Source organism: Streptomyces marianii, assembly GCF_005795905.1.
Classification (GTDB): Bacteria; Actinomycetota; Actinomycetes; order Streptomycetales; family Streptomycetaceae; genus Streptomyces; species Streptomyces marianii.
In genome coordinates, this window is record NZ_VAWE01000001.1 from 7,086,026 (window position 1) to 7,143,696 (window position 57,671).

Annotated in this window: 53 protein-coding genes and 1 tRNA gene (2 of these 54 running past the window's edge); 45 read left to right on the forward strand and 9 right to left on the reverse strand. The window is 71.3% G+C overall.

Annotation, left to right across the window (positions count from 1 at the left end; translation table 11 throughout):
- Positions 1-342 carry the beginning of an SCO7613 C-terminal domain-containing membrane protein gene (locus tag FEF34_RS32145; RefSeq protein WP_171053174.1) on the reverse strand. 2,229 nt of this gene lie to the left of the window's left edge, so 342 of the gene's 2,571 nt are visible here — the first part of the coding sequence; it begins with the start codon at positions 340-342; its stop codon lies beyond the left edge, outside the window.
- A 164-nt stretch (positions 343-506) separates the two neighbouring features.
- Between FEF34_RS32145 and FEF34_RS32150 the strand changes: the two genes are divergently transcribed.
- A tRNA-Val gene (locus FEF34_RS32150) sits at positions 507-578 on the forward strand.
- Between the two features lie 439 nt (positions 579-1,017).
- Here FEF34_RS32150 and FEF34_RS32155 read toward each other — a convergent pair.
- On the reverse strand, positions 1,018-1,746 hold the full coding sequence (locus FEF34_RS32155) for a 3'-5' exonuclease (protein WP_138056292.1): 729 nt from the start codon (positions 1,744-1,746) through the stop codon (positions 1,018-1,020).
- A 172-nt stretch (positions 1,747-1,918) separates the two neighbouring features.
- On the opposite strand from FEF34_RS32155, the gene FEF34_RS32160 reads away from it, so the two are divergent.
- The 3 genes from FEF34_RS32160 to thrS all read left to right on the forward strand — a co-directional run bounded on the left by FEF34_RS32160 (position 1,919) and on the right by thrS (position 6,374).
- Entirely contained in the window at positions 1,919-2,482 is a 564-nt protein-coding gene (locus tag FEF34_RS32160) for a DUF4365 domain-containing protein (RefSeq protein WP_138056293.1), read from the forward strand.
- Positions 2,482-3,750 (forward strand): hypothetical protein, encoded by a 1,269-nt coding sequence (locus FEF34_RS32165; protein ID WP_138056294.1) that lies wholly within the window; start codon positions 2,482-2,484, stop codon positions 3,748-3,750. The genes FEF34_RS32160 and FEF34_RS32165 overlap by 1 nt, the downstream gene beginning before the upstream one ends.
- Before the next feature lie 647 nt (positions 3,751-4,397).
- Entirely contained in the window at positions 4,398-6,374 is a 1,977-nt protein-coding gene (gene thrS, locus FEF34_RS32170) for a threonine--tRNA ligase (protein WP_138056295.1), read from the forward strand.
- 64 nt (positions 6,375-6,438) lie between these two features.
- Here thrS and FEF34_RS32175 read toward each other — a convergent pair whose 3' ends face one another.
- Entirely contained in the window at positions 6,439-7,131 is a 693-nt protein-coding gene (locus FEF34_RS32175; RefSeq protein ID WP_138056296.1) for a potassium channel family protein, read from the reverse strand.
- A gap of 67 nt (positions 7,132-7,198) precedes the next feature.
- Between FEF34_RS32175 and FEF34_RS32180 the strand changes: the two genes are divergently transcribed.
- On the forward strand, positions 7,199-7,759 hold the full coding sequence (locus FEF34_RS32180; protein WP_138056297.1) for an HIT family protein: 561 nt from the start codon (positions 7,199-7,201) through the stop codon (positions 7,757-7,759).
- 71 nt (positions 7,760-7,830) lie between these two features.
- Here the strand turns inward: FEF34_RS32180 and FEF34_RS32185 are convergent, their stop codons facing one another.
- Positions 7,831-9,486, reverse strand: a complete 1,656-nt coding sequence (locus FEF34_RS32185) for a hypothetical protein (protein WP_138056298.1) — start codon at positions 9,484-9,486, stop codon at positions 7,831-7,833.
- A 273-nt stretch (positions 9,487-9,759) separates the two neighbouring features.
- Positions 9,760-11,967 (reverse strand): elongation factor G-like protein EF-G2, encoded by a 2,208-nt coding sequence (locus FEF34_RS32190; RefSeq protein WP_138056299.1) that lies wholly within the window; start codon positions 11,965-11,967, stop codon positions 9,760-9,762.
- A 256-nt stretch (positions 11,968-12,223) separates the two neighbouring features.
- On the opposite strand from FEF34_RS32190, the gene pgsA reads away from it, so the two are divergent.
- The 15 genes from pgsA to FEF34_RS32265 all read left to right on the forward strand — a co-directional run bounded on the left by pgsA (position 12,224) and on the right by FEF34_RS32265 (position 27,929).
- Positions 12,224-12,931, forward strand: a complete 708-nt coding sequence (pgsA, locus tag FEF34_RS32195; RefSeq protein WP_138056300.1) for a phosphatidylinositol phosphate synthase — start codon at positions 12,224-12,226, stop codon at positions 12,929-12,931.
- Complete coding sequence (locus FEF34_RS32200) at positions 12,928-13,851, forward strand: phosphatidylinositol mannoside acyltransferase (RefSeq protein WP_138056301.1); 924 nt, start codon at positions 12,928-12,930, stop codon at positions 13,849-13,851. Before pgsA ends, FEF34_RS32200 begins: the two co-directional genes overlap by 4 nt.
- Positions 13,848-15,038: a glycosyltransferase family 4 protein gene (locus tag FEF34_RS32205; RefSeq protein WP_138056302.1), complete on the forward strand. Its 1,191-nt coding sequence runs from the start codon at positions 13,848-13,850 to the stop codon at positions 15,036-15,038. Before FEF34_RS32200 ends, FEF34_RS32205 begins: the two co-directional genes overlap by 4 nt.
- Positions 15,039-15,128: 90 nt before the next feature.
- Positions 15,129-15,668 carry a hypothetical protein gene (locus tag FEF34_RS32210; protein WP_138056303.1) on the forward strand — a complete coding sequence of 180 codons (540 nt, stop codon included), beginning with the start codon at positions 15,129-15,131 and terminating at the stop codon, positions 15,666-15,668.
- A gap of 590 nt (positions 15,669-16,258) precedes the next feature.
- Positions 16,259-17,185 carry a pyridoxal 5'-phosphate synthase lyase subunit PdxS gene (pdxS, locus tag FEF34_RS32215; protein ID WP_171053175.1) on the forward strand — a complete coding sequence of 309 codons (927 nt, stop codon included), beginning with the start codon at positions 16,259-16,261 and terminating at the stop codon, positions 17,183-17,185.
- A 6-nt stretch (positions 17,186-17,191) separates the two neighbouring features.
- Positions 17,192-17,818, forward strand: coding sequence for a pyridoxal 5'-phosphate synthase glutaminase subunit PdxT (gene pdxT / locus FEF34_RS32220; protein ID WP_138056305.1), 627 nt, complete (start codon positions 17,192-17,194; stop codon positions 17,816-17,818).
- A gap of 76 nt (positions 17,819-17,894) precedes the next feature.
- Positions 17,895-18,647, forward strand: a complete 753-nt coding sequence (locus FEF34_RS32225; protein WP_138056306.1) for a YebC/PmpR family DNA-binding transcriptional regulator — start codon at positions 17,895-17,897, stop codon at positions 18,645-18,647.
- A 159-nt stretch (positions 18,648-18,806) separates the two neighbouring features.
- Positions 18,807-19,340 (forward strand): crossover junction endodeoxyribonuclease RuvC, encoded by a 534-nt coding sequence (ruvC, locus tag FEF34_RS32230; RefSeq protein WP_138056307.1) that lies wholly within the window; start codon positions 18,807-18,809, stop codon positions 19,338-19,340.
- On the forward strand, positions 19,337-19,948 hold the full coding sequence (ruvA, locus tag FEF34_RS32235; protein WP_138056308.1) for a Holliday junction branch migration protein RuvA: 612 nt from the start codon (positions 19,337-19,339) through the stop codon (positions 19,946-19,948). The genes ruvC and ruvA overlap by 4 nt, the downstream gene beginning before the upstream one ends.
- A 40-nt stretch (positions 19,949-19,988) precedes the next feature.
- Positions 19,989-21,068 carry a Holliday junction branch migration DNA helicase RuvB gene (gene ruvB, locus FEF34_RS32240; RefSeq protein WP_138056309.1) on the forward strand — a complete coding sequence of 360 codons (1,080 nt, stop codon included), beginning with the start codon at positions 19,989-19,991 and terminating at the stop codon, positions 21,066-21,068.
- Between the two features lie 164 nt (positions 21,069-21,232).
- Positions 21,233-21,715, forward strand: a complete 483-nt coding sequence (yajC, locus tag FEF34_RS32245; protein WP_138056310.1) for a preprotein translocase subunit YajC — start codon at positions 21,233-21,235, stop codon at positions 21,713-21,715.
- Between the two features lie 147 nt (positions 21,716-21,862).
- Positions 21,863-23,617 carry a protein translocase subunit SecD gene (secD, locus tag FEF34_RS32250; RefSeq protein WP_171053176.1) on the forward strand — a complete coding sequence of 585 codons (1,755 nt, stop codon included), beginning with the start codon at positions 21,863-21,865 and terminating at the stop codon, positions 23,615-23,617.
- A gap of 1 nt (position 23,618) precedes the next feature.
- On the forward strand, positions 23,619-24,731 hold the full coding sequence (gene secF, locus FEF34_RS32255; RefSeq protein WP_138056312.1) for a protein translocase subunit SecF: 1,113 nt from the start codon (positions 23,619-23,621) through the stop codon (positions 24,729-24,731).
- Positions 24,728-25,270 (forward strand): adenine phosphoribosyltransferase, encoded by a 543-nt coding sequence (locus tag FEF34_RS32260; protein ID WP_138056313.1) that lies wholly within the window; start codon positions 24,728-24,730, stop codon positions 25,268-25,270. The genes secF and FEF34_RS32260 overlap by 4 nt, the downstream gene beginning before the upstream one ends.
- Positions 25,271-25,436: 166 nt before the next feature.
- Positions 25,437-27,929, forward strand: a complete 2,493-nt coding sequence (locus FEF34_RS32265; protein WP_138056314.1) for a RelA/SpoT family protein — start codon at positions 25,437-25,439, stop codon at positions 27,927-27,929.
- Between the two features lie 172 nt (positions 27,930-28,101).
- Here the strand turns inward: FEF34_RS32265 and FEF34_RS32270 are convergent, their stop codons facing one another.
- Together FEF34_RS32270 and FEF34_RS32275 are read right to left on the reverse strand one after the other, a co-directional pair.
- Complete coding sequence (locus tag FEF34_RS32270) at positions 28,102-29,331, reverse strand: DUF349 domain-containing protein (protein WP_138056315.1); 1,230 nt, start codon at positions 29,329-29,331, stop codon at positions 28,102-28,104.
- A 174-nt stretch (positions 29,332-29,505) separates the two neighbouring features.
- A complete protein-coding gene (locus FEF34_RS32275; RefSeq protein WP_138056316.1) occupies positions 29,506-30,294 on the reverse strand; it encodes a peptidylprolyl isomerase in 789 nt (262 codons plus the stop codon).
- A 153-nt stretch (positions 30,295-30,447) separates the two neighbouring features.
- Between FEF34_RS32275 and FEF34_RS32280 the strand changes: the two genes are divergently transcribed.
- The 4 genes from FEF34_RS32280 (at position 30,448) to FEF34_RS32295 (ending at position 34,703) form a co-directional block, all read left to right on the forward strand.
- Positions 30,448-31,161, forward strand: coding sequence for an MBL fold metallo-hydrolase (locus FEF34_RS32280; protein WP_138056317.1), 714 nt, complete (start codon positions 30,448-30,450; stop codon positions 31,159-31,161).
- An 11-nt stretch (positions 31,162-31,172) separates the two neighbouring features.
- The gene (gene hisS, locus FEF34_RS32285) at positions 31,173-32,435 is read left to right on the forward strand and encodes a histidine--tRNA ligase (RefSeq protein ID WP_138056318.1); all 1,263 of its coding nucleotides are present in this window, start codon (positions 31,173-31,175) and stop codon (positions 32,433-32,435) included.
- 159 nt (positions 32,436-32,594) lie between these two features.
- A complete protein-coding gene (locus tag FEF34_RS32290) occupies positions 32,595-33,242 on the forward strand; it encodes a vitamin K epoxide reductase family protein (RefSeq protein WP_138056319.1) in 648 nt (215 codons plus the stop codon).
- A 96-nt stretch (positions 33,243-33,338) separates the two neighbouring features.
- Positions 33,339-34,703, forward strand: a complete 1,365-nt coding sequence (locus FEF34_RS32295) for a replication-associated recombination protein A (protein WP_138056320.1) — start codon at positions 33,339-33,341, stop codon at positions 34,701-34,703.
- A 28-nt stretch (positions 34,704-34,731) separates the two neighbouring features.
- On the opposite strand, the gene FEF34_RS43355 is transcribed toward FEF34_RS32295, so the two are convergent.
- Positions 34,732-35,352, reverse strand: a complete 621-nt coding sequence (locus FEF34_RS43355) for a DUF2470 domain-containing protein (RefSeq protein ID WP_325063655.1) — start codon at positions 35,350-35,352, stop codon at positions 34,732-34,734.
- 326 nt (positions 35,353-35,678) lie between these two features.
- Between FEF34_RS43355 and rpsD the strand changes: the two genes are divergently transcribed.
- The 15 genes from rpsD to nusB all read left to right on the forward strand — a co-directional run bounded on the left by rpsD (position 35,679) and on the right by nusB (position 50,531).
- Entirely contained in the window at positions 35,679-36,290 is a 612-nt protein-coding gene (rpsD, locus tag FEF34_RS32305) for a 30S ribosomal protein S4 (RefSeq protein WP_138056321.1), read from the forward strand.
- A gap of 257 nt (positions 36,291-36,547) precedes the next feature.
- Positions 36,548-36,979, forward strand: coding sequence for a DUF948 domain-containing protein (locus tag FEF34_RS32310; protein ID WP_138056322.1), 432 nt, complete (start codon positions 36,548-36,550; stop codon positions 36,977-36,979).
- A 6-nt stretch (positions 36,980-36,985) separates the two neighbouring features.
- Entirely contained in the window at positions 36,986-37,333 is a 348-nt protein-coding gene (locus tag FEF34_RS32315; protein WP_138056323.1) for a DUF6167 family protein, read from the forward strand.
- Positions 37,333-40,017, forward strand: a complete 2,685-nt coding sequence (gene alaS, locus FEF34_RS32320; RefSeq protein WP_138056324.1) for an alanine--tRNA ligase — start codon at positions 37,333-37,335, stop codon at positions 40,015-40,017. Before FEF34_RS32315 ends, alaS begins: the two co-directional genes overlap by 1 nt.
- Positions 40,017-40,481 (forward strand): Holliday junction resolvase RuvX, encoded by a 465-nt coding sequence (ruvX, locus tag FEF34_RS32325; RefSeq protein ID WP_138056325.1) that lies wholly within the window; start codon positions 40,017-40,019, stop codon positions 40,479-40,481. Before alaS ends, ruvX begins: the two co-directional genes overlap by 1 nt.
- Positions 40,482-40,584: 103 nt before the next feature.
- Positions 40,585-42,336, forward strand: a complete 1,752-nt coding sequence (gene mltG / locus FEF34_RS32330) for an endolytic transglycosylase MltG (protein WP_171053177.1) — start codon at positions 40,585-40,587, stop codon at positions 42,334-42,336.
- Entirely contained in the window at positions 42,314-43,156 is an 843-nt protein-coding gene (locus tag FEF34_RS32335) for a shikimate dehydrogenase (RefSeq protein WP_138056326.1), read from the forward strand. The genes mltG and FEF34_RS32335 overlap by 23 nt, the downstream gene beginning before the upstream one ends.
- A 227-nt stretch (positions 43,157-43,383) precedes the next feature.
- Positions 43,384-44,568, forward strand: a complete 1,185-nt coding sequence (aroC, locus tag FEF34_RS32340) for a chorismate synthase (protein ID WP_138056327.1) — start codon at positions 43,384-43,386, stop codon at positions 44,566-44,568.
- 77 nt (positions 44,569-44,645) lie between these two features.
- On the forward strand, positions 44,646-45,128 hold the full coding sequence (locus FEF34_RS32345; RefSeq protein ID WP_138057861.1) for a shikimate kinase: 483 nt from the start codon (positions 44,646-44,648) through the stop codon (positions 45,126-45,128).
- Positions 45,125-46,219 (forward strand): 3-dehydroquinate synthase, encoded by a 1,095-nt coding sequence (gene aroB / locus FEF34_RS32350; RefSeq protein WP_138056328.1) that lies wholly within the window; start codon positions 45,125-45,127, stop codon positions 46,217-46,219. Before FEF34_RS32345 ends, aroB begins: the two co-directional genes overlap by 4 nt.
- Positions 46,216-46,656 carry a type II 3-dehydroquinate dehydratase gene (gene aroQ / locus FEF34_RS32355; RefSeq protein WP_138056329.1) on the forward strand — a complete coding sequence of 147 codons (441 nt, stop codon included), beginning with the start codon at positions 46,216-46,218 and terminating at the stop codon, positions 46,654-46,656. Before aroB ends, aroQ begins: the two co-directional genes overlap by 4 nt.
- A gap of 133 nt (positions 46,657-46,789) precedes the next feature.
- Positions 46,790-47,617 carry a Pro-rich N-terminal domain-containing protein gene (locus FEF34_RS32360; RefSeq protein ID WP_138056330.1) on the forward strand — a complete coding sequence of 276 codons (828 nt, stop codon included), beginning with the start codon at positions 46,790-46,792 and terminating at the stop codon, positions 47,615-47,617.
- A gap of 729 nt (positions 47,618-48,346) precedes the next feature.
- Positions 48,347-49,462, forward strand: a complete 1,116-nt coding sequence (locus tag FEF34_RS32370; protein ID WP_138056332.1) for an aminopeptidase P family protein — start codon at positions 48,347-48,349, stop codon at positions 49,460-49,462.
- 71 nt (positions 49,463-49,533) lie between these two features.
- The gene (efp, locus tag FEF34_RS32375; RefSeq protein ID WP_018892597.1) at positions 49,534-50,100 is read left to right on the forward strand and encodes an elongation factor P; all 567 of its coding nucleotides are present in this window, start codon (positions 49,534-49,536) and stop codon (positions 50,098-50,100) included.
- 2 nt (positions 50,101-50,102) lie between these two features.
- Positions 50,103-50,531 carry a transcription antitermination factor NusB gene (gene nusB / locus FEF34_RS32380; RefSeq protein ID WP_138056333.1) on the forward strand — a complete coding sequence of 143 codons (429 nt, stop codon included), beginning with the start codon at positions 50,103-50,105 and terminating at the stop codon, positions 50,529-50,531.
- A 270-nt stretch (positions 50,532-50,801) separates the two neighbouring features.
- On the opposite strand, the gene bldD is transcribed toward nusB, so the two are convergent.
- Positions 50,802-51,302 (reverse strand): transcriptional regulator BldD, encoded by a 501-nt coding sequence (gene bldD, locus FEF34_RS32385; protein WP_017945577.1) that lies wholly within the window; start codon positions 51,300-51,302, stop codon positions 50,802-50,804.
- 220 nt (positions 51,303-51,522) lie between these two features.
- Here bldD and pyrR point away from each other — a divergent pair, with 220 nt between their 5' ends.
- The 6 genes from pyrR to carB form a co-directional block, all read left to right on the forward strand.
- On the forward strand, positions 51,523-52,098 hold the full coding sequence (gene pyrR, locus FEF34_RS32390) for a bifunctional pyr operon transcriptional regulator/uracil phosphoribosyltransferase PyrR (protein WP_138056334.1): 576 nt from the start codon (positions 51,523-51,525) through the stop codon (positions 52,096-52,098).
- An 87-nt stretch (positions 52,099-52,185) separates the two neighbouring features.
- The gene (locus FEF34_RS32395; RefSeq protein ID WP_138057862.1) at positions 52,186-53,166 is read left to right on the forward strand and encodes an aspartate carbamoyltransferase catalytic subunit; all 981 of its coding nucleotides are present in this window, start codon (positions 52,186-52,188) and stop codon (positions 53,164-53,166) included.
- Between the two features lie 2 nt (positions 53,167-53,168).
- Positions 53,169-54,455: a dihydroorotase gene (locus FEF34_RS32400; RefSeq protein WP_138056335.1), complete on the forward strand. Its 1,287-nt coding sequence runs from the start codon at positions 53,169-53,171 to the stop codon at positions 54,453-54,455.
- Positions 54,452-55,084 carry a PH-like domain-containing protein gene (locus tag FEF34_RS32405; RefSeq protein WP_138056336.1) on the forward strand — a complete coding sequence of 211 codons (633 nt, stop codon included), beginning with the start codon at positions 54,452-54,454 and terminating at the stop codon, positions 55,082-55,084. Before FEF34_RS32400 ends, FEF34_RS32405 begins: the two co-directional genes overlap by 4 nt.
- Positions 55,081-56,247, forward strand: a complete 1,167-nt coding sequence (gene carA / locus FEF34_RS32410) for a glutamine-hydrolyzing carbamoyl-phosphate synthase small subunit (protein WP_138056337.1) — start codon at positions 55,081-55,083, stop codon at positions 56,245-56,247. Before FEF34_RS32405 ends, carA begins: the two co-directional genes overlap by 4 nt.
- Positions 56,240-57,671: the start of a carbamoyl-phosphate synthase large subunit gene (gene carB / locus FEF34_RS32415; RefSeq protein WP_138056338.1), read on the forward strand. 1,877 nt of this gene lie beyond the right edge of the window; only the first 1,432 of its 3,309 coding nucleotides appear in the window; it begins with the start codon at positions 56,240-56,242; its stop codon lies off the right edge, out of view. The genes carA and carB overlap by 8 nt, the downstream gene beginning before the upstream one ends.

Consider the following 57,671-nt stretch of genomic DNA (forward strand, 5'->3'; position numbering starts at 1 on the left):
CAAGAGCGGTGTCCCGAGGGCCGTGGCGGTCACGGCGCCCAGCACGAGCGCGCGGCCACCGATCCCCATCTGCCCCCAGCTGACCAGGGTGAAGGCGACGGCGGCGATCGTCAGCAGCACCCCGCCCAGGGTGAGCAGGACGTTCTGTGCGCTGGGCGGCGACGTCTCGGCCGCCGCCCCCGGGGAACGGGCGGGGACCGGTGCCGGCGCGGTGCCGGCGGTCCGGAGGGCCGTCAGAAGCCAGGCCCTGCGGGCCAGCAACTGGGACCTGCGGAAGTCGAGTTGGACCAGCTCACGGTCGATGAGCCGGAGCTCCTCGGCGGGCGGCGGTGCGTTCTCCATGGCGGCGAGTGTGGCGCGGGACACAGGGTGCCGGAATGGGCGTGGATACTCAGATCGCCGGTGAGTACGTACGCACCCGGTGGGTGCCCCGCCCGGGGTGGTGGAGGGCCGGAAAGGGGGTTTGAAGGAAACCGGCCGGTACCTGTATGGTTCAGTGCGTTCCCGGGCGATTAGCTCAGCGGGAGAGCGCTTCGTTCACACCGAAGAGGTCACTGGTTCGAACCCAGTATCGCCCACAGGCAGAGGCCGGTCCGTCATCAGACGGGCCGGCCTTGCGCGTTCCCGCCCACTCCGTCTGATGAGCCGTCATCGAAGCCATGGGAAGAGGGAGTTGGAACCGCCTCTGACTTGCCCCTTGACGCCTTCCCGGGCCGTTGGCTTGAATGATGTGGAGAGGTCCAGACCAATCGGCCCCGTGTCGGCGTCCGGTCTCCGGTCCTTCCCGTCCTGCGGTGCCGACGGACCGGCGCCGGAGCGGGGAGAGCGGCCAGGGTCCGGCCGGGCGGCCGGTAGCCGGCCCACGGAACGTACGGGTGTCCCGAAGCGGCGGGGCGCCCGTACCCGTGTCCGGCCCTCAGCAGCCGGAACGCCGGTCGTGCCGTCCGGGCGCCAACCCCGGTCGTGCGGCACTGGCGCCGTGACCCCGGTCGTGCGGCACTCGCGCCGTAACCCCGGTCATGCCGCCCGGGCCGGGACCTCGGGCCGCAGTGGCCACGCCGGATCCACCGACTCCTCCGAGCCGTTCCGGGCGAACCACGCCTGCAGTCCGCGCGCCTGCGCCGCGTGCCACACCGCCTGCAGCGTGTGCAGCTCCGCCGCCGACAGCCGCTCCAGACGTGCGGCGAAACGGCGCCCGACCGCCCTGACGACGTCCAGCGCCGCGGTCGCGTCCGCCGCCGCGTCATGGGCCCCGGCCAACTCGACGCCGTACTGCTCACACAGATCGGTGAGCGTGCGGCGGCCCTTGCGGTAGCGGTCCAGATGCTTGTCCAGCACCCGGGGGTCCAGCACGCACATCGGGACGCTCTCGAGGTAGCGCGCCAGCGACGAGGCGCGGTGGCGACGCAGTTCACGGTCCAGCAGGGTCAGATCGAACGGCGCGTTCATCACCACGAGAGGGCGGCCCGCCGCGCACTGCTCGGCCAGCGACCTGCCTATCTCCTCCATCACCGGCGCCGGCCAGCGCCCGTTGTGCTGCAGATGCTCCTCGGTGAGGCCGTGCACCGCGGTCGCCTCGGCCGGTACCGGCACGCCCGGGTTGACCAGCCAGCCGGTGACGCGCGTGCGTCCTCCCGGCGAATCCTGGACCACGAGTGCGGCCGACACGATGCGGTCGTGCTCGACGTCCACTCCGGTTGTCTCGGTGTCGAATGCGGCCAGGGGCCCTTCGTACCAGCGCGTCATCCCCGAACTCCTCGCCCATGCCTGGCAGATGGTGATATCCCCTGCCCGAAACGGTGATACCCGGACCGTTTGCGCACTACGCAGACGGGCGACAACACAGATGACGGGCCGTGCTGCTGACGGTCCGTCGTGAGGACGAACCATCGGCACAGCCGGGAAGGCAGACGGAGCCATGGCGCTCGCGCAGCCCGAACCGGGTGCGCTGCCCGAGCGGACCGCACCGCTGCGCGGAGCACTCGCCACCACCGCCTGCATGGAGACCCTCCAGGTGGGGTACCTCCACGCGGTCGCGGCCGCCGCCGGCTGCTCGCTGTCCCAGCCGTTCCCCGACAACGGGATCGACTGGCACGTCAGCCACAGCGCTCCCGGCCACACCGTCGACGACGAGGTCACCATCAAGGTGCAGTTGAAGGCCACCTACCAGCTCGCACCCCACCCGCCCGGACCCGCCTTCTCCTTCACGCTCGACAACGAGCACCTGGTGAAGCTGGCCCGTACGCCCGTGTCGGTGCACAAGATCCTCGTCGTCATGATCGTGCCGCGGACCCGGGACGAGTGGCTGCGGGCCGGTCACGACCGGCTGGATCTCCGGCACTGCTGCTACTGGACCAATCTGGCCGGCCACCCCGTGACGGGCCGGCGGCGGACCACCGTGCGGATCCCGACCTCGCGCATCTTCGACGACCGGGCGCTCTGCGAGATCATGACGCGGGTCGGGACGGGAGGGAGACCCTGATGCACCGCCCGATCGACGAATCCGCACCGCGGCCGGGCCGCTCCCCCGCGGTGCCGCACGCCCGTCCCGTGCCCCTGCCGTTCCCCGACGGTGTGCCCGCTCCCTGGTACGGCAGCGGAACCCCCGACCCCGCCCTGGTCGACCCCCTGGTGCTCGGCGCGCTGCTGCACCGGCACGGATGGCGCAGACGCGGCGGGGCGGCCGGTCGGTACGCCCGCTGGACACCGCCGGGGCCCGACGTCGGGGGCACGAGCCTGCTCGTGCCCGAAAGCCGGGAGTTCCCCGACTGCGAGGACCTGCTGGGCGAGGCGCTCACCGCGCTCGCGCGGTCCGCCGCGCCCTCGGCCCGCGAGGTGCTGGTCGGGCTCGCCGTGCCGAGCGACGAGATCCGCTGGTGGCGCGACGTACCCCGGGGCCCGTCCGGCGCGGCGTCCTGGACCGTGCAGGAACAGCTGAGGTCCGCCGCGCGGCAACTGCTGCTCGCGGGGGCGCTCGCCGTGCGCGGCCGCGCCGGCTATTACGGAGCGCGCCACCGGCGGCAGGCGCAGGCGGTGCTGGAGGGCGTCCTGGTGGGGCCGGCGCCGGGCGGGCGCGGACTGACCGCGTTCGTGCCCGTGGACACCGGCCGGTCCGTCGCCGTCCGGCTGCACCACGCTCTGTACGCGGCGCGCGAGGCGATCGACTACCAGCGCGCCACCGGCGGGATGGACGCCTTCGACGCGGCGGTCGCGGCGGGGGTCAGCCGCGAGCTGACCGAGGCGCTGGTGGCGCTGGTGCGGGGGGCCGAGGGTGCCCGGATCGCGGTGGCGTGGTCCCCCTCGGCCGGAGTGCCCGAGGGCTGCGCGGCCCGGCCCGAACCGGTGGAGTTCTCGCCCGGCGACCTGCCCGCCCTGCGCGCGGCCGGCGCCCGCTACCTGCGGGACGAGCCGTCCGTCCCCGTCCGCGTCACCGGCACGGTGGTCCGGATGCGGCGCTCGGGCACCCGCGGCGAGGGGACGGTGCGGCTGCGCGTCCTCGCCGGAGCGGAGGTCCCGCACGTGCGCGCGGTCCTGGACGAGGAGTCCTACCGGACAGCGGGGCACGCCCATCTCGTGGGGCTCCCGATCCGCGTCGTCGGCCGCCTCGAGAGCCGCGGCGGCTTCCGGCGCCTCAGCGACGCGACCGACGTCGTGCCGGTGCAGGTGGACGAGGCGGAGCGGGACAGACTGATGAAGGCGCTGCACGAGAACCTTGACTTCTTCGAGGAGGCGTGCGGAGCGGACGACTGAGGGGCCCGCCGGGGGTGCGCCCGCGGGACGGTGCCGTGCCGGCCCGGGGCGGCGAGGCAGGGACCACCGGCGGACCGGCGGGTCCCGGTTCGTTCGGATGCACCCGCGGGACGACCCTCGCTCCCGGACCCGGAGGAGTCCCCCGGTGAAGCCGGGCGGCGCCTGTGGACGGTGTCGGCGGGCGGCGCCACGGCCGGGAGACGCCGTACACGGCGGCGCGACGCCGGCAGGTCCAACGGCCTGCACGTCGAGAGGGCGCCGCACGTCGCGGGGTGGCGCACGTTGGAGCCACAGGTCAAAGCGTCAGCACACCGCGACGGCCCGTTCGTGAGCCGGCACAGCACTGCGTCGGTACCGCACTGCGTCGGTACCGTGCACCGCGATGGAAGCGCACCGGAACGTCCCGCACGGGCGGGGTGCGACGGAGCCGGGACGTCTCGCACGGGCGGCGCGAGGCATTGCGACGGTCCGCACGGGCGGGGTGCGACGGAGCCGGGACGTCTCGCACGGGCGGCGCGAGGCACCGGAACGTCCCGCCCACCGCACGCGCGCAGCGCGCTTCGCGGGGCCGATCCGACGCTCGGTAGCATGACGTAGTGCACGCGCGATGCCTCGTCGCGTGCTCCCCCTTCAGACAGGAGAGACCGGTGTCAGACGTCCGTGTGATCATCCAACGCGATTCCGAGCGGGAAGAGCGCGTGGTGACCACGGGCACCACGGCGGCCGATCTCTTCGGCGGCGAGCGCACCGTGATCGCCGCGCGCGTCGGCGGAGAGCTGAAGGACCTGGCGTACGAGGTCAAGGACGGCGAGACCGTCGAGCCCGTCGCGATCTCGTCCGAGGACGGGCTGAACATCCTGCGCCACTCCACCGCGCACGTCATGGCGCAGGCCGTGCAGGAGCTGTTCCCCGAGGCCAAGCTCGGCATCGGCCCGCCGGTCCGGGACGGCTTCTACTACGACTTCGACGTGGAGAAGCCATTCACCCCCGAGGATCTCAAGGCCGTCGAGAAGAAGATGCAGGAGATCCAGAAGCGCGGACAGCGCTTCTCGCGCCGCGTCGTCACCGACGAGGCCGCGCGTGAGGAGCTCGCGGACGAGCCGTACAAGCTGGAGCTCATCGGGATCAAGGGTTCCGCCTCGCACGACGACGGCGCCGACGTCGAGGTGGGCGGCGGCGAGCTGACCATCTACGACAACCTGGACGCCAAGACCGGCGAGCTGTGCTGGAAGGACCTCTGCCGGGGCCCCCACCTGCCCACCACCCGCAACATCCCGGCGTTCAAGCTGATGCGCAACGCTGCCGCGTACTGGCGCGGCAGCGAGAAGAACCCGATGCTGCAGCGCATCTACGGCACCGCCTGGCCGTCCAAGGAAGAGCTGAAGGCCCATCTGGACTTCCTCGCCGAGGCCGAGAAGCGGGACCACCGCAAGCTCGGCAACGAGCTGGACCTCTTCTCGTTCCCGGACGAGGTCGGCTCCGGGCTCGCGGTCTTCCACCCCAGGGGCGGCGTGATCCGCCGGGTCATGGAGGACTACTCGCGCAAACGCCACGAGGAGCACGGCTACGAGTTCGTGTACTCGCCGCACGCGACCAAGGGCAAGCTGTTCGAGAAGTCGGGCCACCTGGACTGGTACGCCGAGGGCATGTACCCGCCCATGCAGCTCGACGAGGGCGTGGACTACTACCTCAAGCCCATGAACTGCCCGATGCACAACCTGATCTTCGATGCGCGCGGCCGCTCGTACCGTGAACTGCCGCTGCGCCTCTTCGAGTTCGGCACCGTGTACCGGTACGAGAAGTCGGGCGTCGTGCACGGCCTGACCCGTGCCCGCGGTTTCACCCAGGACGACGCGCACATCTACTGCACCCGCGAGCAGATGGCGGAGGAGCTGGACAAGACCCTCACCTTCGTCCTGGACCTGCTGCGCGACTACGGTCTGACCGACTTCTACCTGGAGCTGTCCACCAAGGATCCGAACAAGTTCGTGGGCTCCGACGAGGCCTGGGACGAGGCCACCGAGGTCCTGCGGCAGGTGGCCGAGAAGCAGGGCCTTCCGCTCACCCCCGACCCGGGCGGCGCGGCCTTCTACGGCCCGAAGATCTCCGTCCAGGCGAAGGACGCGATCGGCCGCACCTGGCAGATGTCGACGGTCCAGCTTGACTTCAACCTGCCGGAGCGCTTCAACCTGGAGTACACCGGCCCGGACGGCGCCAAGCAGCGTCCCGTCATGATCCACCGGGCGCTGTTCGGTTCCATCGAGCGCTTCTTCGCGGTGCTGCTGGAGCACTACGCCGGTGCCTTCCCGGCCTGGCTGGCGCCCGTCCAGGCGCTGGGCATCCCGATCGGCGACGCCCACGTCCCGTACCTGCGGGAGTTCGCCGCGAAGGCGAGGAAGCAGGGGCTGCGCGTGGAGGTGGACGCCTCCTCGGACCGGATGCAGAAGAAGATCCGCAACGCCCAGAAGCAGAAGGTGCCCTTCATGGTCATCGCGGGCGATGAGGACATGGAGCACGGCGCGGTGTCCTTCCGCTACCGCGACGGCTCCCAGGAGAACGGCATCCCCGTCGACGAGGCCATCGCCAAGATCGCCAAGGTGGTCGAGGAGCGCGCCCAGGTCTGATCAGCCCGGGACTCCCGGGTCCGGGCCGGCCGGGCGAGGCCGTGCCCGCGGCCGTCCCGCTCCGTCAGGAGGAGGCCCCCGGAGGACGTCGGTCCTCCGGGGGCCTCCTCTCGTCCTCGCGGGTGAAGACCTGGATCAGCCAGGACGAGAACGAGCCGGTCACCGCGCCCAGCAGCGCCAGCCCGCAGATCATCAGCCCGACCGCGATGATCCTGCCCCACGCGGTCACGGGCGTGACGTCCCCGTATCCGACGGTGGTCAGCGTCTCGCACACCCACCACACCGCGTCGCCGAAGGTGAGGATCGTCGCCCCGGGAGCGGTCCGCTCCGTGTGGTAGACGGCGAGCGCCCCGGCCCAGCCCAGCAGTACCGCACCCAGGCCGGCGTAGACGATCACCCGTGCGTAGAGGCTGAGGACCGGCTGGTCGCGCCGCCGCTGGAGCGTCGTGTACAGCTTCACCAGCCGCAGCGGGCGCAGCAGCGGCAGCAGGAGCACCAGGGCGTCCAGCCAGTGCGTCCGCAGGAAGCGGTGGAGCCTCCGGCCGCTGAGCCGCAGGCGGACCACGAAGTCGGTCAGGAAGACCAGCCACATCAGCAGCATCATGGCGAGGGCGATCTCCCTCCACACCCGGTCCACGCCGTGGGCCAGGATGCGCACCGAGTACGCGGCCAGGAAGACCAGCGAGGCGTAGAACAGCGGGAGCTCGGCCCGCTGCTCCCAGCGGTCCAGTGCGGTGTCTGCCCGTTCGGCGTCCATCCGGCCAGCATCGCCGGGAGCTGCCCGGGTCCGCCCCCGGCGACACGGTCCGTACGGGCGAAGTCATATGCTGCACCACATGACGAGTGAGCCGGAGCAGCAGATCGGGGTCGGCATCCAGGACGCCTTCCAGCGGCTGTGGACGCCGCACCGGATGGCCTACATCCAGGGCGAGAACAAGCCGACCGGTCCCGGGGCCGCCGACGGCTGCCCCTTCTGCTCCATCCCCGCCAAGTCCGACGAGGACGGACTCGTCATCGCGCGCGGCGAGAGCGTGTACGCCGTGCTCAATCTGTATCCGTACAACGGCGGCCACCTGATGGTGGTGCCGTACCGGCACGTCGCCGACTACACGGACCTCGACAGGGCCGAGACCACCGAACTCGCCGAGTTCACCAAGCGGGCGATGACGGCGCTGCGGACGGCCTCCGGGGCGCACGGCTTCAACATCGGCATGAACCAGGGCACGGTGGCCGGCGCCGGCATCGCCGCGCATCTGCATCAGCACGTGGTGCCGCGCTGGGGCGGTGACACCAACTTCATGCCGGTCATCGGCCACACGAAGGTGCTCCCCCAACTCCTCGCCGACACCCGGAAGATGCTCGCGGACACCTGGCCCGCCGCGTAGGACCGGCGGTCCTCCCGTCCCCGGGCGTCCCGGGGACGCTCCGGGGCCGCCCCGTCACGTTTCGTACGCCGTCACGCGTCGTACGCGTCCGCCTTGCGCGGCATCGGGTCCTGCACGCCCGTGCTCAGGAACGAAGAGCGGGTGCTGAAACGCTCCGTGTCCACGCCGTGCTCCTCGAGCACCCGCATCGCGGCGGAGTGGGCGACCCGCAGCACCGGCGTCGCCGCCCGCATGGCGTCGTCGGCCATGAAGCGGTGCCGCCAGGGCTGCTCGGCCCACGCGTGCCGCAGCCCGAACGGCTCGGGAAGGATCAGCTTCCCTCCGAGGAAGTCCAGAATCGGTGGATACCACGTGAACGGTGCCCGGACCATCTGCCGCACCACCTCCGGGGTTTCCACCAGCGGCAGCTGGCGCTCGACGGTCTCCCAGAACCGGACGGTCTTGGCGACCTCCACGGTCTTGGGCGCGGGCTTGCTGGTGAACAGGGAGTGCACCGGGCCGAGCGCGTGCCCGGTCACCTCGATGCGCAGCGTTTCGAACAGCACCGTCACCGTGATCATCATGGTGATGACCAGTTGGCCGTCCCACAGGGTGAACTGGACGCCCAGATAGTGCCGGTTGCCGCTGCCGAACTGCTGGTGGTCGCAGATCCGCTGTATCTCGTGGCGCTTCACCTGGAAGGTGTCCACGTCCTGGCCGTCCGGCCGCGCCACCTCGGCCGCGCCCTCCCCGACCGGCACCACGATCCAGTGCTTCACCGACGGCTTGGGGAAGCCGCCCGTGTTCAGCGGGCCGCGCTGGAGCAGGGTCAGCTGGTCGTGGATGACCTTGACGACGTCCCAGCTGCGGAACTGGTGGAACTCCTGGCCCGGTTCCCTGGCCACCAGCTCCTCGGCGAGCTGCCAGCTGCCCCAGCGGGTGCCCATGCCGAGTATCCCCTTGGGGCCGGCGTAGAAGACGGAGTTGGACTGCTGCTCGGCGGTGAGCTTCTCCAGGCCCTGGCGCAGCTGCTCGGCAGCGGTCTCGTTCGGGTTCCCCGGCACGGCCTCCGGGACCTTCGCCCCGATGCCGCCGCCGGAGAGGAGACCGTCCCAGCGGGCCCTCAGGTCCTTCGCCGTGGACTCGCAGATGCGCTTGGCGAACAGCCAGCCGATCACGGGCGCGACCACCATGGCCCTCAGGTAGTACCCCCAGAAGCCGCTGAACGGCAGCGCGACCAGGAAGATCACCGCGAGCAGCCCCACCGCCATCAGCAGCGCCGATCCGATGGCGCCGGCCTTCCTGTCCTTCGAGCCCGCCAGCGTACGGCGCAGCTGGAACACGCCGATCCACAGCAGCGCGCCGGGCAGGAACAGCAGTCCGAACACCGCCATGACCGCGGTGAGCCGGGCGTCCCGCTGCTTGCGGATCCGGCTCGCCGCAAGCGCGTGCTCCACCACGGCCTGCGGCTCGGCTCCGAACGACTGGATCAGCGGTTTGCGGGCCCCGCCGAGCATCCGCACCTGGACCGCCCGCGAGAAGGCCTCGCCCAGATTCGGCTCGAAGAGCGAGAACTTGCCCTTCTTCACCTTGGACTGGTGCCACTCGTTGTTGGCCTTGAGTATCTCCTCGAGCGGGCTGTCGCGATAGGCGGCCGAGGCGAGGGCATGTGTCGCCGCCGTCTGGCCGGCCGCCCCCTGCACCGGGATCTGGGCCCCGGGAGAGAAATCGAATGCCTGGTCCGCCACTACCGCCCCCATCGCCGCCTCGTCCGCACTGCGGCCTTCCCGACTACCGCGCCCCGCGCACCTTCCGAGCTGCGCGACACAGCGTATCGGTGTGGTGGCCCATGCGTCAGCAGCGCCTTTCGGTTCGCCGGGGCGACGGACCCGGGCGCGCGAGTGCCGCCCGCCGAAGGGGACTTCGGCGGGCGGCACTCCCCACCGGGGCCGCTTTCCGCGTGCTGCCGCGCCAGGACGGACGGGCCCGGCCACGGGAGGCCGGCATCCGGGCGGGGTCTTCTACGCGGCGGCCGTGCTCTCCTCCCGGATCTTGGCCGCCATCTGCGGCGGCATCGCCTCGTGCCGGGCGTACGTCCGGTCGAAGCGGCCCGTACCGTGCGAGACGGACCGCAGGTCCACCGCGTAGCGGCCGATCTCGATCTCCGGCACTTCGGCCCGCACGACCGTCCTGCCCGTGCCCGCCTGCTCGGTGCCGACCACCCGGCCGCGCCGGCCCGACAGATCGCTCATGACCGCCCCGACGTACTCGTCCGGCACCATCACCTGCACCTCGGCGACCGGCTCCAGCAGGTCGATCCGGGCCTGCGCCGCGGCCTCGCGGAGCGCCAGCGCGCCCGCGGTCTGGAACGCGGCGTCGGAGGAGTCCACCGAGTGGGCCTTGCCGTCCAGCAGCGTCACACGCACGTCGACCAGCGGGTGACCGGCCGAGAGGCCCTTCGCCGCTTGTGCCCGGATGCCCTTCTCCACGGAGGGGATGAACTGGCGGGGGACGGCGCCGCCCACCACCTTGTCGACGAACTCGATGCCCGAGCCGGGAGGCAGCGGTTCGACCTCGATCTCGCAGATCGCGTACTGGCCGTGCCCTCCGGACTGCTTCACATGGCGGCCCCGCCCCGCCGACGGCCCGCCGAACGTCTCCCGCAGCGACACCCTGTGCGGCACCACGTCGACCTGGACCCCGTACCTGCTTCGCAGCCGTTCCAGCGCCACGTCCATATGGGCCTCGCCCAGACACCACAGCACCACCTGGTGGGTGTCCTGGTTCTGCTCCAGGCGCATCGTGGGGTCCTCCGCGACCAGCCGGGACAGCCCCTGGGAGAGCCGGTCCTCGTCCGCCTTGCTGTGCGCCTGGATGGCCAGGGGGAGCAGCGGGTCGGGCATGGCCCACGGCTCCACCAGCAGCGGATCCGCCGTCGAGGAGATCGTGTCGCCGGTCTCGGCCCGTCCCAGCTTGGCTACGCAGGCGAGATCGCCGGCGATGCACCGGCCGACGGTGCGCTGCTGTTTGCCGAACGGGGAGGAGAGGGCGCCGATGCGCTCGTCGACGTCGTGGTCCTCGTGCCCGCGGTCGGCCAGCCCGTGACCCGACACGTGCACCGTCTCGTCCGGGCGGAGCGTCCCGGAGAAGACCCGGACCAGGGACAGTCGTCCGACGTACGGGTCGGACGCGGTCCTGACGACCTCGGCGACCAGCGGCCCGTCCGGGTCGCAGCTGACCGCGGGCCTGGGCCGGCCCTCCGGGGTGGTGACCGCCGGCGCCTCGCGCTCCAGCGGGGTCGGGAATCCGCCGGTGATCAGATCCAGCAGCTCGACCGTCCCGAGCCCGTGCTTCGCCCCGTCCACCGCAGGCGCCGCGGCCAGCACAGGATGGAAGGCGCCCCGTGCGACGGCCTTCTCCAGATCGTCGATCAGCGTCTTGAGATCGACCTCCTCGCCGCCCAGGTAGCGCTCCATGAGCGTCTCGTCCTCGCTCTCGGCGATGATCCCCTCGATCAGCCGGTTCCTGGCCTCGGCCAGCAGCGCCTCCTCCTCGGGTCCCGGAGCCTTCTCGACGCGCTCGCCGCCCGAGTAGTCGAACAGTTTCCGCGACAGCAGCCCGACCAGTCCCGTGACCGGTGCGTGGCCGTCGGCCGCCTCCGGGCCGTACCGCGGCAGGTAGAGCGGCAGCACGGCGTCCGGGTCGTCACCGCCGAACAACTGCCCGCAGACCTCGATCAGTTCGTCGAAGCCGGTGCGCGCCGTCTCCAGGTGTGTGACCACGATGGCCCGGGGCATCCCGACCGCTGCGCACTCCTCCCACACCATCCGGGTGGAGGCGGGCACGGCGTCGGCCTCCTGCGCGGCCGAGACGACGAAAAGGGCCGCGTCCGCGGCTCGCAGACCGGCCCTGAGTTCCCCCACGAAGTCGGCGTACCCGGGGGTGTCCAACAGATTGATCTTGTACCCGCCCCATTCGACCGGGACGAGACTCAGCTGTACGGAGCGCTGCTGGCGGTGCTCGATCTCGTCGTAGTCCGAGACCGTCCCGCCGTCCTCGACGCGTCCCGCCCGGTTGACCGCCCCGGCCGTCAGGGCCAGGGCCTCCACCAGGGTCGTCTTCCCCGATCCGCTGTGGCCGACCAGCACCACGTTCCGTACGGATGTCGGCCGGTCGGCCGTCGTAGCCCTGCCGGCGGCTCCGGATTGTGCATTCGCCTTGTCGCCCATGATTCGTTCCTCCCGACTCGGTGCACGGTGAGGTGAGGGCGCGGACCCGGGGGCGCGCTATGGGGAGCCCCCGGCCGGAGCCTGGGGGATGCGCCGGCGAAGCCCGCGGTTGTCTTTCGAGCTTTCCACTCCCGTCATGGTGCGTCCATACGTCGTACGCGACCGGGCCAGGCCGCTGGGCCGCCGCGTGCCTGGCTACGATGGGCGCGCCGGTGGCCGAAGGGGCCGCACGGCACACCGACCCCTCGGGAAGGCCATGCTGAACAAGTACGCGCGTGCGTTCTTCACGCGTGTCCTCACACCGTTCGCCGCGTTTCTGCTACGCCGCGGAGTGAGCCCCGACGCGGTGACCCTCGTCGGCACGGCCGGAGTGGTCGCGGGCGCGCTGGTCTTCTTCCCCCGCGGAGAGTTCTTCTGGGGGACGATCGTCATCACCCTGTTCGTCTTCTCCGACCTCGTCGACGGCAACATGGCCCGTCAGGCCGGAGTCTCCAGCCGCTGGGGCGCCTTCCTGGACTCCACGCTCGACCGGGTCGCGGACAGCGCCATCTTCGGCGGCTTCGCCCTCTGGTACGCCGGCAAGGGCGACGACAACGTGCTGTGCGCGGTGGCCATCTTCTGCCTCGCCAGCGGCCAGGTCGTCTCGTACACCAAGGCACGGGGCGAGTCGATCGGGCTGCCGGTAGCCGTGAACGGGCTGGTGGAGCGGGCCGAGCGGCTGGTGATCTCGCTGGTCGCGGCCGGGCTCGCCGGACTCCACGCCTTCGGGGTCCCCGGTGTCGACGTACTGCTCCCCGTCGCGCTCTGGATCGTGGCCGCGGGCTCGGTGGTGACGCTGGCGCAGCGCGTGGTCACGGTGCGCCGCGAGGCGGCCGAGGCGGACGCCCCGACGCCCGGCGGCGGCCCCCCGCAGGGCCCCTCGCACGGGACCACCCAGGGCACCTCGCAGGGGAGTGAGGCATGAGCGGCATGCCGGACCGGCTGACGGACACGCTGTACGGGCTGGGCTGGGCGACGGTCAGGAAGCTCCCGGAGCCCGCCGCCGCCGCGCTCGGACGCTCCATCGCCGACACCGCGTGGAAGCGGCGCGGGAAGGGCGTGCTGCGGCTGGAGGCCAACCTGGCCCGGGTGGTGCCCGACGCCGGACCGGAGCGGCTCGCCGAACTGTCCAAAGCCGGGATGCGCTCGTACATGCGCTACTGGATGGAGTCCTTCCGGCTCCCGTCCTGGGGCGAGGAGCGCGTGCGCCGGAGCGTGGACATCGAGAACATCCGGCGCCTGCACGACGGCATGGCCGAGGGCAGGGGCGTCGTCCTGGCGCTGCCGCACCTGGCGAACTGGGACCTGGCGGGGGTCTGGGCGACCCGTGCGCTCGGCATACCGTTCACCACCGTCGCGGAGCGGCTGAAGCCGGAGACCCTGTACGACCGGTTCGTCGCCTACCGCGAGTCCCTCGGCATGGAGGTACTGCCGCACACCGGCGGCTCCGCCTTCGGCACCCTGGCCCGGCGGCTGCGCGCCGGCGGACTCGTCTGCCTGGTCGCCGACCGCGACCTGTCCGCCTCGGGCATCGAGGTGAAGTTCTTCGGCGAGACGGCCAGGATGCCCGCGGGACCCGCGCTGCTCGCCCAGCAGACCGGCGCGCTGCTGCTGCCGGTGACCCTCTGGTACGACGGGACGTCCGTCATGAAGGGGCGGGTCCATCCGCCCGTCGACATACCCGAGACAGGTACCAGGGCCGAGAGGACGTCCGTGATGACACAGGCGCTGGCCGACGCCTTCGCCACCGGAATCGCCGACCACCCGGAGGACTGGCACATGCTGCAGCGGTTGTGGCTCTCGGACCTGGAGGACCGGGGCGACACGAGGGAGTTCCGGACGTGAGGATCGGGATCGTCTGCCCCTACTCGTGGGACGTCCCCGGCGGCGTCCAGTTCCACATCCGCGACCTCGCGGAGCATCTGATCGGACTGGGCCACGAGGTCTCCGTCCTCGCCCCGGCCGACGACGACACCCCGCTGCCGCCGTACGTCGTGTCGGCGGGCCGTGCCGTGCCCGTGCCGTACAACGGCTCGGTCGCCCGGCTCAACTTCGGCTTCCTCTCCGCGGCCCGGGTGCGGCGCTGGCTGCACGACGGCACCTTCGACGTGATCCACATCCACGAGCCGGCCTCGCCGTCCCTGGGGCTGCTGTCCTGCTGGGCGGCCCAGGGGCCGATCGTGGCGACCTTCCACACGTCCAACCCGCGCTCGCGGGCGATGATCGCCGCGTACCCGATCCTCCAGCCCGCCCTGGAGAAGATCAACGCTCGGATCGCGGTCAGCGAGTACGCCCGGCGCACGCTCGTGGAGCACCTCGGCGGCGACGCCGTGGTCATCCCCAACGGCGTCGACGTCGACTTCTTCGCGAAGGCCGAGCCGAAGGCGGAGTGGCAGGGTGGGGGTGCCACCGGCGAAGGCAAGGGGGGGACCCTGGGGTTCATCGGGCGCATCGACGAGCCCCGCAAGGGCCTGCCCGTCCTGATGAAGGCCCTGCCGAGGATCCTTCAGGCCCGTCCCGACACCCGGCTGCTCGTCGCGGGGCGCGGCGACGAGGAGGAGGCCGTCGAGTCGCTCCCCGCGGCGATGCGCGAGCACGTCGAGTTCCTGGGGATGGTCAGCGACGAGGACAAGGCCCGGCTGCTGCGCAGCGTCGACGTGTACGTCGCGCCCAACACCGGTGGTGAGAGTTTCGGCATCATCCTGGTCGAGGCCCTGTCGGCCGGTGCGCCGGTACTGGCCTCGGACCTCGACGCGTTCGCCCAGGTACTGGACCAGGGCGCGGCGGGCGAGCTCTTCGCCAACGAGGACGCCGGCGCGCTGGCCGACGCCGCGATCCGGCTGCTGGGCTCGCCGTCCCGGCGCGCCGAGCTCAGCGCCCGCGGCAGCGCCCATGTGCGGCGCTTCGACTGGTCCACGGTCGGCGCGGACATCCTCGCGGTGTACGAGACGGTGACGGACGGCGCGGCCTCGGTGGCCGCGGACGAACGCCCGGGCGGGCTGATGGCGCGCTTCGGTCTGGCCCGCGACTGAGGCGTCCGGGGCACGTCGGGGCGCGGCCGGACGCGGCCCCGGGGCCCGGGCGCGAAGGCGCTCCCCGACTCACCGGTAGATTGACCCGGCGTGACCGCAACCCTGATCTGGATCGTCGTCGCGCTCGTCGCCGTCGGCCTGTACCTCAGCTGGACCGCCGGCCGGCTCGATCGCCTGCACGCTCGGATCGACGCCGCGCGGGCGGCACTCGACGCCCAGCTCCTGCGCCGCGCCTCGGTCACCCAGGAGCTCGCCACCTCCGGCGTGCTGGACCCCGCCGCCTCGATCGTGCTCTACGAGGCCGCGCACGCGGCCCGTCAGGCGGACGAGGAGCACCGCGAGGTCGCGGAGAGCGAGCTGAGCCAGGCGCTGCGCGCCGTGTTCGGCGAGACGCAACAGGTGGAGGCCGTGCGGCAGGCTCCCGGGGGAGACGACGCCGCCGACGAACTGGCCGCGGCCGTACGGCGCGTCCCGATGGCGCGGCGGTTCCACAACGACGCCGTACGGGCGGCGCGGGCGCTGCGCCGGCACCGCAAGGTCCGCTGGTTCCGCCTCGCCGGGCACGCCCCGTCCCCGCTTGCCTTCGAGATGGACGACGAGCCCCCGGTGGCACTGGCGGACCGGCCGTAACGGCCTGCCCCGCGGTGCCGGACCGGCGGCACCCCTCCAGCCGGCACATGCCCGTGCCGGGACACCGCGGTGCCGGGTCGGAGCGCGTCCCGTCGGTGCGGGGACGCCCGTGCGGGTGGACCGCCTGTGCCGGGACATCGCGGTGCCGGGTCGGAGCGCGTCCCGTCGGTGCGGGGACGCCCGTGCGGGTGGACCGCCTGTGCCGGGACATCGCGGTGCCGGGTCGGAGCGCGTCCCGTCGGTGCGGGGACGCCCGTGCGGGTGGACCGCCTGTGCCGGGACATCGCGGTGCCGGGTCGGAGCGCGTCCCGTCGGTGCGGGGACGCCCGTGCGGGTGGACCGCCTGTGCCGGGACACCGCGGTGCCGGGTCGGAGCGCGTCCCGTCCGTGCGGGGACGCCCGTGCCGGTAGACCGCCCGCGCCGGGCCGACGTCCGGGCAACCGGGTCCGGACGTCGGCCCGGCGCCGCCCCGAGGCGCCTGGCACCGCCCCGAGGCCAGCGCCAAAACGATCCACAGGGTCCCCATTGGCCCTTGCCGTGGCCTGGCACCGGACTGTTTCCTCGTCGGAGCACCATTTGTCGTCACCGAATGAGGTCGATCGTGTCCAGCACGTTCTCCAACTCCCCGCAGGCTCCCGAGACCGGCACCGCACGTGTGAAGCGAGGCATGGCCGAGCAGCTCAAGGGCGGCGTGATCATGGACGTCGTCACGCCTGACCAGGCGAAGATCGCCGAGGACGCGGGCGCCGTGGCCGTCATGGCCCTGGAGCGCGTTCCCGCCGACATCCGCAAGGACGGCGGCGTGGCCCGGATGTCCGACCCGGACATGATCGAGGGCATCATCGAGGCCGTCTCGATCCCGGTGATGGCCAAGTCCCGCATCGGCCACTTCGTCGAGGCCCAGGTCCTGCAGTCGCTCGGTGTGGACTACATCGACGAGTCCGAGGTGCTCACCCCGGCCGACGAGGTCAACCACTCCGACAAGTGGGCCTTCACCACCCCCTTCGTCTGCGGCGCCACCAACCTGGGCGAGGCCCTGCGCCGGATCGCCGAGGGCGCGGCCATGATCCGCTCCAAGGGCGAGGCCGGCACCGGCAACGTCGTCGAGGCCGTCCGCCACCTGCGCCAGATCAAGAACGAGATCGCCCGCCTGCGCGGCTTCGACAACAACGAGCTGTACGCCGCCGCCAAGGAGCTGCGCGCCCCGTACGAGCTCGTCGCCGAGGTCGCCCGGCTCGGCAAGCTGCCGGTCGTCCTCTTCTCCGCCGGTGGTGTCGCCACCCCCGCCGACGCCGCGCTGATGCGCCAGCTCGGCGCAGAGGGCGTCTTCGTCGGCTCCGGCATCTTCAAGTCCGGCGACCCGGCCAAGCGTGCCGCGGCCATCGTGAAGGCCACCACCTTCTACGACGACCCCAAGATCATCGCGGACGCCTCCCGCAACCTCGGCGAGGCCATGGTCGGTATCAACTGCGACACCCTGCCCGAGGCCGAGCGCTACGCGAACCGCGGCTGGTAACCACCCATGAGCACACCCGGCACCCCTGTCATCGGAGTACTGGCTCTGCAGGGCGACGTACGGGAGCACCTGATCGCCCTGGCCGCGGCCGACGCCGCGGCCAGGTCGGTCCGGCGCCCCGAGGAACTCGCCGGGGTCGACGGCCTCGTCATCCCGGGCGGCGAGTCCACCACCATCTCCAAACTGGCCCGTCTCTTCGGGGTGATGGAGCCGCTGCGCGAGCGCGTGCGCGCCGGGATGCCGGTCTACGGCACCTGCGCGGGCCTGATCATGCTCGCCGAGAAGATCCTTGACCCGCGGTCGGGTCAGGAGACCATCGGCGGCATCGACATGATCGTGCGCCGCAACGCCTTCGGTCGCCAGAACGAGTCCTTCGAGTCGGCGGTCGCGGTCACGGGCGTCGAGGGCGGTCCCGTGGAGGGCGTCTTCATCCGCGCCCCGTGGGTCGAGTCCGTCGGCGCCGAGGTCGAGGTGCTCGCCGAGCACGACGGCCACATCGTCGCCGTCCGCCAGGGCACCGCGCTGGCCACGTCGTTCCACCCGGAGCTGACCGGGGATCACCGTGTGCACGCCCTGTTCGTCGACATGGTGCGCGCCTCGCGATCAGAAGGTGCACGCGTCAGCGCTCCGTGAGGGGGGCGGTGGTCGGGCGACGGGTAGGATCACAGGCGAACGCAGCAGAGATCGGTTACGCGAAGGAGACAGGCAGATGTCCGGCCACTCTAAATGGGCCACGACGAAGCACAAGAAGGCCGTGATCGACGCCAAGCGCGGCAAGCTCTTCGCGAAGCTGATCAAGAACATCGAGGTTGCGGCCCGTACCGGCGGCGCCGACGTCGACGGCAACCCGACCCTCTTCGACGCCATCCAGAAGGCGAAGAAGCAGTCGGTCCCGAACAAGAACATCGACTCCGCGGTCAAGCGCGGCGCGGGCCTCGAGGCCGGCGGCGCCGACTACGAGACGATCATGTACGAGGGCTACGGTCCGAACGGTGTGGCGGTGCTCATCGAGTGCCTCACCGACAACCGCAACCGTGCCGCCTCCGACGTGCGTGTAGCGATGACCCGCAACGGCGGCTCGATGGCCGACCCCGGCTCGGTGTCCTACCTCTTCAACCGCAAGGGCGTCGTGGTGCTCCCGAAGGGCGAGCTGACCGAGGACGACGTGCTCGGCGCGGTGCTGGACGCGGGTGCCGAGGAGGTCAACGACCTGGGTGAGAACTTCGAGGTCATCAGCGAGGCCACGGACCTGGTCGCGGTCCGCACCGCGCTCCAGGACGCCGGTATCGACTACGACTCGGCCGAGGCCGACTTCGTCCCGACCATGCAGGTCGAACTGGACGAAGAGGGCGCGCGCAAGATCTTCAAGCTGATCGACGCGCTGGAGGACAGCGACGACGTGCAGAACGTCTTCGCCAACTTCGACGTCTCGGACGACGTCATGGAGAAGGTCGACGCCTGATCCCGCTTCGTACGACGGGCCGACGGGGACGCACCCCGTCGGCCCGTCGCGTTTCGGCCCGAGGCGTTGTCGGTGGTTGTCAGCGGGAGCCGATAGCCTGCACAAGCGCCGGGGCACCTTCCGGCGGTGGCCGGGGGACGGCGAGGAGGGGGTGGGCGTGTGCGTGTGCTGGGGGTGGACCCGGGGCTGACCCGGTGCGGCATCGGTGTCGTCGAGGGCGTCGCGGGCCGTCCGCTGACGATGCTCGGCGTCGGCGTGGTCCGCACTTCCGCGGACGCGGAGATCGGCGACCGGCTCGTCGCCGTCGAACGCGGGATCGAGGAGTGGCTGGACGCGTACCGGCCCGAACTGGTCGCGGTCGAGCGGGTGTTCAGCCAGCACAACGTCCGCACGGTCATGGGTACGGCCCAGGCCAGCGCCGTCGCCATGCTGTGCGCGGCCCGCCGCGGACTGCCCGTCGCCCTGCACACCCCGAGCGAGGTCAAGGCGTCCGTCACCGGCAGCGGCCGCGCCGACAAGGGGCAGGTGGGCGCAATGGTGACCCGGCTGCTGCGGCTGGACGCCCCGCCGAAGCCGGCCGACGCCGCCGACGCCCTCGCCCTCGCCATCTGCCACATCTGGCGGGCGCCCGCGCAGAACCGCCTGCAGCGGGCGGTCGCCGCCCACCACGCGACGAAAGGCCGTACCGCATGATCGCCTTTGTGAGCGGCCCGGTCGCCGCCCTCGCCCCGACCACCGCCGTGATCGAGGTCGGCGGCGTCGGCATGGCCGTCCAGTGCACACCCGACACCCTGTCCGGGCTGAGAGTGGGTCAGGAGGCGCGGCTCGCCACGTCGTTGGTGGTCCGCGAGGACTCCCTGACGTTGTACGGCTTCGCCGACGACGACGAGCGGCAGGTCTTCGAGTTGCTCCAGACCGCGAGCGGCGTCGGACCCCGGCTGGCACAGGCGATGCTCGCGGTGCACAGCCCGGACGCGCTGCGGCGTGCGGTGGCCACGGGTGACGAGAAGGCGCTCACGGCCGTCCCCGGCATCGGGAGGAAGGGCGCCCAGAAGCTGCTGCTCGAGCTCAAGGACCGCCTCGGCGACCCGACAGGGTCCCCCGGCCGTGCCGTCGGCGCCCCCGTCACCCAGTCCTGGCGCGACCAGTTGCACGCCGCGCTGATCGGACTCGGCTACGCCACCCGCGAGGCCGACGAGGCGGTCACCGCCGTCACCCCGCAGGCGGAGGCGGCGGCGGGCGAGCCCCAGATCGGCCCGCTGCTCAAGTCCGCCCTCCAGACGCTGAACCGCACCCGCTGACCCCGAACCGCACCCGCCCACCCACGCGAGGCAATCCACAGTGAACTGGGACGACACCGCACCGCCGACCGCCGACGCCGCCGACGGCAGGCTCGTCGGGGCCTCCGCCGACGGCGAGGACCAGGCCGTGGAGGCGGCCCTGCGGCCGAAGTCGCTGGACGAGTTCGTCGGTCAGGAGCGCGTACGCGAACAACTCGACCTCGTTCTGAAGGCGGCGCTCGCTCGCGGCGCCACCGCCGACCACGTCCTGCTCTCCGGAGCCCCCGGGCTCGGCAAGACCACGCTCTCCATGATCATCGCGGCCGAGATGGGTGCCCCGATCAGGATCACCAGCGGCCCGGCCATCCAGCACGCGGGAGACCTCGCCGCCATCCTCTCCTCCCTCCAGGAGGGCGAGGTGCTGTTCCTCGACGAGATCCACCGGATGTCCCGGCCCGCCGAGGAGATGCTCTACATGGCCATGGAGGACTTCCGCGTCGACGTGATCGTCGGCAAGGGGCCCGGCGCCACCGCCATCCCGCTGGAACTGCCTCCGTTCACCCTGGTCGGCGCCACCACCCGGGCCGGACTGCTGCCCCCGCCGCTGCGCGACCGCTTCGGCTTCACCGCGCACATGGAGTTCTACGAACCCGCCGAGCTCGAGCGCGTCGTCCACCGCTCCGCCCAGCTCCTGGACGTGGCGGTCGACACGGACGGAGCGGCGGAGATCGCCGGGCGCTCCCGCGGCACGCCGCGCATCGCCAACCGGCTGCTGCGTCGCGTCCGCGACTACGCCCAGGTCAAGGAGGACGGCCGGGTCACCCGAGAGATCGCAGCGGCCGCCCTCGCGGTGTACGAGGTGGACGGCCGCGGCCTCGACCGGCTCGACCGCGCGGTGCTCAAGGCGCTCCTCAAGCTGTTCGGTGGCGGCCCGGTCGGCCTGTCGACCCTGGCCGTGGCCGTGGGGGAGGAGCGGGAGACCGTCGAGGAGGTCGCGGAGCCCTTCCTGGTCCGGGAGGGCCTGCTGGCCCGCACCCCGCGGGGCCGCGTGGCGACGCCGGCGGCATGGGCGCACCTCGGCCTGGTGCCGCCCCGGCAGGGCTCCGGTGCGAGCGGACAACAGGGTCTGTTCGGGACGTGACGGCGCGGAGGGTCGCCCGGGCGGGAACCGGGGTGCGATGCTGGGCGTTGTTCCATCGATGCGGACTCGCTTAGACTCCGCCGATGCCGCCCGTGAAGGTCGGCGTACCCACCCCCGTAGACCAGGCCGCTCCTCACCGCGGTCGTGCGAAGGAATTCCGTCCCGTGGATATCGTGACCCTCCTCCCGTTCATCGTGCTCATCGGGGCCATGTTCCTGATGACCCGCTCCGCCAAGAAGAAGCAGCAGGCGGCGGTGAACATGCGGAACCAGATGCAGCCCGGCACCGGCGTCCGGACCATCGGCGGCCTCTACGCCACGGTCAAGGACGTCAACGACGACACGGTCCTCCTCGAGGCCGCCCCCGGCGTGCACCTCGTATTCGCCAAGAACGCCATCGGGGCCGTTCTGGAGGACGCCGAGTACAACCGGATCGTGCACGGCGACGGGGAAGACGACCTCAAGAGCGACACGCCGATCGTGCCGGACGACGCCTCCTCGCTGACCGACGCGGGTGCTGCCGACGCCGCCCAGGATGCCAAGATCGACCTCGGCAAGAAGGACGAGGCGGACGACGCCGAGTCGGCGCCGGAGGCCAAGGACGCCAAGGGCGACGACAAGAGCGGCGGCGACACCGACGCGAAGTAGCCGCGACCGGGGACCGCGGCGCGCCCACCGGCGCGCGCGGTCCCCGGTGCGTGCCCACTTCTTCCGCGGGGGCAGGTCCCCACAACACATCGTGGCCGACCCGTCGCATACCCGGCGCGGGGCGGTTGGACAGGGAGAAACGACAAGGTGGCAGCACCGAAGAAGGGCCGAAAGGCGCCGGGGGGTCAGGGGAAGCCTGGGCGTACCCTCGCGCTGATGCTGATTGTCATGGCCGGTCTCGTCGGCGGGATGTTCTGGTCCGGGGACACCACGCCGCGACTCGGTATCGACCTCGCGGGCGGTACGACGATCACGCTCAAGGCGGAGGCGGAGCCCGGCAAGGAGAGCGCGGTCAACGAGACCAACATGAACACGGCGGTCGGCATCATCGAGCGTCGTGTCAATGGTCTGGGTGTCTCCGAGGCCGAGGTCCAGACCCAGGGCAAAGAGAACATCATCGTCAACATCCCCAAGGGTACGAACTCGGAGCAGGCCCAGAAGCTGGTCGGCACGACCGCGCGACTGTACTTCCGCCCCGTGCTCAACGTGGTGCCCGCCGGCCCGGCGAATCCCGAGCCCACCGGCAGCCCGAGCGCCTCGCCGTCCGGCAAGCCCGGTGAGAAGGCGACCGACGGCAAGGACAAGGCCACCGCGCCGAGCAGCAGCCCGACCACGCAGGGCCGTGCCGTCACCGAGGCGCTGAAGGCGCCCTCGCCGACGCCGAGCGGCGCCGCCTCGGACCAGCCGAAGGCTCCGGAGAGCCCGAACCCGGCGCCCACGCCCAGCGGAGCCGCCGCCAATCCGGAGCTGGAGAAGCAGTTCGCCGCCCTGAACTGCCTCGACCCGAAGGCACGCTCCAACGCGGGCAAGGGTGCCCAGCCCGAGCAGGCCACCGTCGCCTGTGGCAAGAACAGTGTCGGTGGCTGGGAGAAGTACCTGCTCGGCCCGGCCGAGGTCGACGGCAAGGACGTCGACGACGCCAAGGGCGTGCTGGACCCGCAGCGCGGCATCTGGATCGTGCAGATGGACTTCACGGGCGCCGGCTCGAAGAAGTTCGCGAAGATCACCGGCAAGCTCTCGCAGCAGCCGTCGCCGATGAACCAGTTCGCGATCGTGCTCGACGGTGAGGTCGTCTCGGCGCCTCAGGTCAACCAGACCCTCAGCGCCAGCGCCGAGATCTCGGGCAACTTCGACCAGGAGTCGGCACAGGACCTCGGCAACATCCTGTCCTACGGTGCGCTCCCGTTGAGCTTCGACGTGGAGACCGTCACCACCGTGACGCCCGCGCTCGGTGGCGAGCAGCTCAAGGCCGGTCTCATCGCGGGCGCCATCGGCCTCGCGCTCGTCGTGATCTACCTGGTGGTCTACTACCGGGGTCTGTCGCTCGTCGCCCTGCTCAGCCTGCTGGCCTCGGCGATCCTGACCTACGCCCTGATGTCGCTGCTCGGCCCGGCCATCGGCTTCGCGCTGAACCTGCCCGCCGTCTGCGGTGCCATCGTCGCCATCGGTATCACCGCGGACTCGTTCATCGTGTACTTCGAGCGCATCCGGGACGAGATCCGCGAGGGCCGCACGCTGCGCCCCGCCGTCGAGCGCGCCTGGCCGCGTGCCCGGCGCACGATCCTCGTCTCCGACTTCGTGTCGTTCCTCGCCGCCGCGGTGCTCTTCATCGTGACCGTCGGCAAGGTACAGGGCTTCGCGTTCACGCTCGGCCTGACCACCCTGCTCGACGTGGTCGTGGTGTTCTTCTTCACCAAGCCGCTGATGACGCTCCTCGCCCGCACGAAGTTCTTCGCGAGCGGACACCCCTGGTCCGGTCTGGACCCGAAGCGACTCGGCGCCAAGCCGCCGCTGCGCCGCTCGCGCCGTGTCTCCGCCCCCGTCGACCCGAAGGAGGCGTGAGATGTCGCGTCTCGGCACCCTTGGCGCCAGGCTCTACCGCGGTGAGGTCGGCTACGACTTCGTCGGCAAGCGGAAGATCTGGTACGGAATCTCGATCCTGATCACCATCACGGCCATCGTCGGCCTGGCGGTGCGGGGTCTGAACATGGGCATCGAGTTCAAGGGCGGTGCCGTCTTCACCACTCCGAAGACGAGCGTGTCCGTCGCCCAGGCCCAGGAGTTCGCGCAGGAGGCCTCCGGTCACCCGGCGATCGTCCAGAAGCTCGGCAACGGCACCCTGCGCATCCAGGTCAGCGAGCTGGACACCGCAGAGGCCAACCAGGTCGGCAAGGAGCTCTCCGAGGACCTGAAGATCCCGGCGGGCCAGATCAACTTCGAGCTGGTCGGTCCGAGCTGGGGCGAGCAGATCGCCAGCAAGGCGTGGACCGGCCTCGGCGTGTTCATGATTCTCGTGGTGATCTACCTGGCCATCGCCTTCGAGTGGCGCATGGCACTCGCCGCGCTCGTGGCGCTGATCCACGACATCACGATCACGGTGGGCATCTACGCCCTCGTCGGGTTCGAGGTCACGCCGGGCACGGTGATCGGTCTGCTGACGATCCTCGGTTACTCGCTGTACGACACGGTGGTGGTCTTCGACAGCCTCAAGGAAGGCACGAAGGACATCACCAAGCAGACCCGCTGGACGTACGGCGAGATCGCCAACCGGTCGATCAACAGCACCCTGGTCCGTTCCATCAACACCACGGTCGTGGCGCTGCTGCCGGTCGCCGGCCTGCTGTTCATCGGCGGCGGCTTCCTCGGCGCGGGCATGCTGAACGACATCTCGCTGTCGCTCTTCGTCGGTCTCGCCGCCGGTGCCTACTCGTCGATCTTCATCGCCACTCCGCTGGTCGCCGACCTCAAGGAGCGCGAGCCCGCGATGAAGGCCCTGAAGAAGCGGGTCCTCGCCAAGCGCGCGGCGGCCGCCGCCAAGGGCGGGTCCGGCGAGGACGGCGATGCGGAGCCCCACGGCGAGTCCCAGGACGCCCTGCCCGGCGAGGCGGCGACGGCCGGAGCGGTCGTCGGCCAGCGCGGCCGCGGCCGGGGCCGTCCCTCGGGAAGGCGCCGATGACCGAGGGCATGCGGGAGCTGCTGCTCAGCCGCATCCGGGACGTCTCCGACTACCCGCAGCCGGGCGTGATGTTCAAGGACATCACCCCGTTGCTCGCGGACCCGGCGGCCTTCACGGCGCTCACCGACGCCCTCGCCGGAGTGTGCGCCCGGCACGGCGCGACGAAGGTCGTCGGCCTGGAGGCCCGGGGATTCATCCTCGCCGCCCCGGTCGCGGTCCGAGCCGGCCTCGGCTTCATCCCCGTGCGCAAGGCGGGCAAGCTCCCCGGCGCGACGCTGTCGCAGGCGTACGAGCTGGAGTACGGCACGGCCGAGATCGAGATCCACGCCGAAGACCTCGGCGGCGGCGACCGGGTCATGGTGATCGACGACGTCCTCGCCACCGGCGGCACCGCCGAGGCCTCGCTGGAGCTGATCCGCCGGGCCGGCGCCGAGGTCGCGGGCGTCGCGATCCTGATGGAGCTGGGCTTCCTCGGCGGGCGGGCCCGTCTGGAGCCTGCGCTGCAGGGCGCTCCGCTGGAGGCGCTGCTGACGGTCTGACCTGCTCAGCACCGCCGCTACGGCACGGAAACGGGCACCCGGGAACACTGGGTGCCCGTTCCGCGTTGTGGACAGTCCCCGTCCCGGGGCGAGGTGAACGCCCGGGGTCGATACCATGGCCTTTCCGGGCCTGACCGGGGGACCCGGACCCGCACGAGGAGCGCTCTTGCCAGACGAGGCCCGTCCCGCCACCGCGCAGCCCGACCAGCAGGCCGACAAGGCTGTCGCGGCCCCTGACACGCCCGAGAAGAAGCACGCGGAACGGACCGCGGCCGCTCAGGGGAGTGCGGGCGGCCCGGCCTCCGTTCCCGTGTCCGCCCCGAAGCCCGCGTCGCCCGCCCCGGTTCCCGCGCGCTCCGGCGGCTCCTCCAACCGGGTCCGCGCCCGGCTGGCCCGCCTGGGCGTCCAGCGCTCCAGCCCGTACAACCCGGTGCTCGAGCCGCTGCTGCGGATCGTGCGCAGCAACGACCCGAAGATCGAGACGGCCACACTGCGCCAGATCGAGCGTGCCTACCAGGTCGCCGAGCGCTGGCACCGGGGCCAGAAGCGCAAGAGCGGCGACCCGTACATCACGCATCCGCTCGCCGTCACCACCATCCTCGCCGAGCTCGGCATGGATCCCGCCACCCTGATGGCAGGGCTGCTGCACGACACCGTCGAGGACACCGAGTACGGGCTGGACACCCTGCGCCGGGACTTCGGCGACCAGGTGGCCCTGCTCGTCGACGGCGTCACCAAGCTGGACAAGGTCAAGTTCGGCGAGGCCGCCCAGGCGGAGACCGTCCGCAAGATGGTCGTCGCCATGGCCAAGGACCCGAGAGTCCTGGTCATCAAGCTCGCGGACCGCCTGCACAACATGCGCACGATGCGCTACCTCAAGCGGGAGAAGCAGGAGAAGAAGGCCCGCGAGACCCTGGAGATCTACGCCCCGCTGGCCCACCGGCTGGGCATGAACACCATCAAGTGGGAGCTCGAGGACCTCGCCTTCGCGATCCTCTACCCGAAGATGTACGACGAGATCGTCCGTCTCGTCGCCGAGCGCGCTCCCAAGCGCGACGAGTACCTGGCGATAGTGACGGACGAGGTGCAGTCCGATCTGCGCGCCGCCCGGATCAAGGCCACCGTCACCGGCCGGCCGAAGCACTACTACAGCGTCTACCAGAAGATGATCGTCCGCGGTCGGGACTTCGCGGAGATCTACGACCTGGTCGGCATCCGCGTCCTCGTCGACACCGTCCGCGACTGCTATGCCGCGCTCGGCACGGTCCACGCCCGCTGGAACCCCGTTCCGGGGCGGTTCAAGGACTACATCGCGATGCCGAAGTTCAACATGTACCAGTCGCTGCACACGACGGTCATCGGGCCCAGCGGCAAGCCTGTCGAACTCCAGATCCGTACGTTCGACATGCACCGCAGGGCCGAGTACGGCATCGCCGCGCACTGGAAGTACAAGCAGGAGGCCGTCGCCGGCGCGTCCAAGATCCGTACCGATGTCCCCAAGGGCTCGGGCAAGGACAAGGACGCCGTCAACGACATGGCGTGGCTCCGCCAGCTGCTGGACTGGCAGAAGGAGACCGAGGACCCGGGCGAGTTCCTGGAGTCCCTGCGCTTCGACCTCTCCCGCAACGAGGTCTTCGTGTTCACGCCGAAGGGAGACGTCATAGCGCTCCCCGCGGGCGCCACACCCGTCGACTTCGCGTACGCCGTCCACACCGAGGTCGGCCACCGCACGATAGGCGCACGCGTCAACGGCCGGCTCGTCCCCCTCGAGTCGACGCTGGACAACGGCGACCTGGTCGAGGTCTTCACGTCCAAGGCGACCGGCGCGGGCCCCTCGCGCGACTGGCTGGGCTTCGTCAAGTCGCCCCGGGCCAGGAACAAGATCCGTGCCTGGTTCTCCAAGGAACGCCGTGACGAGGCGATCGAGCAGGGCAAGGACGCCATCGTGCGGGCGATGCGCAAGCAGAACCTGCCGATCCAGCGCATCCTCACCGGAGACTCGCTGGTCACGCTCGCGCACGAGATGCGCTACCCCGACATCTCGTCGCTGTACGCGGCGATCGGCGAGGGCCATGTCGCCGCGCAGGGCGTGGTCCAGAAGCTCGTGCAGGCGCTCGGCGGCGAGGAGGCGGCGAGCGAGGACATCGCCGAGTCGACGCCGCCGTCCCGCAGCCGCGGTCGCAAGCGCCGTGCCAACGCCGATCCGGGTGTGGTCGTCAAGGGCGTCGACGACGTCTGGGTGAAGCTCGCCCGCTGCTGTACGCCCGTGCCCGGAGATCCGATCATCGGGTTCGTCACCCGCGGCAGCGGCGTCTCCGTACACCGGGCGGACTGTGTCAACGTGGACTCGCTGTCGCAGCAGCCCGAACGCATGCTCGACGTCGAGTGGGCGCCGACACAGTCCTCGGTCTTCCTCGTCGCCATCCAGGTTGAGGCGCTGGATCGTTCCCGGCTGTTGTCGGACGTCACCCGCGTGCTGTCCGACCAGCACGTCAACATCCTTTCCGCGGCCGTCCAGACCTCCCGTGACCGTGTCGCCACCTCGCGCTTCACCTTCGAGATGGGCGACCCGAAGCACCTGGGCCACGTCCTGAAGGCGGTTCGCGGGGTCGAGGGCGTCTACGACGTCTACCGGGTGACATCGGCGCGGCGCCCGTAGCGGCCGCCGGGCCGCGGCCCGGGCTCGGCGCCGGTGAGGCCGGCCGGCGGAGCGTCCCGGGCTTTTCCGGCACGGGTCCGCGTCCGGGGCCCGGCACAGCACACGGATACGGGACGGGCCCGGCGGCAGATGCAGATGCCGCCGGGCCCGTCCCGTATCCGTGTCCGCGGTGTCAGCCGCCGAACTCCTCCAGGCCCTTCAGCGCCTGGTCGAGCAGCGCCTGACGTCCCTCGAGCTCACGCGAGAGCTTGTCCGCCTTCGCGTTGTTGCCGGCCGCACGGGCCGCGTCGATCTGCGTGCGCAGCTTGTCCACCGCGGCCTGCAGCTGACCCGTCAGGCCCTCCGCACGCGCCCGCGCCTCGGGGTTGGTGCGGCGCCACTCGGCCTCCTCGGCCTCCTGGATCGCCCGCTCCACCGCGTGCATCCGGCCCTCGACCTTCGGGCGGGCGTCACGCGGGACGTGACCGATGGCCTCCCAGCGCTCGTTGATGGAGCGGAAGGCGGCTCGCGCGGCCTTCAGATCCGTCACCGGCACCAGCTTCTCCGCCTCGACCGCCAGCTCCTCCTTGAGCTTCAGGTTCTCGGACTGCTCGGCGTCCCGCTCCGCGAACACCCCGCTGCGGGCGGCGAAGAAGATGTCCTGGGCGCCGCGGAAGCGGTTCCACAGGTCTTCCTCGTGCTCGCGCTGCGCGCGGCCCGCGGCCTTCCACTCCGCCATCAGCTCGCGGTAGCGCGCGGCCGTGGGACCCCAGTCGGTCGATCCGGACAGCGCCTCGGCCTCGGCGACCAGCCGCTCCTTCGTCTGCCGGGCCACCTCGCGCTGCGCGTCCAGCGCGGCGAAGTGGGCCTTGCGGCGCTTGGAGAACGCCGACCGCGCGTGGGAGAAGCGGTGCCACAGCTCGTCGTCGGACTTCCGGTCGAGCCTCGGCAGGCCCTTCCAGGTGTCCACGAGAGCCCGCAGCCGCTCGCCGGCCGCCCGCCACTGCTCGCTCTGCGCCAGCTCCTCGGCCTCGGCGACCAGCGCCTCCTTGGCCTGCCGGGCCTCGTCGGTCTGCTTCGCCTTCTGGGCCTTGCGCTCCTCGCGACGGGACTCGACCGACGTCACGAGCGCGTCCAGCCGCTTGCTCAGCGCCTCGAGGTCGCCGACCGCGTGGTGCTCGTCGATCTGCCCGCGAATGTGGTCGATCGCGGTCATCGCGTCTTTCGCCGACAGATCGGTGGTCTTCACCCGCTTCTCGAGGAGGCCGATCTCGACAACCAAGCCCTCGTACTTGCGCTCGAAGTAGGCCAGTGCCTCCTCGGGAGAGCCGGCCTGCCACGATCCGACGACCTTCTCACCGTCGGAAGTCCGCACGTACACGGTGCCCGTCTCGTCGACGCGGCCCCACGGGTCGCTGCTCACAGCGCCTCCTCCACATGATGCCCCCGAGGGGCTCGGGCCCCGGGCATCGTCCACAGTTTCCTGGACGGGCATCGCCCGCCCTCCCACAACGCGGACCGAGCCCGCGCTGCACAACGCCAATCTAGGCGACCGGCCGCCCGGCTGTCCGCACTCGGCGCCGCCGAATTCGCCGGGTCACCCCTTGCTGACCGCCGCCTTCTTCACCGTGACGGCCTTCGCGGGGGCACCGTCCGTGGCCCCGCCGACGGCGCCCGCCGCGCCGACGGCCTTGACCACGGACAGGCCTGCCTCGTCGATCTTGCCGAACGGTGTGTACGACGGCGGCAGTTCGCTGTCCTTGTAGACCAGGAAGAACTGGCTTCCGCCGCTGTTCGGCTGGCCGGTGTTCGCCATGGCCACCGTGCCCGCGGGGTACGTGACCTTGCCGTCCGCCGCCGGCTTGCCCAGCGCCGTCAGGTTCTCGTCCGGGATGGTGTAGCCCGGGCCGCCGGTGCCGTCGCCCTTCGGGTCTCCGCACTGCAGCACGAAGATGCCCTCCGTGGTCAGCCGGTGGCACGTGGTGCCGTCGAAGAATCCCTTGTCCGCGAGGTGCTTGAACGAGTTCACCGTGCGGGGCGTCTTCGCGGCGTCCATCGTGAACGCCACGGCGCCCTGGCTGGTGTCCAGCGACATCCGGTACGTGCCCTTGGCGTCGACGGCCATCTTCGGCTCGGGCGCCGCGCTCTCGCTCTCGGTGGGCGTCGGCGCCGGTGCGGTCTGCCGGGACGAGTCGTCCCCCGGGTCGCCGTCCGCCAGACCCACCGAGAGGTACGCGGCGCCGCCCGCCGCCACCACGACGGCGAGACCGGCCGCGATGACCGCGTTGCGGCGCTTGGCCTTCCTGCGGGCCTCCTCACGGCGCCGCTGCTGCCGCTCGAACTTCTCCCTGGCGAGCTGGCGCCGCCGCTGATCGCTGCTGACCACCGGGTCTTCTCCTTGGTGATGGTGTGATCCGTGGGGCACGGGTGTGTCCGTACCGTATACGGGTTGGCTGTCGAATGAGCAGCGCCGGTAGGCTCTGACCTGTTGCAATCCGTGACGCGATATCCCCGTCGGACGACACACTGAGGACGATTCGTGCTTATTGCCGGGTTCCCCGCAGGGGCCTGGGGGACCAACTGCTACCTGGTCGCCCCGGCCGCAGGCGAGGAGTGCGTGATCATCGACCCGGGCCACCAGGCCGCCGAGGGAGTCGAGGAGACGCTCAGGAAGCATCGGCTCAAGCCCGTCGCCGTGGTGCTCACCCACGGCCACATCGACCACGTCGCCTCGGTCGTCCCGGTGTGCGGAGCCCATGACGTACCGGCGTGGATCCACCCCGCCGACCGGTACATGATGAGCGACCCGGAGAGGGCCCTCGGCCGCTCCATCGGGATGCCGCTCATGGGCGAGCTGACCGTGGGGGAGCCCGACGACGTCCACGAGCTGACCGACGGCGCCGCGCTGAAGCTGGCGGGTCTGGAGATGACCGTGCGGCATGCGCCCGGCCATACCAAGGGGTCGGTGACGTTCGGACTGCCCGAGGCCGCGGACGTCCCGCCGGTCTTCTTCTCGGGCGATCTGCTCTTCGCCGGCTCCATCGGACGCACCGACCTTCCCGGCGGTGACATGGCCGAGATGCTCGACTCGCTGGCCCGCGTGTGCCTGCCGCTCGACGACTCGACCGTGGTGCTGTCCGGCCACGGCCCCCAGACGACCATCGGCCGCGAGCGCGCCGCCAACCCGTATCTGCGGGAGGTGGCCGCCGGCCAGGGAGACGGCGGCACCGCCGCTCCCCGACGAGGAATGTGACGAGACCTTCCGTGACGACCTTCCAGGCCCCCAAGGGCACGTACGACCTGATCCCACCGGACTCCGCGAAGTACCTGGCGGTCCGCGAGGCGATCGCCGCGCCGCTGCGGAACTCCGGTTACGGCTACATCGAGACGCCCGGCTTCGAGAACGTGGAGCTGTTCGCGCGCGGCGTCGGCGAGTCCACCGACATCGTGACCAAGGAGATGTACGCCTTCGAGACCAAGGGCGGCGACAAGCTGGCCCTGCGGCCCGAGGGCACCGCGTCCGTGCTGCGCGCGGCGCTGGAGGCCAACCTCCACAAGTCCGGCAACCTGCCGGTGAAGCTCTGGTACTCGGGCTCGTACTACCGCTACGAGCGCCCCCAGAAGGGCCGCTACAGGCACTTCTCCCAGGTCGGCGCCGAGGCCATCGGCGCCGAGGACCCGGCGCTCGACGCCGAGCTGATCATCCTCGCCGACCAGGCGTACCGCTCGCTGGGCCTCAGCGACTTCCGGATCCTGCTGAACTCGCTCGGCGACAAGGAGTGCCGTCCTGTCTACCGGGACGCTCTCCAGGGCTTCCTGCGCGGGCTCGACCTGGACGAGGACACCCGCCGCCGCGTCGACATCAACCCGCTGCGGGTGCTGGACGACAAGCGCGACTCGGTCCAGAAGCAACTCGCGGGAGCGCCGCTGCTGCGCGACTACCTGTGTGACGCGTGCAAGGCGTACCACGAGGAGGTCCGCGAGCTGCTGACGGCGGCCGGCGTGGCCTACGAGGACGACGAGAAGCTGGTGCGCGGGCTGGACTACTACACGCGCACCACGTTCGAGTTCGTCCACGACGGCCTCGGCTCGCAGTCCGCGGTGGGCGGCGGAGGCCGCTACGACGGGCTGTCCGAGATGATCGGCGGCCCGGCGCTGCCGTCGGTCGGCTGGGCGCTCGGCGTGGACCGGACGGTCCTGGCGCTGGAGGCCGAGGGCATCGAGCTCGAACTGCCCGCGTCCACCAGCGTGTTCGCGGTCCCGCTCGGCGAGGAGGCGCGCCGCGCGCTCTTCGGCGTCGTCACCGGGCTGCGCAGGGCAGGGGTCGCCGCCGACTTCTCGTACGGCGGCAAGGGCCTCAAGGGTGCCATGAAGAACGCCAACCGCAGTGGCGCCCGGTACGCGATCGTCGCCGGTGAGCGGGATCTCGCGGACGGCGTGGTGCAGCTCAAGGACATGGAGTCCGGCGAGCAGGCGCCGGTCGCCCTCGACTCGGTGGTGGAGGAGATCCGGGCGAGGCTCGTCTGACCGGGACAGGCGTCCGAAGGCCCGGCCCGCTGGGGCCGGGCCTTCCCGTTCCCGACGCGGGGCGGAGCCGGATCCTTATGCCCACCGAACGGTGGACAGGTACGCGAGTGCGGCAGAATGAGCGTGCCAGAGCAGTGACCGAGCGATGGAAACGGCGATATGACGACTGCAGCGGTTGACGGCGTGTCCTCCGGCCGGGAAGCGGAGCGGGTGCGCGGCGCCGTCGGCGGCAGCCGTGCGTTCGCATGGCTGCTGGTGATCACCGGAGCGGCCGGACTGCTCGCCGCGTGGATCATCACGATCGACAAGTTCAAGATCCTCGAGGCCAAGATCGCCGGGACGACGTTCACCCCCGGCTGCAGCCTGAACCCGATCGTCTCCTGCGGCAGCGTGATGGAGAGCGAGCAGGCCTCGGCGTTCGGGTTCCCCAACCCGATGCTCGGTCTCGTCACCTACGCGATCGTGATCGGCGTCGGCATGAGCCTCCTCGCCGGCGCCCGTTTCCGCCGCTGGTACTGGCTGACGTTCAACGCGGGCACGCTCTTCGGCGTCGCGTTCTGCACCTGGCTCCAGTACCAGTCGCTGTACAACATCAACGCCCTGTGTCTCTGGTGCTGCCTGGCCTGGGTCGCCACGATCTTCATGTTCTGGTACGTGACCTCGCACAACATCCGCAACGGGCTGCTGCCCGCCCCGGACTGGGCGAAGGGCTTCCTGGCCGAGTTCGCCTGGGTCCTGCCGGTGCTGCACACCGGTGTCATCGGCATGCTGATCCTGACGCGCTGGTGGGACTTCTGGCTCGGCTGAGCCGCGGGGCGCCGGACGGCCGGCGCGCGGTCCGGGGTCCGGCGCTGAGGCTGCACTCCGCCGGGGCTGTCAGTCCCCTCGCTTAGGCTTCGTCACGTGGAGCCCGATCTTTTCACCGCCGCCGCCGAGGAACGCCAGGAGAAGGACCCGTCTGCGAGCCCGCTGGCCGTCCGCATGCGTCCCCGCACCCTCGACGAGGTCGTGGGCCAGCAACATCTGCTCAAGCCGGGGTCCCCGCTGCGCCGACTCGTCGGCGAGGGGTCCGGCGGGCCGGCGGGAGCCTCCTCGGTGATCCTCTGGGGCCCGCCCGGCACGGGCAAGACGACCCTGGCGTACGTCGTCTCCAAGGCGACCAACAAGCGCTTCGTCGAACTCTCCGCGATCACCGCCGGTGTCAAGGAGGTCCGGGCCGTCATCGACGGCGCCCGCCGCGCCGCGGGCGGATTCGGCAAGGAGACCGTCCTCTTCCTCGACGAGATCCACCGCTTCAGCAAGGCCCAGCAGGACTCCCTGCTCCCCGCCGTCGAGAACCGCTGGGTGACGCTGATCGCCGCCACGACCGAGAACCCGTACTTCTCGGTGATCTCCCCGCTGCTGTCCCGCTCCCTGCTGCTCACGCTGGAGCCGCTCACCGACGACGACGTGCGCGGTCTGCTGCGCCGGGCCCTGACCGAGGAGCGCGGTCTCGACGGGGCCGTGACCCTGCCCGACGACTCCGCGGAGCATCTGCTGCGGATCGCCGGGGGAGACGCGAGACGTGCCCTGACCGCGCTCGAGGCCGCGGCGGGTGCCGCGCTCGCCAAGGGCGAGGCGGAGATCTTCCTCCAGACCGTGGAGGAGACGGTCGACCGGGCGGCGGTGAAGTACGACCGGGACGGCGACCAGCACTACGACGTGGCGAGCGCGCTCATCAAGTCCATCCGGGGCTCGGACGTGGACGCGGCGCTGCACTACCTGGCGCGGATGATCGAGGCCGGGGAGGATCCGCGCTTCATCGCCCGGCGGCTGATGATCTCGGCCAGTGAGGACATCGGGCTCGCCGATCCGACGGCGCTGCCGACCGCTGTCGCGGCCGCGCAGGCCGTGGCCATGATCGGTTTCCCGGAGGCGGCGCTCACCCTGAGCCACGCCACCATCGCGCTGGCCCTGGCGCCGAAGTCCAACGCCGCGACGACCGCGATAGGCGCCGCCCTGGCGGACGTGCGCAACGGGCTGGCGGGACCCGTCCCGCCCCATCTGCGGGACGGTCACTACAAGGGCGCGGCGAAGCTCGGCCACGCCCGGGGCTATGTGTATCCGCACGACGTCCCGGGCGCGATCGCCCCGCAGCAGTACGCGCCGGACGCCGTCCACGGCAGGCGCTACTACGAGCCGACGCGGTACGGAGCGGAGGCGCGCTACGCGGACGTGGTCGAGAAGGTCCGCGAGCGGCTGCGCGGCGAGACCCCGCCGGGCGCCTGACCCGGCCGCCGCCCGGTGCGGCGTCCGGTCACCCTGCGGCCGCGGCGAAGAGGGTGTGCATCGCGTGCCGCAGTTCCCCGGTGTCCTTCACGGGCTCGGGGAAGTCGAAGCGCGCGTCGAACGCGCGGCCGTCCGCGGCGGTGCAGCGCAGCCGCAGCCCGAAGCGGTCGAGCGCCAGCGGCACCACGTCGCGCACCGCGGCGTCCGCTTCGCCCGCGCGTTCGCCGGGAAGGCCCGCCAGCGCGCGTACCCGGTCGCCGTGCGCCGAGTGCAGATGCTGCAGCAGCTCCGCCTCGTGCCGTGCGAAGGGGTCGGGCTCGGCCGCGCCGAGGTCCGCGGGCTCGACCCGGCCCGCACCCCACAGGTCGTCCACCGAGATCTCACCGGTCTCCAGCCGGACGAGCATCCAGGCGGGACGGTCCACCTCGGCGTATGCCGGGGAGTGCTCGGGGTGCCGCCCGGCGAGCAGCCGCTCGTACCGCGCACGCTCCTCGTTGCGCACGGCGGTGAGCCAGCCTGCCAGCCGGGCCCGGCCCCGGATCCGCTGCCGCACCGCGACGGGGGCGACATCGGTGATCTCCATCACGCAGGTCAGGTCGTCGTCCTGGGCGTAGGCGGCCGCCCGGGCCGTGGGAGAATCCGATGGCACAAGGAGAACGACGTCCCCCTCGGGCGTGACGGTGCGTGCGGCGGGTTCCCAGTACCCGGGACCGTGGTCGCGAGCACCCGGCAGCGTGAGGGATACTGAGGCGTTGTTCTCAACGAGGGTTCGTACGCGCTCGGCTTCGGTGGGCTGCCGGGCGCCTTCCCTGGGACGCGGCTGACCTTGTTCATCGTCGTCGCAAGCGGACATCGATTCCGTCGAGTCGTCCGAACTGCGATGCGCACTGGGCAGGGGGATCCCATGCGGTCGAGACATTACGTCCTCCTCGAATAAGGTAAGGCTCACCTAACTTACATGGAGGTAGGTTCCCCGTGAACCAGTCGCGACCCAAGGTCAAGAAGTCGCGTGCTCTCGGCATCGCTCTGACGCCGAAGGCCGTCAAGTACTTCGAGGCTCGCCCCTACCCGCCGGGTGAGCACGGCCGCGGCCGCAAGCAGAACTCGGACTACAAGGTCCGTCTGCTCGAGAAGCAGCGCCTTCGCGCGCAGTACGACGTCTCCGAGCGTCAGCTGGTCCGCGCCTACGAGCGCGCCAGCAAGGTGCAGGGCAAGACCGGTGAGGCCCTGATCATCGAGCTCGAGCGCCGTCTCGACGCCCTGGTGCTCCGCTCCGGCATCGCCCGGACGATCTACCAGGCCCGTCAGATGGTCGTCCACGGCCACATCGAGGTCAACGGCGGCAAGGTCGACAAGCCGTCGTTCCGTGTCCGCCCGGACGACGTCGTCATGGTCCGCGAGCGCTCGCGCGACAAGCACCCGTTCCAGGTCGCCCGTGAGGGTGGCTACGCGCCCGACGGTGAGACCCCGCGTTACCTGCAGGTCAACCTCAAGGCGCTCGCCTTCCGCCTGGACCGGGAGCCGAACCGCAAGGAGATCCCGGTGATCTGCGACGAGCAGCTCGTCGTCGAGTACTACGCCCGCTGATCCAGCGGCGCAGTACCACCGGCCTTCGCGCCACGGCCCGCCGCCTCCCCGCCCTCACCGGTGGGGGAGCGGCGGGCTCTCGCGTTCCGCATCCCGGCGCCGGGGAACACGGAGCGTGTGCGGAGGACGGCGGCCCGTAGAATCCCCGCAACTCCCGTTCTGCGGTCACTGATCCGTTACGGGGTCCGACCCCGGGCGCGATAGGGTCGGACGAAGACTTTCGAAGTGACCCCTCGACGAGCAGAGAGCGGTGCAGCGTGACCGGTGGAGAGGTTGCCGGGATCCTGGTGGCCGTCTTCTGGGCGATCCTGGTCTCCTTCCTCGCCGTGGTGCTGGTGAGGCTGGCCCAGACGCTCAGGGCGACCACCAAGCTGATGGCGGAGGTGACCGAGCAGGCGGTGCCGCTGCTGGCCGACGCCTCGGCCACCGTCCGCTCCGCGCGGACCCAGCTCGATCGGGTCGACGCCATCGCCTCCGACGTCCAGGAGGTCACCTCGAACGCGTCGGCGCTCTCCACCACCGTCGCCTCGACGTTCGGCGGCCCGCTCGTGAAGGTCGCCGCGTTCGGTTACGGAGTGCGCCGCGCGATGAGCCGCAACAAGGACGGCGCGCCGGCCGCGCAGACCCGGCGCACGGTCGTCGTCGGCCGCACCGTACCGGCCGCGAGGCGCCGGAAGCAGAAGGACTGAGACCCGATGTTCCGTCGTGCGTTCTGGTTCACCGCCGGCGCCGCAGCCGGCGTGTGGGCCACCACCAAGGTCAACCGCAAGCTCAGGCAGCTGACCCCGGAGAGCCTCGCCGCCCAGGCGGCGAACAAGGCGATCGAGACCGGGCACCGGCTCAAGGACTTCGCCCTCGACGTCCGGGCCGGGATGGCCCAGCGCGAGGCCGAGCTCGGTGAGGCGCTGGGGATCGAGGGCCCCGTCGACCGGGGACTTCCCGCGCAGCGCAGCCGGGCCGCCCTGGAAAACCACAAGCACCACAAGAAGCACTACGAGATGCTTGACGAGAAGCGCTCGTACAACCGGAATGAGGACCACTGATGGAGTCGGCTGAAATCCGCCGCCGCTGGCTGAGCTTCTTCGAGGAGCGCGGGCACACCGTCGTGCCTTCGGCGTCGCTCATCGCGGACGACCCGACTCTGCTGCTGGTCAACGCGGGCATGGTCCCCTTCAAGCCGTACTTCCTGGGTGAGACCAAGCCGCCCGCCCCGCGCGCCACCAGCGTGCAGAAGTGCGTGCGCACCCCCGACATCGAAGAGGTCGGCAAGACCACCCGCCACGGCACGTTCTTCCAGATGTGCGGCAACTTCTCCTTCGGCGACTACTTCAAGGAAGGGGCCATCAAGTACGCCTGGGAGCTGCTGACCTCACCGCAGGACAAGGGCGGCTACGGCCTCGAGCCCGAGAAGCTCTGGATCACGGTCTACCTCGACGACGACGAGGCCGAGCGCATCTGGCGCGAGGTCGTCGGCGTTCCCGCCGAGCGCATCCAGCGCCTGGGCAAGAAGGACAACTTCTGGTCCATGGGCGTCCCCGGACCGTGCGGACCCTGCTCGGAGATCAACTACGACCGCGGCCCCGAGTTCGGCCCCGAGGGCGGCCCGGCCGTCAACGACGAGCGCTACGTGGAGATCTGGAACCTGGTCTTCATGCAGTACGAGCGCGGTGAGGGCTCCGGCAAGGAGGACTTCGAGATCGTCGGCGACCTGCCGAGCAAGAACATCGACACCGGTCTCGGCCTCGAACGTCTCGCCATGATCCTCCAGGACGTTCAGAACATGTACGAGACGGACACCCTGCGCGTCGTCATCGACAAGGCCACGGAGCTCACCGGCGTCCGCTACGGCGACAGCCACGAGTCGGACGTCTCGCTCCGCGTCGTCGCCGACCACATCCGTACCTCCGTGATGCTCATCGGCGACGGCGTCACCCCCGGCAACGAGGGCCGTGGCTACGTCCTGCGCCGCATCATGCGCCGCGCCATCCGCAACATGCGGCTCCTCGGCGCCACCGGTCCCGTCGTCTCCGCGCTGGTCGACGTGGTCGTCAAGACCATGGGGCAGCAGTACCCGGAGCTGGAGACCGACCGCAAGCGGGTCGAGACCGTCGCGCTCGCCGAGGAGGCCCGCTTCCTCAAGACGCTGAACGCCGGCACGAACGTGCTGGACGGCGCCGTCACCGAGGCCCGCAACGCGGGCACGACCGTCCTCTCCGGCGACAAGGCCTTCCTGCTCCACGACACCTGGGGCTTCCCGATCGACCTCACCCTCGAGATGGCCGCCGAACAGGGCCTGTCCGTGGACGAGGACGGCTTCCGCCGCCTGATGAAGGAGCAGCGGGAGCGCGCCAAGGCCGACGCCAAGGCCAAGAAGACCGGCCATGCCGATCTGTCGTCGTACCGCGAGGTCGCCGACACCTCCGGCTCGACCGAGTTCACCGGCTACACGCACACGGAGGGCGAGTCGACCATCGTCGGCCTGCTCGTCGACGGCGTACCCTCGCCGGCCGCCTCGGAGGGCGACGAGGTCGAGGTCGTCCTCGACCGCACCCCCTTCTACGCCGAGGGCGGCGGCCAGCTCGCCGACCAGGGCCGGATCAAGCTCGACACCGGCGCCGTCATCGAGGTCCGCGACGTACAGCAGCCGGTCCCCGGCGTCTCCGTGCACAAGGGTTCCGTACAGGTCGGTGAGGTGACCGTGGGTGCCTCCGCCTACGCCGCCATCGACGTCAGGCGCCGCCGGGCCATCGCCCGTGCCCACAGCGCCACCCACCTCACCCATCAGGCGCTGCGCGACGCCCTCGGCCCGACTGCCGCCCAGGCCGGCTCCGAGAACTCGCCGGGCCGCTTCCGCTTCGACTTCGGTTCGCCGGCCGCCGTCCCCGGCGCGGTCCTGACCGACGTCGAGCAGAAGATCAACGAAGTGCTGGCTCGTGAACTGGACGTCCAGGCCGAGGTCATGAGCATCGACGAGGCCAAGAAGCAGGGCGCCATCGCCGAGTTCGGCGAGAAGTACGGCGAGCGGGTCCGCGTCGTCACCATCGGCGACTTCTCCAAGGAGCTGTGCGGTGGCACGCACGTGCACAACACCGCCCAGCTGGGTCTGGTGAAGCTGCTCGGCGAGTCGTCGATCGGCTCCGGCGTGCGCCGTATCGAGGCTCTCGTCGGTGTCGACGCCTACAACTTCCTGGCCAGGGAGCACACGGTCGTCGCCCAGCTCCAGGAGCTGGTCAAGGGTCGTCCGGAGGAGCTTCCGGAGAAGATCGCCACGATGCTCGGCAAGCTGAAGGACGCCGAGAAGGAGATCGAGAAGTTCCGCGCGGAGAAGGTCCTCCAGGCCGCCGCCGGTCTCGCCGAGAACGCCAAGGACGTCCGCGGCACCGCCCTGGTCACGGCCCAGGTCCCGGACGGCACGTCCGCCGACGACCTGCGCAAGCTGGTCCTCGACGTCCGCGGCCGGCTGCAGCAGCTGTCGGGGGCGGGCGACCGCCCGGCCGTCGTGGCGCTGTTCACCACGGCCAACGGGCGTCCGCTGACCGTCATCGCCACCAACGAGGCCGCCCGTGAGCGCGGGCTCAAGGCCGGCGAGCTGGTCCGCGCCGCCGCCAAGACCCTCGGCGGCGGCGGTGGCGGCAAGCCGGACGTCGCCCAGGGCGGTGGCCAGAACCCGGAGGCCGTCGGCGACGCCATCGACGCCGTCGAGCGCCTGGTCGCCGAGACGGCCTGATGCGCAGGGGACGCCGTCTCTCGATCGATGTCGGGGACGCCCGGATCGGGGTCGCCTCGTGCGACCCCGACGGGGTCCTCGCCACCCCGGTGGAGACCGTGCCGGGACGGGACGTTCCGGCTGCCCACCGGCGGTTGAGGCAGCTGGTCGAGGAGTACGAGCCGATTGAGGTGGTCGTGGGCCTGCCGCGTTCGCTGAGCGGCGGCGAGGGCCCCGCGGCGGCCAAGGTCCGGGCCTTCACCCAGGACCTCGCCCGGGGTGTCCATCCGGTTCCGGTGCGACTGGTCGACGAGAGGATGACCACAGTGACGGCCGGGCAGGGGCTTCGGGCTTCGGGCGTGAAGTCCAAAAAGGGCCGGTCTGTCATCGACCAGGCCGCGGCAGTTGTCATTCTTCAGAACGCTTTGGAGGCCGAACGGACCTCGGGGGATCCCCCGGGCGAGGGCGTCGAAGTGGTCATCTGATCGCGATACGGTAACGTTCCGCGCGATGCGGTGGTGTTCGAACAACCACCGCACAACGTAGAGGCGGAGCGTTCGGCGCTCGTCTCGCGGCTCTAGGGGATCGATGACTGAATATGGCCGGGGCCCCGGCTCCGAACCGTGGCACCCCGAGGATCCCCTGTACGGGGACCAGGGGTGGAGAGGACAGCAGGGCGGCGCCGGCCCCGCGTCCTACGGCGGCCAGCCGCAGCAGCAGTACCCGCAGCAGCCGCAGGACCAGGCCTACCAGGGGGAAGCCCACTACCAGACGGGTCATCAGCAGCAGTACGGTCAGCAACAGTACGGGACCGGGCAGTACGACACAGGACAGTACGGGACCGGGCAGTACGACACGGGACAGTACGGGACCGGGCCGTACGACACGGGACAGTACGCAACCCAGCAGTACGGTCGCCAGGACCACGCCGCCCAGCAGTACGACGGCGCCTGGGGCACCGGGCAGCAGCCCGTGATGCCGTACGACCCGAACGCGGGCGCCGCCCCCTACGGCGCCGGCGTCGACCACTACGCCACCCCTGACGCCTACCCGCCGCCGCAACCTCCCGGCCACCGCACCGCTCCGCCGCCCCAGGGGCAGCAGCCGCAGCCTGCGGACGACGACTGGGCGGTGGACGGGCAGGAAGAGGACCACCCCTTCTTCTCGGGGGACGACCGCCGCGGCGACGACGATGACGACGAGCCGGGCGCGACGTCCGGCCGCGGCGGTGAGGGTCGCGGCCCGGCCAAGAAAAAGAAGAAGGGCCGCAATGGCTTCGCCTGCCTCTTCGTCGCCCTGGTCCTGGTCGGCGGTGCCGGTGGCGCCAGCTACGTCGGATACCAGTTCTGGCAGGGGCAGTTCGGTGAGGCTCCCGACTTCGACGGCCCCGGCAGCGGAAGCGTGCAGGTCGAGATCGCCCTGGGCGCCAGCGGCACGGACATCGGCAACGCGCTCAAGAAGGCCGGCGTCGTGAAGAGCGTCGACGCCTTCGTCGCCGCGCAGAACGACAACCCCCGCGGCACGAGCATCCAGGACGGTGTCTACACCCTGAAGAAGGGGATGTCGGCGGAGGAAGCCGTCAAGGCGATGCTCGACCCGAACAACCGCAACGCCCTCAGCATCGCCGAGGGGGCGCGGAACGCCGCGATCTACGAGCTGATCGACAAACGACTCGAGCTCGATCCCGGCACCACGAGGTCCGTCGCCCAGAAGGAGGCGAAGAGCCTCGGACTCCCCGTATGGGCTCAGAACCACGAGAAGGTCAAGGACCCGCTGGAAGGATTCCTCTACCCTGCCACCTATCCGGTCGCGCCGGGATCCAAGCCGGAGACGATCCTCAAGGCCATGGTCGCCCGGGCCAACCAGGAGTACGGGAAGATCGACCTCGACGCCAAGGCGAAGCAGTTCAAGCTGAAGAACGCCTGGGAACTGATCACCGTGGCCAGCCTGGTGCAGGCCGAGGGCAAGAACGAGGACGACTACAAGAAGATGGCCGAGGTCATCTACAACCGCCTGAAGCCCACCAACACCGAGACCAACCAGCTGCTCCAGTTCGACTCGGCCTTCAACTACCTCAAGGGCCAGAGTAAGATCGACATCGGCGAGCGGGAGATCAACAGCAACCAGGACCCGTACAACACGTACACCCAGAAGGGGCTGCCGCCCGGGCCCATCGGCAACCCCGACCTGACGGCGCTCAACGCCTCGATCACGCCGACCTCGGACGGCTGGCTGTACTTCGTGGCGACCGACGGCAAGCACAAGACCGAATACGCCAGGACCCACGCGGACTTCGAGAAGCTCAAGGCCAAGTTCAATGACCAGCGCGGCACGAACTGACAGGCGCAGGGCCGCGGTCCTGGGCTCCCCCATCGCCCACTCCCTCTCCCCGGTACTCCACCGCGCCGCCTACGCGGCGCTCGGTCTGACCGGCTGGTCGTACGACCGCTTCGAGGTGACCGAGGGAGACCTGGCGGGCTTCCTCCAGGGACTGGACGCCGGCTGGGCCGGACTGTCGCTGACCATGCCGCTGAAGCGGGCCGTCATCCCGCTGCTCGACGGGGTCAGCGACACCGCCGCCGCCGTCGAGGCCGTCAACACGGTCGTCCTCACCGAGGACGGCCGGCGCACCGGCGACAACACCGACATCCCCGGCATGGTCGCCGCCCTGCGCGAGCGCGGCATCGAGAAGGTCGACCACGCGGCCGTCCTGGGCGCCGGCGCGACCGCCTCCTCGGCGGTCGCCGCGCTCGGCCGGATCTGCACGGGGCCGGTCACCGCCTATGTGCGCAGCAGGGCCCGGGCCGACGAGATGCGCGGCTGGGGCGAGCGGCTCGGCGTCGAGGTGCACACCGCCGACTGGGCGGAGGCGGCACACGCCTTCGACGCGCCGCTGGTCGTCGCCACCACCCCCGCCGGGGCGACGGACACCTTGGTCCCGTACGTCCCGGAACGTCCCGGCACCCTCTTCGACGTGCTCTACGACCCGTGGCCGACACCGCTCGCGGCGGCGTGGGACGAGCGGGACGGCTCCGTCGTCGGCGGCCTCGACCTGCTGGTGCACCAGGCCGTCTTCCAGGTCGAGCAGATGACCGGGCGCTCGCCGGCACCGCTGGCCGCGATGCGGGCGGCCGGTGAGGAGGCCCTCGCCGGCCGCTGATCACGGGGCTCGCGACGGCGCCGGATCAGCCGGATCCCGTCCCCTCCGGACGTCCGACTGCTGGACCACCGGCCTGGCCCGCGGCCCGGACGTGGGAGGATCGGGGTAGGCGGGCCCGGGCCGCGCCGCTCCCGGCCACCACTGGACGGGGGTGTCTCCAGCAGCTGGAGGAGTGCCCCCGAGGCCGCGCTGTCGCAGTTCCAGGCGCGCGAGCAGGAGGAGCACCGTTGAGCAGGTTGCGTTGGCTGACGGCGGGGGAGTCGCACGGACCCGCACTGGTGGCGACGCTGGAGGGTCTTCCCGCCGGTGTCCCGGTCACCACGGAGATGGTGGCGGACCACCTGGCACGGCGGCGCCTGGGTTACGGCCGCGGTGCGCGGATGAAGTTCGAGCGGGACGAGGTCACCTTCCTCGGCGGGGTGCGCCACGGGCTCACCCTCGGCTCGCCGGTCGCGGTCATGGTGGGCAACACCGAGTGGCCGAAGTGGGAGAAGGTGATGGCGGCCGACCCGGTCGATCCGGCCGAGCTCGCCGCGCTGGCCCGCAACGCGCCGCTGACGCGGCCCCGGCCCGGTCACGCCGACCTCGCCGGGATGCAGAAGTACGGGTTCGACGAGGCGCGGCCGATCCTGGAGCGGGCGAGTGCCCGGGAGACCGCGGCACGTGTCGCCCTGGGCGCCGTGGCTCGTTCCTACCTCAGGGAGACCGCGGGGATCGAGATCGTCTCGCACGTGATCGAGCTGGCCGCCGCCAGGGCCCCCCGCGGCGTCTACCCCACCCCGTCCGACGTGCAGAGGCTTGACGCCGATCCGGTGCGCTGTCTGGACGCCGACGCGTCGAAGGCGATGGTCGCGGAGATCGACCAGGCACACAAGGACGGCGACACCCTGGGCGGGGTGGTCGAGGTGCTCGCCTACGGCGTCCCCGTCGGTCTCGGTTCGCACGTCCACTGGGACCGGCGGCTCGACGCCCGCCTCGCGGCCGCGCTGATGGGCATCCAGGCCATCAAGGGCGTCGAGGTGGGCGACGGTTTCGAGCTGGCGCGGGTGCCGGGCTCGCAGGCCCACGACGAGATCGTCTCCACCGAGGACGGCATCCGCCGCTCCTCCGGCCGCTCCGGTGGTACCGAGGGCGGCCTGAGCACGGGTGAGCTGCTGCGCGTCCGCGCGGCGATGAAGCCGATCGCGACCGTGCCGCGTGCGCTCGGGACCGTCGACGTCAGCACCGGCGAGACCGCGGCGGCGCACCACCAGCGTTCCGACGTGTGCGCGGTGCCGGCGGCGGGGATCGTCGCCGAGGCGATGGTGGCGCTGGTGCTCGCGGATGCCGTCGCGGAGAAGTTCGGCGGGGACAGTGTCCCCGAGACCCGCCGCAACGTGTGCTCGTACCTCGAGAACCTGGCCATCCGGTGAGCGACCCGCAGGACACCGGAACCCCGCGGCCGGACACCCCGGCACCCGGCGGACCGAAGGTCGTACTGATCGGGCCGATGGGCGTCGGCAAGTCCACGGTCGGCGCCCTGCTCGCGCAGCGTCTCGGCACCGGCTACCGCGACACCGACGCCGACATCGTGGCGGCCGAGGGCCGGGAGATCTCGGACATCTTCATCGAGGACGGCGAGCCGCACTTCCGTGAGCTGGAGCGCGCGGCGGTCCGCACCGCCGTCGCCGAGCACACGGGCGTGCTCGCCCTCGGCGGCGGCGCGATCCTCGACCCGGGCACCCGCGAACTGCTCGCCGGGCTCCCCGTCGCCTATCTCTCCATGGACGTCGAGGAGGCGGTGCGGCGTGTCGGGCTGAACGCCGCCCGCCCGCTGCTCGCCGTCAACCCGCGCCGCCAGTGGCGTGAGCTGATGGAGGCCCGTCGGCACCTCTACACCGAAGCCGCCCGGGTGGTCGTCGCCACCGACGGCCGTACACCCGAAGAGGTCGCCCAGGCGGTCCTCGACGCACTCGAATGGAAGGACGCATGACCGAGCAGGCAGTCACCCGCATCCAGGTCGCAGGCACCGCGGGCACCGACCCGTACGAAGTGCTCGTCGGCCGCCGGCTGCTCGGGGAGCTCCCGGGACTGATCGGGCCCAGGGCCAAGCGCGTCGCCGTCATCCACCCCGAGGCACTGGCCGAGACCGGTGACGCCGTCCGCCAGGACCTCGCCGGCCAGGGGTACGAGGCCGTCGCCGTCCAGGTGCCCAATGCCGAGGAGGCCAAGACCGTCGAGGTCGCGGCGTACTGCTGGAAGGCCCTCGGCCAGACCGGTTTCACCCGCACCGACGTCATCGTCGGCGTCGGCGGCGGAGCCACGACCGACCTCGCCGGATTCGTGGCCGCGAGCTGGCTGCGCGGAGTGCGCTGGATCGCCGTGCCGACGACGGTGCTGGCCATGGTGGACGCAGCCGTGGGAGGCAAGACCGGGATCAACACCGCCGAGGGAAAGAACCTCGTGGGCGCCTTCCACCCGCCCGCCGGGGTGATCTGCGACCTCGGCGCGCTGGACTCCCTGCCCGTCCACGACTACGTCAGCGGCCTGGCCGAGATCATCAAGGCCGGATTCATCGCGGACCCGGTCATCCTCGACCTGATCGAGGCGGACCCGGAGAGCGCCCGCACCCCGGCCGGGCAGCACACGGCGGAGCTGGTCGAGCGCTCGATCCGGGTCAAGGCGGACGTCGTCTCCAGCGACCTCAAGGAGTCCGGTCTGCGGGAGATCCTCAACTACGGGCACACGCTGGCGCACGCCATCGAGAAGAACGAGCGCTACAAGTGGCGGCACGGCGCCGCCGTCTCCGTCGGCATGGTCTTCGCCGCCGAACTCGGCCGCCTCGCCGGACGGCTCGACGACGCGACCGCCGACCGGCACCGGACCGTGCTGGAGTCGGTCGGCCTGCCACTCAGCTACCGCGGTGACCAGTGGCCCAGGCTGCTGGAGACCATGAAGGTCGACAAGAAGTCCCGCGGCGACCTGCTGCGCTTCATCGTGCTCGACGGTCTCGCCAAGCCCACCGTGCTGGAGGGCCCGGACCCGGCCGTGCTGCTCGCCGCGTTCGGCGAGGTGTCCGGGTGAGCCGCCGGGTCCTCGTCCTGAACGGTCCGAACCTCGGGCGCCTCGGCTCCCGGGAGCCGGACGTGTACGGCTCCACCTCGTACGCGGGGCTGGTCGACGCGTGCCGGACACTGGGCAAGGAGCTCGGCTTCGAGGTCGACGTCCGGGAGACCAACGACGAGGGCGAGATGATCCGCTGGCTGCACGAGGCCGCCGACGGCTCGATCCCCGTCGTCGTCAACCCCGGTGCGTTCACGCACTACTCGTACGGCATGCGTGACGCGGCCGCCCAGCGGACCGCCCCGCTGATCGAGGTGCACATCTCGAACCCGTACGCACGCGAGGAGTTCCGCCACACTTCGGTGATCGCGGCGGTCGCCTCCGGAACCGTCGCCGGCTTCGGGATCGGTTCGTACCGGTTGGCCCTGCGCGCGCTGGCCGAGGAACTCGACGGCTGAACCCGCCCGCCCCGGGCACGTCGTACCCGCCCCGGCCGTTCCCACAGCAGCGGCCGGGGAGGGTACCGTTCGGTGCGGACGGGTCAACTCCCGTCCGACCAGCGTGAAGTCGTACGAGACGGAGTGGCGCCGGATGCAGCACGCAGTGGGAGCTCCGCTGCCTCCCCACGGGCCGGGACAGGTCCCGGGACAACCCGGGCACCGCCCGGCGGCCGGATGGGAACACCGGTCCCAGCACCCCGGCCCTCCGCCCCAGTGCCCTCCGCCTCCGCAGGGGCCGCCCGCCCCGGCCTGGAGCGACCCGGCGCACCAGGCCGCCGCGCCGGACACCACGGGGCACGTCTCGCTCCCGCCGGGCGGACCGGTTCCGGTCCCCTCACCGCCCGCCGACAACGGCACCGGCAGCGCCACGCTCGCGGTCCTGCTGATCGGCCCGGCGGGCGCGGGCAAGACGACCGTCGCCCGGCACTGGGCACAGCGCCGCCGGGTCCCCACCGCGCACATCAGCCTCGACGACGTCCGCGAATGGGTCTGCGCCGGCTTCGCCGACCCCCAGACCGGCTGGAACGAACAGTCGGAGGCCCAGTACCGTCTGGCACGCCGGACCTGTGGCTTCGCGGCCCGCAACTTTCTGGCCAACGGCATCTCGTGCATCCTCGATGACGCCGTCTTCCCCGACCGTCCCGTCGTCGGACTCGGTGGCTGGAAGCGCCACGTCGGACCCGGACTCCTGCCCGTGGTGCTCCTGCCCGGCCTGGAGGTCGTCCTGGAACGCAACGCCGAGCGCAGCGGCAACCGCCGTCTCTCGGACGAGGAGGTCGCCGGCATCCACGGCCGCATGGCCGGCTGGTACGGCTCCGGTCTCCCCATCATCGACAACTCCCAGTGCGACGTGGAGACGACCGCGCGCGTCCTGGACGACGTGCTGGCCCGGGCGCTGAAGAGCCCACCGGCCTGGTAGGTGCGATGCGCGGCGCCTGGTCGTGCGCCGCCGGTGCCGCCCGGGTGCGCCTCTCGCGGCGGCGGGGACGTCGCCGGGGCGCGGGAGCGGCGCGGGTCCGGGCGTTCGCGCGTGACACGGTGGCGCCCGTATCCGCCGCACTCAGCGGGAGCGCAGGCGAGCTGTCGAGCACACCGTCGTCGGACACGAGTCCGGAGCATGCCGGACGCACGACTCCACGAACCGGTACCGGTACCGTCGCCTGCGCCTGCGCCTGCGCCTGCGCCTGCCCCGCCGCGCCGCGCCGTCCCGTCGCCTGTCGCGCCGCACGTCCCGTGCCGTCGCCTGCGCCTGTCGCGCCGCACGTCCCGTGCCGTCGCCTGCGCCTGTCGCGCCGCACGTCCCGTGCTGTCACCTGCCCCGCCGCGCCGCGCCGCGCCGTCCCGTCGCCTGCCGCGCCGCACGTCCCGTGCCGTCGCCTGCGCCTGTCGCGCCGCACGTGCCGTGCTGTCACCTGCCCCGCCGCGCCGCGCCGTCCCGTCGCCTGCCGCGCCGCACCGTCCTGCCGTCGACCGTGCTCCGCAGGACCCGTGCCGTCGCCTGCGCCTGCGCCTGCGCCTGCGCCTGCGCCTGCGCCTGCGCCCGCGCCCGCGCCGCAGCGGACCGCGGCCGCAGGGGAGACGTACCCGGCGGACCCCGCACGGACGCTCTCAACCGGCCGGATCCGCTCCGCGCTCTTAGGCTCGTCACATGTCCGAGGTGTTCGCTGTCCGCCGCGGCCGGCTGCGCGACCGGTGTGTCGCGACCGGGAGCGCCGCGGCGCTGATCTCCCGGCCCGCCAACGTCCGTTACCTCGCGGGCGGCGCTCCGCCCGGTGCCGTCCTGCTCCTGGGGCCCGCGGGGGAGTCCGCGGACGAACTGCTGTGCCCCACCGCGCCCACCGGCGACCCGGTGGACGGGCGTCTGGACGAGCAGCTGCGGCTGACCGTCCTGCCGGTCCACGGACACGATCCCGCCGTCGCCGCCGCGGAGACCGTGGCCGGCTCCGGCGCGGACGGGCTCGCCGTAGAGGAGAACCACCTCACCGTCGCCCGCCACCGCGCCCTCGGCGCGGTCGCGCCCGGGCTGCGGTTGACGGATCTGCACGGCGCCGTCGAACAGCAGCGGATGGTGAAGGACGAGGACGAGATCGCCTGTCTGCGGATCGCGGCCGAGATCACCGACCAGGCTCTCGGTGAACTGCTGGAGTCCATCCTGGTCGGCCGCACCGAGCGCCATCTCGCCCTCGAGCTCGAGCGCCGGCTCGTCGACCACGGCGCCGACGGCCCCGCCTTCCCCACCTCGGTCGCCACCGGGCCGAACGCCGGACGCCGCCGGCACCGGCCCTCGGACCGGCGCGTCGAGGAGGGTGATTTCCTCTCCGTCTGCCTCGGCGCCAACTACCGCGGCTACCGCTGCGAGATCGGCCGTACGTTCGTCATCGGCACCTCTCCCGCGGACTGGCAGATCGAGCTGTACGACCTCGTCTTCGCCGCTCAGCGGGCCGGACGCGAGGCGCTCCTGCCCGGTGCCGGCTACCGGGACGTCGACCGCGCGGCCCGCCACCTCCTCGACTCGGCGGGCTACGGCGAGCGACTCGCGCCGCTCACCGGCCACGGTGTAGGACTGGAAATCGACGAGGACCCGCAGCTGGCACCTGCGGCCATGGGTAAACTGGACGCTTGTGTGCCGGTCACCGTCGAACCGGGGGTCCACCTCCCGGGCCGGGGCGGAGTCCGGATCGATGACACGCTCGTCGTGCGCCAGGAGGCGGACGGCGGACCCGAGCTACTCACCATCACGACCAAGGAGCTGCTCGCGCTGTAGCTCCGCACGCAGCGCGCACCTTCGCTTCTCCCCGGTCGTCCACCAGCGTCAGTCCAGGAGATTCCGCAACCGTGGCCACCACGAACGACCTCAAGAACGGCATGGTGCTCAAGCTCGACAACGACCAGCTCTGGTCCGTCGTCGAGTTCCAGCACGTCAAGCCCGGCAAGGGCCCGGCCTTCGTGCGCACCAAGCTCAAGAACGTGCTCTCCGGCAAGATCGTCGACAAGACCTTCAACGCCGGCGTGAAGGTCGAGACGGCCACCGTCGACCGCCGCGACATGCAGTTCTCGTACATGGACGGCGAGTACTTCGTGTTCATGGACATGCAGACGTACGACCAGCTGCACGTCGCCCGCAACGCCGTCGGGGACGCCGCCAACTTCCTCATCGAGGGCTTCACCGCCACCGTCGCCACGCACGAGGGCGAGGTGCTCTACGTCGAGCTGCCGGCCGCCGTCGAGCTCGTCATCCAGGAGACCGAGCCGGGCGTCCAGGGAGACCGCTCCACGGGCGGTACCAAGCCCGCCACCCTGGAGACCGGCTACACCATCCAGGTCCCGCTCTTCATCACCACCGGTGAGAAGATCAAGGTCGACACCCGTTCCGGCGACTACCTCGGCCGGGTGAACAGCTAACCGTGGCTGCCCGCAACAAGGCCCGCAAGCGTGCTTTCCAGATCCTCTTCGAGGCCGACCAGCGCGGTGCCTCCGTGCAGGAGGTCCTCGCGGACTGGGTCCGGCACTCGCGGTCCGACGCCCGTCAGCCGCCGGTCAACGAGTACACGATGGAGCTGGTCGAGGGGTACGCGGAGCACGCGCACCGGATCGACGAGCTGATCGCCACGCACGCGGTCGGCTGGACGCTCGACCGGATGCCCGTCGTGGACCGCAACATCCTGCGGCTCGGCGCGTACGAGCTGGTCTGGGTGGACGACACCCCGGACGCCGTGGTGATCGACGAGGCGGTGCAGCTCGCCAAGGAGTTCTCCACGGACGAGTCGCCGTCCTTCGTGAACGGCCTGCTGGGGCGTTTCAAGGACCTGAAGCCGACCCTGCGCGACGCGTAGGCCCTGCTGGAGCCGGGCCGAGCCACGAAGGCCCGCAGCACCGTGGTGCTGCGGGCCTTCGGCGTTCCCGGGCGTCGTGAAGGGGCCGTCCACGAAGGCGCACCCGAGCCAGCCCCGCAGGCCGGGCTCCGGGCAGTCGCTCGCCGTGGTGCCGGCCCGGGGTAGGCGCGGAGGGCGGTCCCGGAGGCGCGGGCATCGGACAGAACACCGCCGGGCCGCGGGTGGTAGCCCCTCCCACGGCCCGGCGGCAACGTTTCTGCTGTTGCGGCGTCAGCCCTCTTCGTGGGCGACAGCGCGACGCGCGTCGGCGTCCAGCACGCCCCAGCTGATCAACTGCTCGGTGAGTACCGACGGCGACTGGTCGTAGATGACGGCGAGCGTGCGCAGGTCGTCCTGGCGGATAGAGAGCACCTTGCCGTTGTAGTCCCCGCGCTGGCTCTGGATGGTCGCCGCATAACGCTGCAGCGGTCCGGCCTTCTCGGCGGGGACGTGGGCAAGACGCTCGAGATCGAGAACGAGCTTCGGCGGCGGCTCGGCGGCACCGCCCGGCGTGGTGCCGGGAAGGAGCTCCTGCACCGGAACACCGTAGAAGTCCGCCAGCTCGGCCAGGCGCTGAACCGTCACGGCGCGGTCCCCGCGCTCGTACGACCCGACGACGACGGCCTTCCAGCGGCCCTGGGACTTCTCCTCCACCCCGTGGAGCGAGAGCCCCTGCTGGGTACGGATGGCGCGGAGCTTGGCCCCGAGCTGTTTTGCGTATTCGCTGGACATATAGCTCCCCGGACGCTGTATCACGTGCGGCTCGGCCGCGCGGCTGGTCACTCACTGTGAAGGTTACGCAGCGTTACTTGGCTGCGTCAAGCCGAATGGTCCGTACGCCCCTCCCGAGGGGGTGGTCGGGGCCTCCCGCGGACCCTGGTAGCGTGGACGTCGCAAAATCCGACGTCCTTTAAGGTCCGTCCCGTGAGGCGGAGAAGGAGGTCCGTTTCGTATGGACGCACACGCTTCCGATGCCGCGCGCCCCGTTCTCGAGGGCCCCGACATCGCGCGGGTACTGACCCGCATCGCCCACGAGATCGTCGAGCGCGCCAAGGGCGCCGACGACGTGGTGCTCCTCGGCATCCCGACCCGCGGCGTCTTCCTGGCCGACCGGCTCGCCGCCAAGCTCGCCGGGATCACCGGCCGCACCATCCCCGTCGGCTCGCTCGACATCACCATGTACCGCGACGACCTGAGGCTCCGTCCCGCCCGTGCGCTCGCGCGGACGGACATCCCGGCCGACGGCATCGACGGCCGGCTGGTCGTCCTCGTCGACGACGTGCTCTTCTCCGGCCGCACCATCCGCGCCGCTCTCGACGCGCTGAACGACATCGGCCGTCCGCGCGCCGTCCAGCTCGCGGTCCTGGTGGACCGGGGCCACCGCGAGCTGCCCATCCGCGCCGACTACGTCGGCAAGAACCTCCCGACGTCGCTGCGGGAGACGGTCAAGGTCCAGCTCTCCGAGGAGGACGGTCGCGACACCGTGCTCCTGGGCGTGCGGGAGACAGCCCGGGCCGGCGAGCAGTAGCAAACCGGTCCGGCCCCCGTCCCGCCCCACGGGCAGCGCTCGCGCGCCCGCATGCCCGCACATCTCCACACCCTGGAGCACACCCAGATGAAGCGTCACCTCATCTCGGCCGCAGACCTCACCCGTGACGACGCCGTCCTGATCCTCGACACCGCCGAGGAGATGGCCCGGGTCGCCGACCGGCCGATCAAGAAGCTGCCCACCCTGCGCGGCCGGACCGTCGTCAACCTCTTCTTCGAGGACTCGACCAGGACCCGGATCTCCTTCGAGGCGGCCGAGAAGCGGCTGTCCGCGGACGTCATCAACTTCGCCGCGAAGGGCTCGTCCGTCTCCAAGGGCGAGTCGCTCAAGGACACCGCCCAGACCCTGGAGGCGATGGGCGTCGACGCCGTCGTCATCCGGCACGGCGCCTCCGGTGCCCCCTACCGGCTCGCGACCTCCGGCTGGATCGACGCCGCGGTCATCAACGCCGGTGACGGCACCCACCAGCACCCCACCCAGGCGCTGCTCGACGCGTTCACCATGCGCCGCCGCCTCGTCGGGCGGGAGGCCGGGCTCGGGCAGGACCTCTCGGGCAGGCGGATCACGATCGTCGGCGACATCCTGCACAGCCGCGTCGCCCGGTCCAACGTGGACCTGCTGCACACCCTCGGCGCGGAGGTCACCCTGGTCGCGCCGCCGACCCTGCTGCCCGTCGGCGTCGGGCACTGGCCCTGCGAGGTCTCCTACGACCTGGACAGCACGCTGCCGAAGAGCGACGCGGTGATGATGCTTCGGGTGCAGCGCGAGCGTATGAACGCGGCCTTCTTCCCGACCGAGCGCGAGTACTCGCGGCGCTACGGACTGGACGGGGACCGCATGGCGAGGATGCCCGAGCACGCCATCGTGATGCACCCCGGGCCCATGGTCCGCGGCATGGAGATCACCGCCGAGGTCGCCGACTCCGACCGCTGCACCGCCGTCGAACAGGTCGCCAACGGCGTGCACACCCGGATGGCGGTCCTCTACCTGCTTCTCGGCGGCAACGAGCCCGCCGTCACCCACGCCCGTACCGAGGAGACGAAGTAACGATGAGCAAGATCCTTATCCGTGGCGCGAAGGTGCTGGGCGGCGAGGCGCGGGACGTACTGGTCGACGGCGAGACCATCGCCGAGGTCGGCACCGGGATCGCGGCCGGCGACGCCACGGTCGTCGAGGCGGAGGGCAGGATCCTGCTGCCCGGCCTGGTCGACCTGCACACCCACCTGCGCGAGCCCGGCCGTGAGGACTCCGAGACGGTCCTCACCGGCACCCGCGCGGCCGCGAGCGGCGGCTACACGGCCGTGTTCGCCATGGCCAACACCTTCCCCGTGGCCGACACCGCCGGAGTCGTCGAGCAGGTGTGGCGCCTCGGCCGGGAGCACGGCTACTGCGACGTCCAGCCGATCGGCGCCGTCACCGTCGGCCTGGAGGGCAGGAAGCTCGCCGAACTCGGCGCCATGCACGACTCCGCCGCCGCCGTCACCGTGTTCTCCGACGACGGCAAGTGTGTCGACGACGCCGTGATCATGCGCCGGGCGCTGGAGTACGTGAAGGCCTTCGGCGGCGTCGTGGCGCAGCACGCGCAGGAGCCCCGGCTCACCGAGGGCGCCCAGATGAACGAGGGCGTCGTCTCCGCCGAACTGGGCCTGGGCGGCTGGCCGGCCGTCGCCGAGGAGTCGATCATCGCCCGGGACGTGCTGCTGGCCGAGCACGTAGGCTCCCGCGTCCACATCTGCCACCTGTCGACCGCCGGCTCCGTCGCGATCGTCCGCTGGGCCAAGTCCCGGGGCATCGACGTCACCGCCGAGGTCACCCCCCACCACCTGCTCCTCACCGACGAACTGGTCCGCACCTACGACCCCGTCTACAAGGTCAACCCGCCCCTGCGCACCGAGCGCGACGTGATGGCGCTGCGCGAGGCCCTGGCCGACGGCACGATCGACATCGTCGCCACGGACCACGCTCCGCACCCGCACGAGGACAAGGACTGCGAGTGGGCCGCGGCCGCGATGGGCATGGTCGGCCTGGAGACCGCGCTCTCCGTCGTCCAGCACACGATGGTCGACACCGGGCTGCTGACCTGGGAGGGCGTCGCCGACCGGATGTCGTTCAAGCCCGCCCGGATCGGCCGCGCCGAGGGCCACGGCCGGCCCGTCTCGGCAGGTGAGCCCGCCAACCTCACCCTGCTCGATCCGGCATACCGTGGAACCGTGGACCCCGCGGGCTTCGCCTCCCGCAGCCGCAACACCCCCTACGAGGGCCGTGAGCTGCCGGGGCGCGTCACCCACACGTTCCTGCGGGGCCGCGCGACGCTCATGGACGGGAAGCTGGCGTGACGACACCACTGATCATTCAGGCGGCCGAAGAGGTCGAGCGGAAGTCGGCGGAGGTGACCGACTGGGCCGCACGGCTCGGCTGGGTCGCCGGACTGCTGCTCTTCGTCGCCCTCGTCTACTGGCTGATGCGCCAGGGGTGGAAGTGGCGGGGCGAGCTCCAGTCCGGGCTGCCCGAACTCCCCGTCCGCCCGTCCGCCGCCACTGACGACGGAGGCGGCGAGCCGCCGTCGGCCGGTATGCCCGGGGACGCCGGTGCGGCCGGGCTCCGGCTCAGCGGCCGCTACCACGGCTCCACGACCGCCGGGCAGTGGCTCGACCGGATCGTCGCCCGGGGCCTCGGCAACCGCAGCCGCGCCGAGCTGACGCTCACCGACGCCGGACTCGACGTCGTCCGCCCCGGGGCCACCGACTTCTTCATCCCGGCCGCGGCCCTGCGCGGGGCCCGTCTCGACAAGGGGATCGCCGGGAAGGTCCTCACCGAGGGCGGTCTGCTGATCGTCACCTGGGAGCACGGCGGCCGGCTGATCGACTCCGGTTTCCGCTCCGACCGGGCGGCCGGGCACACGGCCTGGGTCGAGGCCCTCAACTCCATGACCACGAACGACACGACGGAAGGCGCCGCACGATGACGACCTCCACCAGGGGAACCCGCGTTCCCGCCGTACTCGTCCTGGAGGACGGCCGCACCTTCCGCGGCCGCGCCTACGGGGCCGTGGGGGTGACCTTCGGCGAGGCGGTGTTCTCCACCGGCATGACCGGCTACCAGGAGACCCTCACCGATCCGTCGTACCACCGCCAGGTCGTGGTGATGACCGCCCCGCACGTCGGCAACACCGGCGTCAACGACGAGGACCCCGAGTCGGCCCGCATCTGGGTGTCCGGCTACGTCGTCCGGGACCCCGCCCGCGTCCCCTCGAACTGGCGCTCCCGCCGCTCCCTCGACGAGGAGCTCGCGGCCCAGGGCGTGGTCGGCATCAGCGGTGTCGACACCCGCGCCCTCACCCGCCACCTGCGGGAGCGCGGCGCGATGCGCGTCGGCATCTTCTCCGGCAACGCGCTTCCCGATGAGGGCACGATGCTCGCCGAGGTCCGCCAGGCGCCCGAGATGAAGGGCGCCGACCTCTCGGCGGAGGTCGCGACGAAGGAGACGTACGTCGTCCCCGCGATCGGCCCCGACGGCGAAGCCGTACCGCTCGGCACGGCGAAGTTCACCGTCGCCGCAGTCGACCTCGGCATCAAGGGCATGACCCCGCACCGCATGGCCGAGCGCGGCATCGAGGTGCACGTGCTGCCCGCGACCGCCACCGTCGAGGACGTGTACGCGGTCGGCCCCGACGGCGTGTTCTTCTCCAACGGCCCGGGCGACCCGGCCACCGCCGACCACGCCGTCTCGGTCATGCGGGGGGTGCTGGAACGCGGGACACCGCTGTTCGGCATCTGCTTCGGCAACCAGATCCTGGGCCGGGCGCTGGGCTTCGGCACGTACAAGCTCAAGTACGGCCACCGCGGCATCAACCAGCCCGTGCAGGACCGTACGACCGGCAAGGTCGAGGTCACCGCGCACAACCACGGCTTCGCCGTGGACGCCCCTCTCGACAAGGTCTCCGAGACCCCCTACGGCCGCGCCGAGGTCTCCCACGTCTGCCTCAACGACGACGTGGTGGAGGGCCTCCAGCTGCTCGACCAGCCGGCCTTCAGCGTCCAGTACCACCCCGAAGCGGCCGCGGGCCCGCACGACGCCGCGTACCTGTTCGACCGCTTCGTGTCCCTGATGGAGGGCCAGCGTGCCTAAGCGCACCGATATCCAGTCCGTCCTGGTCATCGGCTCCGGCCCGATCGTCATCGGTCAGGCAGCCGAGTTCGACTACTCCGGCACCCAGGCCTGCCGGGTCCTCAAGTCCGAGGGCCTGCGCGTCATCCTGGTGAACTCCAATCCGGCGACGATCATGACCGACCCGGAGATCGCCGACGCCACGTACGTGGAGCCGATCACCCCCGAGTACGTCGAAAAGATCATCGCCAAGGAGCGCCCCGACGCGCTCCTGCCCACCCTCGGCGGCCAGACCGCGCTCAACACGGCGATCTCCCTGCACGAGGGCGGCACGCTGGAGAAGTACGGCGTCGAACTGATCGGTGCCAACGTCGAGGCCATCAACAAGGGCGAGGACCGCGACCTCTTCAAGGAGGTCGTCGAGGCCGTCAACCGCAAGATCGGCCACGGCGAGTCCGCCCGCTCGGTGATCTGCCACTCCATGGACGACGTGCTCAAGGGGGTCGAGACCCTCGGCGGCTACCCCGTGGTCGTCCGCCCCTCCTTCACCATGGGCGGCGCCGGCTCCGGCTTCGCGCACGACGAGGACGAGCTTCGCCGCATCGCCGGCCAGGGCCTGACCCTGTCTCCCACCACCGAGGTGCTCCTGGAGGAGTCGATCCTCGGCTGGAAGGAGTACGAGCTGGAGCTGATGCGCGACAAGAACGACAACGTCGTGGTCGTCTGCTCCATCGAGAACTTCGACCCCATGGGCGTGCACACCGGCGACTCGATCACGGTCGCGCCCGCGATGACGCTGACCGACCGTGAGTACCAGACCCTGCGCGACATCGGCATCGCCGTCATCCGCGAGGTGGGTGTCGACACCGGCGGCTGCAACATCCAGTTCGCCGTGAACCCCGAGGACGGCCGGGTCATCGTCATCGAGATGAACCCGCGTGTGTCCCGCTCCTCCGCGCTGGCCTCCAAGGCCACCGGATTCCCGATCGCGAAGATCGCGGCCCGGCTCGCCGTGGGCTACACCCTGGATGAGATCCCCAACGACATCACGGAGCAGACGCCGGCCTCCTTCGAGCCGACCCTTGACTACGTGGTCGTCAAGGCCCCGCGCTTCGCCTTCGAGAAGTTCCCCTCCGCGGACAGCACGCTCACCACGACGATGAAGTCCGTGGGCGAGGCCATGGCCATCGGCCGCAACTTCACCGAGGCCCTGCAGAAGGCGCTGCGCTCCCTGGAGAGGAAGGGCAGCCAGTTCGACTTCACCGGCGAGCCCGGCGACAAGGACGAGCTGCTGCGCGAGGCGGGCCGCCCGACCGACGGCCGGATCAACGCGGTGATGGGGGCCATCCGCGCCGGAGCCACCCAGCGGGAGGTCTTCGACGCGTCGAAGATCGACCCGTGGTTCGTCGACCAGCTCTTCCTGATCAAGGAGATCGCCGACGACC

Coding starts and splice junctions, on each gene's coding strand:
- FEF34_RS32155 (WP_138056292.1), bottom strand. CDS start 1,746: ATGACGCGCTGGTACGAAGGGCCCCTGGCCGCATTCGACACCGAGACA.
- FEF34_RS32160 (WP_138056293.1), top strand. CDS start 1,919: ATGGCGCTCGCGCAGCCCGAACCGGGTGCGCTGCCCGAGCGGACCGCA.
- FEF34_RS32165 (WP_138056294.1), top strand. CDS start 2,482: ATGCACCGCCCGATCGACGAATCCGCACCGCGGCCGGGCCGCTCCCCC.
- FEF34_RS32175 (WP_138056296.1), bottom strand. CDS start 7,131: ATGGACGCCGAACGGGCAGACACCGCACTGGACCGCTGGGAGCAGCGG.
- FEF34_RS32180 (WP_138056297.1), top strand. CDS start 7,199: ATGCTGCACCACATGACGAGTGAGCCGGAGCAGCAGATCGGGGTCGGC.
- FEF34_RS32190 (WP_138056299.1), bottom strand. CDS start 11,967: ATGGGCGACAAGGCGAATGCACAATCCGGAGCCGCCGGCAGGGCTACG.
- pgsA (WP_138056300.1), top strand. CDS start 12,224: ATGCTGAACAAGTACGCGCGTGCGTTCTTCACGCGTGTCCTCACACCG.
- FEF34_RS32200 (WP_138056301.1), top strand. CDS start 12,928: ATGAGCGGCATGCCGGACCGGCTGACGGACACGCTGTACGGGCTGGGC.
- pdxS (WP_171053175.1), top strand. CDS start 16,259: ATGAGGTCGATCGTGTCCAGCACGTTCTCCAACTCCCCGCAGGCTCCC.
- pdxT (WP_138056305.1), top strand. CDS start 17,192: ATGAGCACACCCGGCACCCCTGTCATCGGAGTACTGGCTCTGCAGGGC.
- FEF34_RS32225 (WP_138056306.1), top strand. CDS start 17,895: ATGTCCGGCCACTCTAAATGGGCCACGACGAAGCACAAGAAGGCCGTG.
- ruvA (WP_138056308.1), top strand. CDS start 19,337: ATGATCGCCTTTGTGAGCGGCCCGGTCGCCGCCCTCGCCCCGACCACC.
- secF (WP_138056312.1), top strand. CDS start 23,619: ATGTCGCGTCTCGGCACCCTTGGCGCCAGGCTCTACCGCGGTGAGGTC.
- FEF34_RS32260 (WP_138056313.1), top strand. CDS start 24,728: ATGACCGAGGGCATGCGGGAGCTGCTGCTCAGCCGCATCCGGGACGTC.
- FEF34_RS32290 (WP_138056319.1), top strand. CDS start 32,595: ATGACGACTGCAGCGGTTGACGGCGTGTCCTCCGGCCGGGAAGCGGAG.
- FEF34_RS32315 (WP_138056323.1), top strand. CDS start 36,986: ATGTTCCGTCGTGCGTTCTGGTTCACCGCCGGCGCCGCAGCCGGCGTG.
- alaS (WP_138056324.1), top strand. CDS start 37,333: ATGGAGTCGGCTGAAATCCGCCGCCGCTGGCTGAGCTTCTTCGAGGAG.
- ruvX (WP_138056325.1), top strand. CDS start 40,017: ATGCGCAGGGGACGCCGTCTCTCGATCGATGTCGGGGACGCCCGGATC.
- mltG (WP_171053177.1), top strand. CDS start 40,585: ATGACTGAATATGGCCGGGGCCCCGGCTCCGAACCGTGGCACCCCGAG.
- FEF34_RS32335 (WP_138056326.1), top strand. CDS start 42,314: ATGACCAGCGCGGCACGAACTGACAGGCGCAGGGCCGCGGTCCTGGGC.
- FEF34_RS32345 (WP_138057861.1), top strand. CDS start 44,646: ATGGGCGTCGGCAAGTCCACGGTCGGCGCCCTGCTCGCGCAGCGTCTC.
- aroB (WP_138056328.1), top strand. CDS start 45,125: ATGACCGAGCAGGCAGTCACCCGCATCCAGGTCGCAGGCACCGCGGGC.
- FEF34_RS32360 (WP_138056330.1), top strand. CDS start 46,790: ATGCAGCACGCAGTGGGAGCTCCGCTGCCTCCCCACGGGCCGGGACAG.
- FEF34_RS32370 (WP_138056332.1), top strand. CDS start 48,347: ATGTCCGAGGTGTTCGCTGTCCGCCGCGGCCGGCTGCGCGACCGGTGT.
- bldD (WP_017945577.1), bottom strand. CDS start 51,302: ATGTCCAGCGAATACGCAAAACAGCTCGGGGCCAAGCTCCGCGCCATC.
- pyrR (WP_138056334.1), top strand. CDS start 51,523: ATGGACGCACACGCTTCCGATGCCGCGCGCCCCGTTCTCGAGGGCCCC.
- FEF34_RS32395 (WP_138057862.1), top strand. CDS start 52,186: ATGAAGCGTCACCTCATCTCGGCCGCAGACCTCACCCGTGACGACGCC.
- FEF34_RS32400 (WP_138056335.1), top strand. CDS start 53,169: ATGAGCAAGATCCTTATCCGTGGCGCGAAGGTGCTGGGCGGCGAGGCG.
- carA (WP_138056337.1), top strand. CDS start 55,081: ATGACGACCTCCACCAGGGGAACCCGCGTTCCCGCCGTACTCGTCCTG.